This is a genomic window from Nonomuraea sp. NPDC023979, from assembly GCF_040639085.1.
GTDB lineage: Bacteria > Actinomycetota > Actinomycetes > Streptosporangiales > Streptosporangiaceae > Nonomuraea > Nonomuraea ceibae.
In genome coordinates, this window is sequence record NZ_JBEZZG010000014.1 from 1 (window position 1) to 54,178 (window position 54,178).

The 54,178-nt window shown below is 74.0% G+C and carries 57 protein-coding genes (1 of these 57 cut by a window edge); 33 read left to right on the top strand and 24 right to left on the bottom strand.

The window, feature by feature from the left end; genetic code table 11:
• The first annotated feature begins 207 nt into the window (after nt 1–207).
• The 6 genes from AB0G11_RS23925 to ptsP are packed head-to-tail and all read left to right on the top strand — an operon-like array spanning nt 208 to nt 5,160.
• Entirely contained in the window at nt 208–1,377 is a 1,170-nt protein-coding gene (locus AB0G11_RS23925; RefSeq protein WP_357588275.1) for a PTS mannitol transporter subunit IICB, read from the top strand.
• 3 nt (nt 1,378–1,380) lie between these two features.
• Entirely contained in the window at nt 1,381–1,689 is a 309-nt protein-coding gene (locus AB0G11_RS23930) for a PTS lactose transporter subunit IIB (RefSeq protein WP_219509441.1), read from the top strand.
• Nucleotides 1,682–2,107: a PTS sugar transporter subunit IIA gene (locus tag AB0G11_RS23935; RefSeq protein ID WP_219509442.1), complete on the top strand. Its 426-nt coding sequence runs from the start codon at nt 1,682–1,684 to the stop codon at nt 2,105–2,107. Before AB0G11_RS23930 ends, AB0G11_RS23935 begins: the two co-directional genes overlap by 8 nt.
• The gene (locus tag AB0G11_RS23940; protein ID WP_357588277.1) at nt 2,104–3,108 is read left to right on the top strand and encodes a zinc-dependent dehydrogenase; all 1,005 of its coding nucleotides are present in this window, start codon (nt 2,104–2,106) and stop codon (nt 3,106–3,108) included. The genes AB0G11_RS23935 and AB0G11_RS23940 overlap by 4 nt, the downstream gene beginning before the upstream one ends.
• An 11-nt stretch (nt 3,109–3,119) precedes the next feature.
• Nucleotides 3,120–3,578, top strand: a complete 459-nt coding sequence (locus tag AB0G11_RS23945) for an HPr family phosphocarrier protein (RefSeq protein WP_357588279.1) — start codon at nt 3,120–3,122, stop codon at nt 3,576–3,578.
• Nucleotides 3,571–5,160 carry a phosphoenolpyruvate--protein phosphotransferase gene (ptsP, locus tag AB0G11_RS23950; RefSeq protein WP_357588281.1) on the top strand — a complete coding sequence of 530 codons (1,590 nt, stop codon included), beginning with the start codon at nt 3,571–3,573 and terminating at the stop codon, nt 5,158–5,160. Before AB0G11_RS23945 ends, ptsP begins: the two co-directional genes overlap by 8 nt.
• A 27-nt stretch (nt 5,161–5,187) precedes the next feature.
• Here the strand turns inward: ptsP and AB0G11_RS23955 are convergent, their stop codons facing one another.
• Together AB0G11_RS23955 and AB0G11_RS23960 are read right to left on the bottom strand one after the other, a co-directional pair.
• On the bottom strand, nt 5,188–7,680 hold the full coding sequence (locus tag AB0G11_RS23955; protein ID WP_357588283.1) for an ATP-dependent Clp protease ATP-binding subunit: 2,493 nt from the start codon (nt 7,678–7,680) through the stop codon (nt 5,188–5,190).
• Between the two features lie 194 nt (nt 7,681–7,874).
• A complete protein-coding gene (locus AB0G11_RS23960) occupies nt 7,875–8,516 on the bottom strand; it encodes an NAD(P)H-binding protein (RefSeq protein WP_219509446.1) in 642 nt (213 codons plus the stop codon).
• Between the two features lie 23 nt (nt 8,517–8,539).
• On the opposite strand from AB0G11_RS23960, the gene AB0G11_RS23965 reads away from it, so the two are divergent.
• Both AB0G11_RS23965 and gndA read left to right on the top strand, forming a co-directional pair.
• Nucleotides 8,540–9,232 (top strand): HAD family hydrolase, encoded by a 693-nt coding sequence (locus AB0G11_RS23965; protein WP_219509447.1) that lies wholly within the window; start codon nt 8,540–8,542, stop codon nt 9,230–9,232.
• A gap of 60 nt (nt 9,233–9,292) precedes the next feature.
• Nucleotides 9,293–10,723: an NADP-dependent phosphogluconate dehydrogenase gene (gndA, locus tag AB0G11_RS23970; RefSeq protein ID WP_219509448.1), complete on the top strand. Its 1,431-nt coding sequence runs from the start codon at nt 9,293–9,295 to the stop codon at nt 10,721–10,723.
• Between the two features lie 22 nt (nt 10,724–10,745).
• Here gndA and AB0G11_RS23975 read toward each other — a convergent pair whose 3' ends face one another.
• Both AB0G11_RS23975 and AB0G11_RS23980 read right to left on the bottom strand, forming a co-directional pair.
• Nucleotides 10,746–11,522, bottom strand: coding sequence for a thioesterase family protein (locus AB0G11_RS23975; RefSeq protein WP_357588285.1), 777 nt, complete (start codon nt 11,520–11,522; stop codon nt 10,746–10,748).
• A 93-nt stretch (nt 11,523–11,615) separates the two neighbouring features.
• Entirely contained in the window at nt 11,616–11,966 is a 351-nt protein-coding gene (locus tag AB0G11_RS23980; RefSeq protein WP_357588287.1) for a VOC family protein, read from the bottom strand.
• 87 nt (nt 11,967–12,053) lie between these two features.
• Between AB0G11_RS23980 and AB0G11_RS23985 the strand changes: the two genes are divergently transcribed.
• Nucleotides 12,054–12,860, top strand: coding sequence for an AraC family transcriptional regulator (locus AB0G11_RS23985; protein WP_357588289.1), 807 nt, complete (start codon nt 12,054–12,056; stop codon nt 12,858–12,860).
• Between the two features lie 414 nt (nt 12,861–13,274).
• Here AB0G11_RS23985 and AB0G11_RS23990 read toward each other — a convergent pair whose 3' ends face one another.
• On the bottom strand, nt 13,275–13,682 hold the full coding sequence (locus AB0G11_RS23990; RefSeq protein ID WP_357588290.1) for a hypothetical protein: 408 nt from the start codon (nt 13,680–13,682) through the stop codon (nt 13,275–13,277).
• A 116-nt stretch (nt 13,683–13,798) separates the two neighbouring features.
• Here AB0G11_RS23990 and AB0G11_RS23995 point away from each other — a divergent pair, with 116 nt between their 5' ends.
• The 7 genes from AB0G11_RS23995 (at nt 13,799) to AB0G11_RS24025 (ending at nt 18,622) form a co-directional block, all read left to right on the top strand.
• Nucleotides 13,799–14,155 carry a BlaI/MecI/CopY family transcriptional regulator gene (locus AB0G11_RS23995; protein WP_219509487.1) on the top strand — a complete coding sequence of 119 codons (357 nt, stop codon included), beginning with the start codon at nt 13,799–13,801 and terminating at the stop codon, nt 14,153–14,155.
• Complete coding sequence (locus AB0G11_RS24000; RefSeq protein ID WP_357588292.1) at nt 14,152–15,084, top strand: M56 family metallopeptidase; 933 nt, start codon at nt 14,152–14,154, stop codon at nt 15,082–15,084. The genes AB0G11_RS23995 and AB0G11_RS24000 overlap by 4 nt, the downstream gene beginning before the upstream one ends.
• Nucleotides 15,085–15,190: 106 nt before the next feature.
• A complete protein-coding gene (locus AB0G11_RS24005; RefSeq protein WP_357588294.1) occupies nt 15,191–15,880 on the top strand; it encodes a thioredoxin domain-containing protein in 690 nt (229 codons plus the stop codon).
• Nucleotides 15,861–16,487 carry a vitamin K epoxide reductase family protein gene (locus tag AB0G11_RS24010; RefSeq protein WP_357588296.1) on the top strand — a complete coding sequence of 209 codons (627 nt, stop codon included), beginning with the start codon at nt 15,861–15,863 and terminating at the stop codon, nt 16,485–16,487. Before AB0G11_RS24005 ends, AB0G11_RS24010 begins: the two co-directional genes overlap by 20 nt.
• Entirely contained in the window at nt 16,484–17,197 is a 714-nt protein-coding gene (locus AB0G11_RS24015; RefSeq protein WP_357588297.1) for an AraC family transcriptional regulator, read from the top strand. The genes AB0G11_RS24010 and AB0G11_RS24015 overlap by 4 nt, the downstream gene beginning before the upstream one ends.
• A gap of 48 nt (nt 17,198–17,245) precedes the next feature.
• A complete protein-coding gene (locus AB0G11_RS24020; protein ID WP_357588299.1) occupies nt 17,246–18,292 on the top strand; it encodes an NAD(P)-binding domain-containing protein in 1,047 nt (348 codons plus the stop codon).
• A 63-nt stretch (nt 18,293–18,355) separates the two neighbouring features.
• Nucleotides 18,356–18,622 (top strand): DUF1232 domain-containing protein, encoded by a 267-nt coding sequence (locus AB0G11_RS24025; protein ID WP_357588301.1) that lies wholly within the window; start codon nt 18,356–18,358, stop codon nt 18,620–18,622.
• 24 nt (nt 18,623–18,646) lie between these two features.
• Here the strand turns inward: AB0G11_RS24025 and AB0G11_RS24030 are convergent, their stop codons facing one another.
• Both AB0G11_RS24030 and AB0G11_RS24035 read right to left on the bottom strand, forming a co-directional pair.
• Nucleotides 18,647–19,189: a MarR family transcriptional regulator gene (locus tag AB0G11_RS24030; protein ID WP_357588303.1), complete on the bottom strand. Its 543-nt coding sequence runs from the start codon at nt 19,187–19,189 to the stop codon at nt 18,647–18,649.
• 26 nt (nt 19,190–19,215) lie between these two features.
• Nucleotides 19,216–20,400: a PP2C family protein-serine/threonine phosphatase gene (locus tag AB0G11_RS24035; RefSeq protein ID WP_219509456.1), complete on the bottom strand. Its 1,185-nt coding sequence runs from the start codon at nt 20,398–20,400 to the stop codon at nt 19,216–19,218.
• A 129-nt stretch (nt 20,401–20,529) separates the two neighbouring features.
• Between AB0G11_RS24035 and AB0G11_RS24040 the strand changes: the two genes are divergently transcribed.
• Both AB0G11_RS24040 and AB0G11_RS24045 read left to right on the top strand, forming a co-directional pair.
• Entirely contained in the window at nt 20,530–24,516 is a 3,987-nt protein-coding gene (locus tag AB0G11_RS24040) for a HAMP domain-containing protein (RefSeq protein ID WP_357588305.1), read from the top strand.
• Between the two features lie 71 nt (nt 24,517–24,587).
• Nucleotides 24,588–26,960, top strand: a complete 2,373-nt coding sequence (locus tag AB0G11_RS24045; RefSeq protein ID WP_357588307.1) for a SpoIIE family protein phosphatase — start codon at nt 24,588–24,590, stop codon at nt 26,958–26,960.
• 17 nt (nt 26,961–26,977) lie between these two features.
• Here AB0G11_RS24045 and AB0G11_RS24050 read toward each other — a convergent pair whose 3' ends face one another.
• The gene (locus AB0G11_RS24050) at nt 26,978–27,409 is read right to left on the bottom strand and encodes a TIGR03618 family F420-dependent PPOX class oxidoreductase (protein WP_357588309.1); all 432 of its coding nucleotides are present in this window, start codon (nt 27,407–27,409) and stop codon (nt 26,978–26,980) included.
• 64 nt (nt 27,410–27,473) lie between these two features.
• Nucleotides 27,474–28,442: a WYL domain-containing protein gene (locus AB0G11_RS24055; RefSeq protein ID WP_357588311.1), complete on the bottom strand. Its 969-nt coding sequence runs from the start codon at nt 28,440–28,442 to the stop codon at nt 27,474–27,476.
• Nucleotides 28,443–28,549: 107 nt separating this feature from the next.
• Here AB0G11_RS24055 and AB0G11_RS24060 point away from each other — a divergent pair, with 107 nt between their 5' ends.
• Nucleotides 28,550–28,945: a RidA family protein gene (locus AB0G11_RS24060; RefSeq protein ID WP_219509491.1), complete on the top strand. Its 396-nt coding sequence runs from the start codon at nt 28,550–28,552 to the stop codon at nt 28,943–28,945.
• Nucleotides 28,946–28,988: 43 nt separating this feature from the next.
• Here AB0G11_RS24060 and AB0G11_RS24065 read toward each other — a convergent pair whose 3' ends face one another.
• The 3 genes from AB0G11_RS24065 to AB0G11_RS24075 are packed head-to-tail and all read right to left on the bottom strand — an operon-like array spanning nt 28,989 to nt 32,078.
• Nucleotides 28,989–30,545, bottom strand: a complete 1,557-nt coding sequence (locus tag AB0G11_RS24065) for a hypothetical protein (RefSeq protein ID WP_357588313.1) — start codon at nt 30,543–30,545, stop codon at nt 28,989–28,991.
• Nucleotides 30,542–31,414: an ABC transporter ATP-binding protein gene (locus AB0G11_RS24070; protein WP_357588315.1), complete on the bottom strand. Its 873-nt coding sequence runs from the start codon at nt 31,412–31,414 to the stop codon at nt 30,542–30,544. The genes AB0G11_RS24065 and AB0G11_RS24070 overlap by 4 nt, the downstream gene beginning before the upstream one ends.
• The gene (locus tag AB0G11_RS24075) at nt 31,407–32,078 is read right to left on the bottom strand and encodes a helix-turn-helix domain-containing protein (RefSeq protein ID WP_357588317.1); all 672 of its coding nucleotides are present in this window, start codon (nt 32,076–32,078) and stop codon (nt 31,407–31,409) included. The genes AB0G11_RS24070 and AB0G11_RS24075 overlap by 8 nt, the downstream gene beginning before the upstream one ends.
• Nucleotides 32,079–32,208: 130 nt before the next feature.
• On the opposite strand from AB0G11_RS24075, the gene AB0G11_RS24080 reads away from it, so the two are divergent.
• On the top strand, nt 32,209–33,720 hold the full coding sequence (locus AB0G11_RS24080) for an MFS transporter (protein ID WP_357588319.1): 1,512 nt from the start codon (nt 32,209–32,211) through the stop codon (nt 33,718–33,720).
• Between the two features lie 50 nt (nt 33,721–33,770).
• The gene (locus AB0G11_RS24085; RefSeq protein WP_219509463.1) at nt 33,771–34,352 is read left to right on the top strand and encodes a TetR family transcriptional regulator; all 582 of its coding nucleotides are present in this window, start codon (nt 33,771–33,773) and stop codon (nt 34,350–34,352) included.
• Between the two features lie 10 nt (nt 34,353–34,362).
• Here AB0G11_RS24085 and AB0G11_RS24090 read toward each other — a convergent pair whose 3' ends face one another.
• Together AB0G11_RS24090 and AB0G11_RS24095 are read right to left on the bottom strand one after the other, a co-directional pair.
• Entirely contained in the window at nt 34,363–36,753 is a 2,391-nt protein-coding gene (locus AB0G11_RS24090; protein ID WP_357588321.1) for a PEP/pyruvate-binding domain-containing protein, read from the bottom strand.
• Between the two features lie 152 nt (nt 36,754–36,905).
• Complete coding sequence (locus AB0G11_RS24095; RefSeq protein WP_357588323.1) at nt 36,906–38,168, bottom strand: glycosyltransferase; 1,263 nt, start codon at nt 38,166–38,168, stop codon at nt 36,906–36,908.
• A gap of 156 nt (nt 38,169–38,324) precedes the next feature.
• On the opposite strand from AB0G11_RS24095, the gene AB0G11_RS24100 reads away from it, so the two are divergent.
• Nucleotides 38,325–38,780 (top strand): helix-turn-helix domain-containing protein, encoded by a 456-nt coding sequence (locus AB0G11_RS24100; RefSeq protein WP_357588325.1) that lies wholly within the window; start codon nt 38,325–38,327, stop codon nt 38,778–38,780.
• A gap of 37 nt (nt 38,781–38,817) precedes the next feature.
• On the opposite strand, the gene AB0G11_RS24105 is transcribed toward AB0G11_RS24100, so the two are convergent.
• Nucleotides 38,818–40,029: a cation:proton antiporter gene (locus AB0G11_RS24105; RefSeq protein ID WP_219509465.1), complete on the bottom strand. Its 1,212-nt coding sequence runs from the start codon at nt 40,027–40,029 to the stop codon at nt 38,818–38,820.
• A gap of 160 nt (nt 40,030–40,189) precedes the next feature.
• Complete coding sequence (locus tag AB0G11_RS24110) at nt 40,190–40,957, bottom strand: SDR family oxidoreductase (protein WP_357588327.1); 768 nt, start codon at nt 40,955–40,957, stop codon at nt 40,190–40,192.
• Nucleotides 40,958–41,008: 51 nt separating this feature from the next.
• On the opposite strand from AB0G11_RS24110, the gene AB0G11_RS24115 reads away from it, so the two are divergent.
• The 6 genes from AB0G11_RS24115 to AB0G11_RS24140 all read left to right on the top strand — a co-directional run bounded on the left by AB0G11_RS24115 (nt 41,009) and on the right by AB0G11_RS24140 (nt 44,777).
• Nucleotides 41,009–41,389 carry a metalloregulator ArsR/SmtB family transcription factor gene (locus AB0G11_RS24115; RefSeq protein ID WP_357588329.1) on the top strand — a complete coding sequence of 127 codons (381 nt, stop codon included), beginning with the start codon at nt 41,009–41,011 and terminating at the stop codon, nt 41,387–41,389.
• Between the two features lie 36 nt (nt 41,390–41,425).
• A complete protein-coding gene (locus AB0G11_RS24120; RefSeq protein WP_357588331.1) occupies nt 41,426–42,004 on the top strand; it encodes a redoxin domain-containing protein in 579 nt (192 codons plus the stop codon).
• 7 nt (nt 42,005–42,011) lie between these two features.
• On the top strand, nt 42,012–42,860 hold the full coding sequence (locus AB0G11_RS24125; RefSeq protein ID WP_357588332.1) for a cytochrome c biogenesis protein CcdA: 849 nt from the start codon (nt 42,012–42,014) through the stop codon (nt 42,858–42,860).
• Nucleotides 42,861–42,904: 44 nt separating this feature from the next.
• Nucleotides 42,905–43,255 (top strand): PadR family transcriptional regulator, encoded by a 351-nt coding sequence (locus AB0G11_RS24130; protein ID WP_219509493.1) that lies wholly within the window; start codon nt 42,905–42,907, stop codon nt 43,253–43,255.
• Nucleotides 43,252–44,271 carry a hypothetical protein gene (locus tag AB0G11_RS24135; RefSeq protein ID WP_357588334.1) on the top strand — a complete coding sequence of 340 codons (1,020 nt, stop codon included), beginning with the start codon at nt 43,252–43,254 and terminating at the stop codon, nt 44,269–44,271. The genes AB0G11_RS24130 and AB0G11_RS24135 overlap by 4 nt, the downstream gene beginning before the upstream one ends.
• Before the next feature lie 107 nt (nt 44,272–44,378).
• Nucleotides 44,379–44,777 (top strand): DUF6223 family protein, encoded by a 399-nt coding sequence (locus AB0G11_RS24140; RefSeq protein WP_357588336.1) that lies wholly within the window; start codon nt 44,379–44,381, stop codon nt 44,775–44,777.
• Here the strand turns inward: AB0G11_RS24140 and AB0G11_RS24145 are convergent.
• The 4 genes from AB0G11_RS24145 to AB0G11_RS24160 all read right to left on the bottom strand — a co-directional run bounded on the left by AB0G11_RS24145 (nt 44,753) and on the right by AB0G11_RS24160 (nt 46,976).
• On the bottom strand, nt 44,753–45,058 hold the full coding sequence (locus AB0G11_RS24145; RefSeq protein WP_357588338.1) for a hypothetical protein: 306 nt from the start codon (nt 45,056–45,058) through the stop codon (nt 44,753–44,755). The two genes, AB0G11_RS24140 and AB0G11_RS24145, sit on opposite strands and share 25 nt — an antisense overlap.
• Before the next feature lie 98 nt (nt 45,059–45,156).
• Complete coding sequence (locus AB0G11_RS24150) at nt 45,157–45,984, bottom strand: MFS transporter (RefSeq protein WP_357588524.1); 828 nt, start codon at nt 45,982–45,984, stop codon at nt 45,157–45,159.
• 12 nt (nt 45,985–45,996) lie between these two features.
• Complete coding sequence (locus AB0G11_RS24155; protein WP_357588340.1) at nt 45,997–46,485, bottom strand: MFS transporter; 489 nt, start codon at nt 46,483–46,485, stop codon at nt 45,997–45,999.
• Between the two features lie 23 nt (nt 46,486–46,508).
• Entirely contained in the window at nt 46,509–46,976 is a 468-nt protein-coding gene (locus AB0G11_RS24160; RefSeq protein ID WP_357588342.1) for a GNAT family N-acetyltransferase, read from the bottom strand.
• A 93-nt stretch (nt 46,977–47,069) separates the two neighbouring features.
• Here AB0G11_RS24160 and AB0G11_RS24165 point away from each other — a divergent pair, with 93 nt between their 5' ends.
• A complete protein-coding gene (locus AB0G11_RS24165; protein ID WP_357588344.1) occupies nt 47,070–47,681 on the top strand; it encodes an MBL fold metallo-hydrolase in 612 nt (203 codons plus the stop codon).
• 179 nt (nt 47,682–47,860) lie between these two features.
• Here AB0G11_RS24165 and AB0G11_RS24170 read toward each other — a convergent pair whose 3' ends face one another.
• Nucleotides 47,861–48,463: a TetR/AcrR family transcriptional regulator gene (locus AB0G11_RS24170; protein WP_357588346.1), complete on the bottom strand. Its 603-nt coding sequence runs from the start codon at nt 48,461–48,463 to the stop codon at nt 47,861–47,863.
• Between the two features lie 93 nt (nt 48,464–48,556).
• On the opposite strand from AB0G11_RS24170, the gene AB0G11_RS24175 reads away from it, so the two are divergent.
• Nucleotides 48,557–50,068: an MFS transporter gene (locus AB0G11_RS24175; protein WP_357588348.1), complete on the top strand. Its 1,512-nt coding sequence runs from the start codon at nt 48,557–48,559 to the stop codon at nt 50,066–50,068.
• Here the strand turns inward: AB0G11_RS24175 and AB0G11_RS24180 are convergent.
• Genes AB0G11_RS24180 through AB0G11_RS24190 form a run of 3 tightly spaced genes read right to left on the bottom strand, consistent with a single transcriptional unit; the run spans nt 50,037 to nt 51,044 of the window.
• Entirely contained in the window at nt 50,037–50,363 is a 327-nt protein-coding gene (locus AB0G11_RS24180; protein WP_219509475.1) for a DUF1048 domain-containing protein, read from the bottom strand. The genes AB0G11_RS24175 and AB0G11_RS24180 overlap by 32 nt on opposite strands.
• Before the next feature lies 1 nt (nt 50,364).
• Entirely contained in the window at nt 50,365–50,721 is a 357-nt protein-coding gene (locus AB0G11_RS24185) for a DUF1048 domain-containing protein (protein WP_219509476.1), read from the bottom strand.
• Nucleotides 50,718–51,044 (bottom strand): PadR family transcriptional regulator, encoded by a 327-nt coding sequence (locus tag AB0G11_RS24190; protein WP_219509477.1) that lies wholly within the window; start codon nt 51,042–51,044, stop codon nt 50,718–50,720. The genes AB0G11_RS24185 and AB0G11_RS24190 overlap by 4 nt, the downstream gene beginning before the upstream one ends.
• A gap of 151 nt (nt 51,045–51,195) precedes the next feature.
• On the opposite strand from AB0G11_RS24190, the gene AB0G11_RS24195 reads away from it, so the two are divergent.
• From AB0G11_RS24195 to AB0G11_RS24205, 3 genes are all read left to right on the top strand, one after another.
• A complete protein-coding gene (locus AB0G11_RS24195; protein WP_357588350.1) occupies nt 51,196–52,134 on the top strand; it encodes a winged helix-turn-helix transcriptional regulator in 939 nt (312 codons plus the stop codon).
• A gap of 126 nt (nt 52,135–52,260) precedes the next feature.
• Complete coding sequence (gene eno, locus AB0G11_RS24200) at nt 52,261–53,526, top strand: phosphopyruvate hydratase (RefSeq protein ID WP_357588352.1); 1,266 nt, start codon at nt 52,261–52,263, stop codon at nt 53,524–53,526.
• Nucleotides 53,527–53,591: 65 nt separating this feature from the next.
• Nucleotides 53,592–54,178: the 5' portion of a DUF2071 domain-containing protein gene (locus AB0G11_RS24205; protein ID WP_357588354.1), read on the top strand. Its footprint extends 124 nt past the window's final position; the window shows 587 of its 711 coding nt (coding positions 1–587); the start codon lies at nt 53,592–53,594; the stop codon falls past the right edge of the window.

Below are 54,178 nucleotides of genomic sequence, written 5' to 3' on the forward strand. Positions count from 1 at the left end.
GGCCTGCCGGGCAGCCGCATGCCGGGCCCGCGCGACATCCGCCGCGACGCCGTACGCGTCCACGCACCCGACCCGGCGCGCCCGCTCACCTCGGCCCTCGACCCGGCGCGCCCGCTCACCTCGACCACCGGCCCGGCGCGGCCGCCGCCGGGTCGCTGACCGGCTCACCCCCTGGAGTCTGCTCATCCCCCCGAAGGAGCATGTCCAATGGCCGACACCTACACCCCTCCGGTCCACGGGACCGGCGTCAAGGCCACGATCCAGCGGATCGGCGGCCACCTGGCCGGGATGATCATGCCGAACATCGGCGCGTTCATCGCCTGGGGACTCATCACCGCCCTGTTCATCCCCACCGGCTGGCTGCCGAACGAGTCGTTCGCCGCGATGGTCGAGCCGATCATCAAGGTCCTGCTGCCCGTGCTCATCGCCTACACCGGGGGGCGGATGGTGCACGGGCAGCGCGGGGCGGTGGTGGGCGCGGTCGCCGCGATGGGCGTCGTGGTGGGGGCGGACATCCCGATGTTCCTCGGCGCCATGATCGTCGGCCCACTCGCCGCCCTGATCCTGAAATATGTGGACAAGTTCACCGAGGCGCGGACCCGGTCCGGGTTCGAGATGCTGGTGGACAACTTCAGCGCCGGCATCGTCGGCGGCGCGATGGCCGTCGCCGGCGTGTGGGGCATCGGCCCGGTCGTCCAGGTGATCACCAACGTCGCCGGCGACGCGGTCGACTGGCTGGTCGGCAACGGCCTGCTGCCCGTGGCCTCGGCGCTGATCGAGCCCGCCAAGGTGCTGTTCCTCAACAACGCCGTCAACCACGGCGTGCTCGGCCCGCTCGGCGTCGCGGAGGCGGCCGAGACCGGCAGGTCGATCCTGTTCATGCTGGAGTCGAACCCGGGCCCCGGGCTCGGCCTGCTGCTGGCCTACCTGCTGTTCGGCCCGCGCCCGCTGCGCCCCAGCACCCCGGCCGCGATGATCATCCACTTCTTCGGCGGCATCCACGAGATCTACTTCCCGTACGTGCTCATGAAGCCCCGCCTCATCCTCGCCGTCATCGCGGGCGGCGCGGCCGGGGTGTTCACGTTCATGGTCACCGGCTCGGGGCTGGTGGCGACGCCGTCGCCGGGCAGCATCTTCGCGTACGCGGCGGTGACGCCGAGAGGCGGCTGGCTGGGCATGATCCTCGGGATCGCGATCGCCACCGCCGTGACGTTCGCCGTCGCCGCCCTGCTCATGAGGTTCGGCCGCGGCGAGAAGGAGCCGCCCGCCGGAGCCGGGCCGCCCGCCGAGAGCGCCACGCCCGCCGCCGACGAGCCCCGCGACGCCGCCGCCCGCGAGGACTCCCCCGAGCACCGGACCGCCGCCAAGGAGGCATGAACCATGACGAGCATCGACAGCAAGGACATCCGCAAGATCGTCGTCGCCTGCGACGCGGGCATGGGCAGCAGCGTGATGCTCGCCTCCCAGCTCAGGAAGCAGCTCAAGGACAGCGGCGTCGCCGTCGAGCACACGCCGGTCAACGACATCCCGGCCGACGCCGACGTGGTGCTCTGCCACGCGGGCCTGGCCGCCAGGGCGAGAGCGGCGGCGCCGGGCAAGGCGCTGGTGCCGTTCCAGATCTTCCTCGGCGACCCGGCGGTGACCAGGCTCGTCACCACCATCAGGAACGGCGGCGTCGTCGATGCGTGACGGCCTGCTAGACCCCCGTGCCGTGCTGCTGCACGAGAGCGCGTCCGGCCGCGACGAGGCGATCCGCCGGTGCGGGCGCGCCCTGGCCGACGTCGGCGCCGTCGCCGAGCCGTACATCGAGGCCATGCTCGAACGCGAGCGGACGATCTCCACCTACGCCGGTGAGGGCTTCGCCATCCCGCACGGCACGGCGGCGGCCAGGCAGGACGTGCTGCGCGACGCGATCTGCGTGGTGCGCTTCCCCGAAGGCGTCGACTGGGACGGCGAGCGCGTCACCGTCTGCGTCGGCATCGCCGCCGCCGGCGACGGGCACGTGCCGCTGCTGGCCGCGCTGGCCGACGTGCTGCTCGACCCCGCCCGGGCCCGGACCCTGCGCGAGGCCACCGAGGTGAACCACGTGATCGAGGAGCTGACGTGAAGGTCGCCAGATTCCACGCCCCGGGCGACATCCGGGTGGAGGACGCGCCGGAGCCCGTCGCCGGGCCCGGCGAGCTGAAGATCCGGGTGCGCAACTGCTCGACGTGCGGCACCGACGCCAAGATCTACAAGTTCGGGCACCACCACATCAGGCCGCCCCGCGTGATGGGGCACGAGATCGCCGGCGAGGTGGCGGGCACCGGCGAGCGGGTCCAGGTGATCGCCGCGATCCCGTGCGGCGCCTGCGCGGAGTGCCGCCGGGGCCGCCCGGCCGTCTGCCTGGCGCAGGAGTCGATGGGCTACCACTACGACGGCGGCTTCGCCGAATGGCTGATCGTGCCCGCCAAGGTGCTGGCCGTCAACGGCGTCAACGCCGTCCCGGACGGCGTCGGGTTCGCCGAGGCGTCGCTGGCCGAACCGCTCGCCTGCGTGCTCAACGGGCAGACGCTGGCCGGCGTGGGTACGGGTGACGACGTGGTGGTCATGGGGGCGGGGCCGATCGGCTGCCTGCACGTGCGGCTCGCCCGGGCGCGCGGGGCGGGCCGCGTCTTCCTCACCGACGTCAACGCCGCCCGCCTCGCCGTCGCCGCTGACCTCGTACGGCCCGACGCGGCCATCGACGGGGACGTGGTGGAACAGGTGCTCAAGCTGACCGGAGGCCGCGGCGCCGACGTGGTCGTCACCGCCGCGGCGTCGGGCGTGGCCCAGGAGCAGGCCGTGCGCATGGCCGCCCGGCGGGGCCGCGTCAGCTTCTTCGGCGGGCTGCCCAAGGACGATCCGGTCATCCGGCTGGACTCCAACCTGGTGCACTACCGGGAGCTGACCATCGTCGGCGCCAACGGCTCCAGCCCCGCCCACAACGCCGAGGCGCTCGGGCTGATCGCCGCGGGCGCCGTGCCGGTCGGCGACCTCATCACCCACCGGCTGCCGCTGTCCCGGGTGCTCGACGGCATCGAGCTCGTCAGCCGGGGCGCGGCCATCAAGGTCACGATCGAACCCTGAGGAGGCAGGCCATGGCATCGCGGACGGTGACCATCGCGTCGGCGAGCGGGCTGCACGCGCGGCCCGCCAAGCTGTTCGTCCAGGAGGCGGCGCGGCTGGGGGTGCCGGTGCGCATCCGGGCGGGCGACGGGAAGGCGGTCCCGGCGTCCAGCATGCTCGGCGTGCTGTCGCTGGGCGCGGTCCGCGGGACCGAGGTGACGCTGGAGTCGGACGCCCCCGGCGCCGACGCCGCCCTCGACACCCTCGCCGCCCTCCTCTCCCGCGACCTCGACGACCCCCCGCCCCCGAAGGGAGGCGCGGCCCCGGACGGACCCCCACCCCCCGAAGAAACCCCGGCCCCGGAGGAAGGCGCGGCCCCGGAAGGGGGCGCGGGCTTGGGCGGAGGTGCGTGCTCGGGCTCGGGCGCGGGCGCGATACCGGGTACAGGCCAGGGGGCAGGGTTGGGGGCTGGGGAGGTTGTCGGTGGGTGAGGTGGTGCGGCTGGCCGGGCTGGGGGTCAGCCGGGGGGTGGTGGCGGGGCCGGTGGTGCGGATGGCCGCGCCGCCCGTGCTTCCGGCTCCTCGGCCGGTCGGCGACGCGGAGGCCGAGGGGGCGGTGGTCGCCGGGGCGCTGGAGGCGGTGGCCGCGGGGCTGCGCGAGCGCGCCGCCGCGGCCGAGGGTGACGCGGCCGAGATCCTGGGCGCGCTGGCCATGATCGCCGACGATCCGATGCTGCGGGAGGAGGCCGAGCAGGGCGTACGCGACGGCCTGGACGCCCCGCACGCGCTCGACGCCGCGTTCACCCGCCACCGGGAGGCGATCGCGGCGCTCGGCGGCTACCTGGCCGAACGGGCGGCCGACCTGGACGACCTCAGGCACCGGGCCGTCGCCTTCGCGCTGGGCGTGCCGATGCCGGGCCTGCCCTCCCCCGGGCATCCGTACGTGCTGGCCGCCGAGGACCTGTCGCCCGCCGACACCGCTGGGCTCGGGCCGGACGTGCTGGCGCTGGTGACGGCGAAGGGCGGCCCGACGAGCCACACCGCCATCCTGGCGCGCGGCCGGGGCCTGCCCGCCGTGGTGGCGTGCCCGGGCGTGATGGACCTGGCGGACGGCACGTACGTGTGCGTGGACGGCGTGACCGGCGAGGTCACGGCGGGCATCAGCCGGGAGGAGGCCGAGGCGGCGTGTGAGCGCGACCGCCTGGAGCGGGAGCGGCTGGCCGCGACCGGCGGGCCCGGCAGGACCGCCGACGGGCGGCCGGTCAGGCTGCTGCTCAACATCGGCTCGGCCGCGGATCTGGTGCCCGGCGGTGAGGGGGTGGGGCTGTTCCGCACCGAGTTCCTGTTCCTGGGGCGCGAGCGGGAGCCGTCGTTCGACGAGCAGGTGGCGGCCTACGCGGAGGTGTTCGGGCGGGCGGCGCACGTCGTGGTGCGGACGCTGGACGCGGGCACCGACAAGCCGCTGCCGTTCCTCGGGCTGCCGCCGGAGCACAACCCGGCGCTGGGCATGCGCGGGCTGCGGGTCGACCGGGTGCTGCCGGGCGTGCTCGACACGCAGCTCGACGCGATCGCCGAGGCGGCGCGGCGGACGGGCGCGGAGGCGTGGGTGATGGCGCCGATGGTCGCCACCCGGGACGAGGCCGCCGGGTTCGCCGCCAGGGCGCGCGCCCGGGGGGTGGCCCGGGTGGGCGTCATGGTGGAGATCCCGGCCGCCGCGCTGCTGGCCGACCGGCTGCTGGAGGAGGTGGACTTCCTCAGCGTCGGCACCAACGACCTCAGCCAGTACGCCTTCGCCGCCGACCGGCAGCATCCGGCGCTGGCCGACCTGCTCGACCCGGCGCAGCCGGCGCTGCTGCGCCTGGTGGCGGCGTGCGCGGAGGCGGGCCTGGCGGCGGGCAAGCCGGTCGGCGTCTGCGGCGAGGCGGCCGGCGATCCGGCGCTCGCCCCGGTGCTGGCCGGGCTGGGGGTGACGAGCCTGTCGATGGCGCCGTCGTGCGTCCCCGCCGTCCGCGACGCGCTGTCGCGGCACACGTACGCCGAATGCCGCGAGCTGGCGCGCGCCGCCCTCTCCTGACAGGCCCGGGCCGGGAGTGGCGGGCGGTCAGCTCGCCGGTTCCGGGGTGCGGGCGCGCAGGGTGAGCTCGCCGTCCTGGGCGTCCACGTCGACGGCGCCGCCTTCCCCGACCTCGCCGGTGAGCAGCATCGTGGACAGGCGGTTGTCCAGCTCGCGCTGCACGGTGCGGCGCAGCGGGCGGGCGCCGAACTCGGGCTGGTGGCCGCGCTCGGCGAGCCAGTCCTTGGCCGCGTCGCTCACCTCCAGCGCCACGTCCTGGCCGCGCAGCCGCTGCCGGGTGCGCTCCAGCAGCAGGTCGACGATCTGGCGGAGCTGGCTCCTGTCCAGGCGGCGGAAGACGATGGTCTCGTCGATGCGGTTGAGCAGCTCGGGCCGGATGGAGTGGCGCAGCAGGTCCATGAGCCGGTCCTGCAGGTCGGGCGTGTCGCCCTGGGCGTCGAGGATCATCTGGGCGCCGATGTTGCTGGTCATGATGACGATCGTGTTGGTGAAGTCGACGGTGCGGCCCTGGCCGTCGGTGAGGCGGCCGTCGTCGAGCATCTGGAGCAGGATGTTCATCACGTCCGGGTGCGCCTTCTCGATCTCGTCGAGCAGGATGACGCCGTGCGGGCGGCGGCGGACGGCCTCGGTGAGCTGCCCGGCCTCCTCGTAGCCGACGTAGCCGGGCGGGGCGCCGATGAGCCGCGAGACCGTGTGCCGCTCCTGGAACTCGCTCATGTCGATGCGCACCATGTGGTCCTCGCCGCCGAACAGTGCCGCCGCGAGCGCCCTGGCCAGCTCGGTCTTGCCGACGCCCGTCGGGCCGAGGAACAGGAAGCTGCCGATGGGCCGGTTCGGGTCGGCCAGGCCGGCGCGCGCCCGGCGGACCGCCTCGGCGATGGCGACGACGGCCTCGTCCTGGCCGATGACGCGTTCGTGCAGGTGTTCCTCCAGCCGCATCAGCCGGTCGCGCTCCTGGGTGGTGAGCTGGGTGACGGGGATGCCGGTGCGGCGGGAGACGACCTCGGCGATGTCCTCGACCGTGACCTGCGGGGCGGCGTCGCGGCCCTGCCTGGCCCGGTCGAGCTCGGGGCGGAGCTTGTCGATCTGGCTGGTGATCTCCTTGGCCCGGTCGAAGTCGTCGGCGGAGACCGCCTGGTCCTTGTCGCGGCGCAGGGAGGCGAGGCGTTCCTCCAGCTCGCGCACGTCGCTGCCGGGGGTGCGCGAGCGCAGCCGGACCCGGGCGGAGGCCTGGTCCATCAGGTCGATGGCCTTGTCGGGCAGGAACCGGTCGGCGACGTAGCGGGCCGACAGGGTGGCGGCGGCGTCGAGCGCCTCGTCGGTGATGCGCACCTGGTGGTGGGCCTCGTACGCGTCGCGCAGCCCGGCGAGGATCTCGACCGTCTGCTCCACGGTGGGCTCGGTGACGAGGATGGGCTGGAAGCGGCGTTCCAGCGCGGCGTCCTTCTCGATGTTCTTGCGGTACTCGTCGATGGTGGTGGCGGCGATGACGTGCAGCTCGCCGCGGGCCAGGGCGGGTTTGAGAATGTTGGCCGCGTCCATGCCGCCCTCGGCCGACCCGGCGCCGACCAGCGTGTGCACCTCGTCGATGAACACGATGACCTCGTCGGCGTGGGCGCGTACCTCGTCGACGACCTTCTTGACCCGTTCCTCGAACTCGCCCCGGTACTTCGACCCGGCGACCATGCCGGTCAGGTCGAGGGCGATGACGCGCCGGTCCTTGAGCGTGTCGGGGACGCTGCCGTTGACGATGCGCTGGGCGATGCCCTCGACGATGGCGGTCTTGCCGACGCCGGGCTCGCCGATGAGCACGGGGTTGTTCTTGGTGCGGCGTGACAGGACCTCGATGGACTGCTCGATCTCGTCCTCGCGGCCGACGACCGGGTCGACGCGGCCCTGCCTGGCCTCCTCGGTGAGGTCGCGCCCGTACTCGTCGAGTGAGGGGGTGCCGCTGTCGCGGCGTTCTCCGCCGGGCTGCCCGGGGCCGGAGGAGAGCAGGGCGCGCTGGATCTCGTTGGCGGAGACGCCCTGCTCGCGCAGCAGTTCGGAGGCGGTGGACTCGGGGTTGGCGGCGAGCGCGAGCAGCAGGTGCTCGGGGCCGATGTAGGAGGAGTTCAGGGCGCGGGCGACGCGCTGGGCGTCCAGGACGGCGCGCTTGGCCGACGGGGAGAGCGTGTCGGGCGGCTCGGCGGCGGGTCCCTGCCCGGCGAGCGTGCCGATGCGGTCGCGGAGCCTGCCGGTGTCGACGCCGGCTGAGCGCAGCAGCTCGCGGGTGGGCTCGGCGCGGGCTGAGGCGCCGAGGAGGTCGAGCGCGTCGAGGTCGGCGGCGCCGCGCCGGCCGGCGATCTCCACGGCGTCGGCGAGCACCTCGCGGGCGGAGGCGCTGAGCAGCTTGCCCACGTCGACGCGCTGGACGCTGGGCCGGGTCGGCGGCCAGGCGTCCATCCCGCCGAACACCCGGCCGGTCAGCTCCTCGAAACCCCGGAAAGGATCCCGCCCAAAGAACGACATATCCGACATTTTGCTCGTCCCCTTCTCGCGCACCTCCGGGACCTCTTGCCGGGCCCGTCGCAAGGCATAGCCAGCGATCGGCAAAATGCCTCCGCGCCTCAGGGGGTGCGGCTCACTCCGGGGGTGCGGCTGCCTCCGGGGGTGCGGCTGCCTCCGGGGGTGCGGCTGCCTCCGGGGGTGCGGCTCACTCCGGGGGGTGCGGGTCACTCCGTCGCGAGGAGGTCCACGATGGGCGTGTCACCGGAGACGAGCTCGAACGTGCGGCGGCCCGTCCCCGGGGCCTGGAGCAGGGCGGCGACGACGGCGGCCACGTCGTCGCGCGGCACCGGGCCGGGCGGCACCTCGGGAGCCAGCCGGACCAGGCCGGTGCCGGGCTCGTCGGTGAGGCGGCCCGGCCGCAGGATGGTCCAGTCGAGGTCGCGGCGGCGCAGGTCGTCTTCGGCGGCGGTCTTGGCCGCGATGTAGGCGGCCCACACCTCGTCGGAGCCCGGCTTGGGCGGCTTGCCCGCGCCCATGGACGAGATCTGCACGAACGTGCGCACCCCGGCCCGCTCGGCGGCGTCGGCCATCAGCACGGAGGCGGCCCGGTCGACGGTGTCCTTGCGCGCCGCGCCGCTGCCCGGCCCGGCGCCCGCGGCGAACACCACCGCGTCCGCCCCCCGGACGATCCCGGCGACCTCCTCCACGCCCGCCTTCTCCAGGTCGCACAGCACGGCCTGCGCGCCGGTCTCCTCGACGTCGGCCACGTGCGCCGGGTTGCGCACCAGGCCGACGGCCGCCGCTCCCAGCAGCCTCTCCAGCCGCAACGCGATCTGCCCGTGCCCGCCCGCGATGATGATCCTCATGGGCGTCATGGTGTCATGGAGCCATGAACGACTTCCCGCACGCGCCCGCCCCGGCGTTTCTGTTCGACCTGGACGGCACCCTGATCGACAGCGTCTACCAGCACGTCATCGCCTGGCGGCAGGCGCTGGCGGGGATGGGCATCGACCTGTCGGTGTGGCGGATCCACCGGCGCATCGGCATGAGCGGCGGCCTGTTCGTCAACGCCCTGCTGCGCGAGACCGGGCTGAAGCTCACCCAGGCGCAGATCGACGAGCTGCAGACCACCCACGCCGAGGCGTACGAGCAGCAGGCCGATTCGGTCCGGCCGCTGCCGGGGTCGGTGGAGCTGCTGGCGGAGCTGTCCTCGCGCGGCGTGCCGTGGGCGATCGCGACCAGCGGCTACGCGCGCACGGCCCGGCTGGCGCTGGGCCTGCTCGGGCTGCCGGACGACGCGCCGATGGTGACGCGCGACCTGGTGCGCCGGGCCAAGCCGGACCCCGACCTGTTCCTGGCCGGCGCGGCGCGGCTCGGCGTCGACCCGGCGCACGCGATGGTGGTGGGTGACAGCATCTGGGACCTGCTGGCGGCGCGGCGGGCCGGCTCGCTCGGCATCGGGCTGCTGTCGGGCGGCTACGGCCGCGACGAACTGGAGCGGGCGGGGGCGTTCCGCGTCTACGCCGACCCGGCCGACATGCTCGACCGGCTCGACGAGCTGGGCGTGCGGCAGAGCGACTGAGGAATATCCGGCCGAACCACGGAGCTTTGATCACGCGTACCCCTTTTGGAGGAGCTGACTATGGAATTGGCAGACATCGGCGTCACCGGCCTGGCGACCATGGGCCGCAACCTGGCGCGCAACCTGGCCAGGCACGGCTACGCGGTGGCCGTGCACAACCGCACCGAATCCCGTACGCAACAGCTCGTGCGGGAGTTCGGCGGCGAGGGCACGTTCCTGCCCTCGCAGGATCTGGCCGGGTTCGTGGCGTCGCTGAAGCGGCCACGCCGGGCGATCATCATGGTGAAGGCGGGGCCGGGCACCGACGCGGTGATCGACGAGCTCGCCGCGCTGATGGAGCCGGGTGACATGATCGTCGACGGCGGCAACGCGTACTTCGAGGACACCCGGCGGCGCGAGGCGGCGCTGCGTGAGCGCGGCATCCACTTCGTCGGCACCGGCATCTCCGGCGGCGAGGAGGGCGCGCTGAACGGCCCGAGCATCATGCCGGGCGGCTCGAAGGAGTCGTGGGAGGCGCTCGGCCCGATCCTCCAGGACATCTCGGCCAAGGTGGACGGCGTGCCGTGTGCGGTGCACGTGGGCCCCGACGGCGCCGGTCACTTCGTCAAGATGGTGCACAACGGCATCGAGTACTCGGACATGCAGCTCATCGCCGAGTCCTACGACCTGCTGCGCCAGGCGCTGGGCGCGACGCCCGCCGAGCTCGCCGGGGTGTTCCGGGAGTGGAACCAGGGCGACCTGGACTCCTACCTGATCGAGATCACCGCCGAGGTGCTCGACCAGGTCGACGCCGAGACGGGCAAGCCGTTCGTGGACGTGGTGGTCGACCGGGCCGAGCAGAAGGGCACCGGCCGGTGGACCGTGCAGAGCGCGCTGGAGCTGGGCGTGCCGGTGACGGGGATCGCCGAGGCGGTGTTCGCGCGGGCGCTGTCGGGCCACCCCGAGCAGCGGGAGGCGGCCCGGCCGCTCCTCCAGGGGCCCGAGCTGACCGGGACCGGCGGCAAGGAACTGGTCGAGGACGTGCGGCAGGCCCTGTACGCGTCCAAGATCGTCGCCTACGCGCAGGGCTTCGACCAGATGGCGGCGGCGTCCAAGGAGTACGGCTGGGACCTCGACCTGGGCGCGATGGCGACCATCTGGCGGGGCGGCTGCATCATCCGGGCCAAGTTCCTGGACCGGATCCGCGCGGCCTACGACGCCGACCGGGCGCTGCCGACGCTGCTGGCCGACCCGTCGTTCGCCGAGGCGCTCAACGCCGCGCAGGAGTCGTGGCGCCGGGTGGTGGCCACGGCGGTGAAGATCGGGGTGCCGACGCCGGGCTTCTCCTCGGCGCTGGCCTACTACGACGGGCTGCGGCGCGACCGGCTGCCCGCCGCGCTGGTGCAGGGGCTGCGCGACTACTTCGGCGCGCACACCTACCTGCGGGTCGACAAGGAGGGCGCCTACCACACCGACTGGTCGGGCGACCGCGCAGAGCGTCCCGCCTCCTGAGGCCGCCTCCCCCCGGCGGGCGTCAGCTCGCCGCCGGGGGCGGCGGGATCCGGTTGGCCAGCGCCGTCACCACGCAGTAGCCGATGGGCCCGGACGCGTCGTGCACGGTGCACTGCCCGTTGGCCACGCCGTCCGCGCTGAGATGGCCGGTGGCGTCCAGGCCGATCACCTCGCCGCGCGGCAGCCGGGCCAGCGTGAGCGTGTAGTCGGCGTTGATGAACGGCAGCCCGCCCGCCGTCATGCCGCTGAGCGGGCTGGCGAAGTCGGCCGCCAGCGCCACCCGGACGAACGGGCTGACCTCCTCGTCGTCGACGAGCGGCCGGTTCTCCCGCGTCCAGACCCGCCTGCGGCCCGGGTCGCCCCACTCCGACAGGCGCCACAGGTCGAACGGCGGCGTCCAGCCCGGCCCCTCGGCGGGCGGCCCGTCGGGCGGCGTCTCGTCCCACGCGGGGGTGACCGGCCGCTCGCCGCCGGGCTGCTCGCCCTTCCTGAGGAGTACGGCGCTCGCCCGGCCGATCACGCCCTGCTCGGTGCGGATGACGGCGTCGGCCACGCGGATCCGCCGCCCGTCCCTGACCAGGGCGGTCTCAACGGTGACGGGCAGCATCGGGCTGTTGCGGAACAGGTCGACGGTGAGCCTGGCGAACTGCATCTCCGGATCGCCGTACCGGTCCTCGACGGCACGGGCGGCCAGCCCGCCGAGCAGGCGGCCGTGGAGCATGTCGAGGGCCCAGGGGCTGCGGGCGTGGGGGGCCGGGACGAGCTCGTCCCCGGCCGTGGTGAAGAAGGCAGACGTCACAGAATCAGATTCTAGTGGAGAGCCGTTCGCCCGGCGCTCGACGCGGGCGGCCACGTTGCCGCCGGGCGGCATCCGCGCCTTCTTCGCGGGCCTCTACCCGGCGGCCACGCAGAACGGGTGACCCTCCGGGTCGAGGAGCACCGTCCAGCCGTCGCCGCCCGGCTGGTGGCCGGGTAGCGTCGCGCCGAGCTCGACGAGCTCCTTGACGGCCTGCTCGACGTCGGCCACCTGGAAGTCGGGGTGCGCGTGCTTGACCGCGGGCCAGCCCGGCGCCCGGTAGCCGTCGACCCGCTGGAAGGACAGGCTCGCCGCGCCGCCCCCGACAGTGGCGAAGTCCGCGTCGGAGCCGGTCACCCGCCCGCCGGTGGCCTTGGCGTAGAAGGTGGCCAGCGCCTGCGGGTCGGCGCAGTCGAACACGATCGATGAGAGGGAAGTGATGGTCATGCGGCCAGCCTGCCCGCCCCGGCCGCGCCGGTCTTGAACATCCTTGCACCCCCGGGACTGTCGTAGCCGTGCCGTAGCGTGCGGCGCATGCGATCGGCTCTGCGACTGGGCGCCGGGGCGGGGTTCACCCTGGACGAGGTGACCTGCCGCGACGACCACCGCCGGTGGTCACCGGCTGAGGAGAGCACCGCCCATCGGGTGGTGCTCGTCCGGCGTGGCCGCTTCCGCCGCCTCGCCGGCGGCCGCTCCGCCACGCTCGACCCGACGACGGCGTACGTGACCGCGCCCGGTGAGGAGGAGCGCTTCGCCCACCCGGCGGGCGGCGACGTGTGCACCTCGCTCCGCCTGTCGCCCGCGCTGTGGCACACGCTCGCCGGCGGCCCGCTGCCGCCCCGGCCCGCCCTGTACGCCGACGCGCGGCTCGACGTGGCGCACCGCCGCCTCCTGCGCGCGGCCCGCGCCGGCGACCCCGCCTTCGCCCTCGCCGAGGCGCTCCTGCCGCTCGTCGCCGCCACCCTCACCCGCGCCGCCGCCCCCGTGCCCACCGGCGGCGGCCCCGCCCGGGTCACGAGCGCCGCCCTCGTCGACGCCGCCCGTGAGGCCATCGCCGCCGACCACCCGGAGGCCGGCGACCTGCTCTCGCTCGCCGCCCTCCTGCGCGTCTCCCCCTACCGGCTCAGCCGGGCCTTCACCCGGGAGCTCGGCGTCTCCCTCACCCACTACCGCAACCGCGTCCGCGTGAGCCGGGCCCTCGACCGGCTGGAGCAGGGCGAACCCAGCCTCGCCACGCTCGCCGCCGACCTCGGCTTCGCCGACCAGGCCCACCTGACGCGCACCATCCGCCGCCACACCGCCCAAACCCCCACCACCCTCCGGCACCTTCTCACCCCCTGACGCACCGCCACCTCCCCGTGCCCGCACCGTGCCTCGTCCCCCGCACTGCCCGGCTCGTCCCCCGCACCCTGCCGCCTCCTCCCTCGCCTCTCGCCGCTTCCTCCCGTTGCCGCACCGCCTGCTCCTTCCCTGGACCCCCTGCCGTCTCCTCCCGTTGCCGCACCTCTTCCTCCCCTCGAAGCCAGCCGCCCCAGGCGCGGTCTGGCGGCGTGGAGCACCGCGAGCGGCGGCCAACGGATGGCGACGCACTACGGCGGACTCGCCAGGGAGTCTCGGGAGCGGACGGCTGCGGCGAGCCGTGCGGACCGGGCGCCAGCGCGCGACGGGCGCGGCCGGTGGAGGCGTGCGACGGAGCCGGCGTGCGGGCGCGGGCGGGCGCGGGAGCGGGCGCGGGCGGGGGCGGGGTGGAGACGGTCAGTGGTGGTGGGCGGACTCGATCCGGCCGCCCAGTTGGGCGCGGACGCCTTCCAGCAGGGGCGGGGTGGAGACGACGACCCAGCGCTCGCCCACGAGGTAGGCGCCGCCGTACATCTGGGCGAGCTCCAGCCAGTCCCGCTGGCCTCGTTCGGTGGTGAAGGTGACGAGGGTGTAGTGGCCCCGGGCGGTCCGGCAGTCGGCCTGGCGCAGGTCGGCGGCGTCGATCTGCAGGGCGGGGCGGGGACATCCGGCGGCGGCGCCGATCTGGTCGATGCCCGCCGGTGCGGCCGGAGCGGCCGGGGCCGCCAGGGTGGGCGGGGCCGCCGGGGCCGTGCAGGCGGTGAGGAGCGCGGCGAGCGCGACGGCGACGGCGGCGGCGAGCGGCTTGCCGGTGGAAGTCTGCATGGCCTCATCCCGTGGACGGTGAAACGTTCCTGCCGCAGGTACGCACCGGCGGCGCGGGAGGTTCACCGCGGCGGCAGTAGCCTTCTCGCGAAGGCGCGGGCGTGAGGAGGGTGACGGTGCAACTCGGCAATCTGGAGCGGTCGGTCATGGAAGCCCTGTGGGAGCATCCCGGCGGCATGTTCGCCCACGACCTGGCGCCGCTGCTGCCGTCCGGCCCGGCGGTCACGACGGTGCTGACGGTGCTGACGCGGCTGTCGAACAAGGGCATGGTCTCGCGCGAGCGGGTGGGCCGGGCGCATCTGTACCGTGCGACGGCGGGCAAGGACGCCTTCGTCGCCGAGGCGATGCGCGCGGCCCTGGACGAGGCGGGTGACGTCGCGGCGGCGGTGCAGCGCTTCGTGGGCACGGTGTCGCCCGAGGTGGCCTCGGCGCTGCGTGCGGCGCTGGGCGAGCGGGACGGTTCGGCGCGATGATCGCCTGGCTGGTGGCGGCCGGGGTGGCGCTGTTGCCGGTGGCGCTGGGCGATCGCGCGGCGCGGGCGCTGGCCGGTGCGGCGTGGACGCATCGCTGTCCCCGGGCGGCGCTCGTGCTGTGGCACGCGGCCGGGGCGTCCGCCGGACTGGGGGCGATCGGGCTGGGGCTGGTGGCGGCCGTGGCGCCGTCGGCCGCGGTGTTCCCGCACGGCGTGCACACGCTGGTGGGCCGGATCGCCGGCGGGCACGGCCTGGCGGGGCTGGGTCCGGCGCACCTGGTGGCGCTGGCCTGGTCGGCGGGCCTGACGGCCTGGCTGGTGGTCCACACGGCGCGGGTGGCCGCCGGGACGTTACGGGAGCGGCGCCGCCGGCGGCTGCTGATCGACGTGGTCGCCGATCATTCGCCGGAGCACGACGCGTACATCCTGCCCGCGTCCGGCCGGGTGGCCTACTGCGTTCCGGGCAGGCGGCGGCGGATCGTGCTCAGCCAGGGCGCCCTGGACGCGCTGAGCGCGCAGGAGCTGGCGGCGGTGCTCGGGCACGAGCGCGCGCACGCGCGGGGCCACCACGACCTGGCTCTGCTGCCGTTCGTCGCGCTGGCGCGGGCCTTCCCCTGGCTGCCGGCGGCGCGGACCGCCCGGCGGGCGGTGGCCGTGCTGCTGGAGATGGTCGCCGACGACCATGCCCGCCGCGCCCACGGCGGCCTGCCGCTGGCCGGCGCGCTGGTGCGGATGACGGCCGGCGGGCCTGGGCCGCAGGCGTCCACGCCGGCGCTCGCCGAGCAGGGGGTCGTCGAGCGGCTTCAGCGCCTGCTCACGGAGCGCGAGCGGCCCCGCTGGGCGCCCGCGGCGGCCTGCTCGACGGCCGGGCTGCTGCTCAGCGGGCCGCTGGCGGTGCTGGTCGCCCCGCTGGTCTGCGCCGCGATCTGAGAGGCGCGGACGGCCGGGTGGCACCCCTGGAAGGAGAGGCGGGACCACCGCCCACTATCTTCTACACAAAGTAGAAGTAAGCCGTGGACCGAAAAGGGGAGCACCCGTGTCATCAGAGGCCGAGCGTCGCCAGGCGGCCCGTAAGCGCAACGTCACCGTGTCGGTGACCGTGATCGGCGTCTTCGTGCTGGCGGTGGCGGCGCTGTTCGCGTTCGGCCGGCCCGGCCCTGAGGCGGTCGAACAGGCCGGTCTGTCCGCCGGGGAGTCGCAGCTGGTGCGCGCCGACAGCCACCGGCTGCAGTCGGCCGCGGACGGCAAGGTGACGCTGGTGGAGTTCCTCGACTTCGAGTGCGAGGGCTGCCTGGCCTACTACCCGGCGGTGGAGGAGCTGCGCGAGGACTACGCCGGGAAGGTCACGTTCGTGGCGCGTTACTTCCCGATGCCCGGCCACTTCAACGGCGAGCGCGCCGCCCGCGCGGTGGAGGCCGCCGCCGCGCAGGGCGCGTTCGAGGCGATGTACCGGCGGATGTACGAGACGCAGCCCCAGTGGGGCGAGAAGCGGGTCCCGGCCGACGAGACGTTCCGCGGCTTCGCCAAGGACCTGGGCCTGGACCTGGCGGCCTGGGACAGGGCCTACGACGACCCGGCGACGCTGGCCCGCATCCGGAAGGACATGGCCGACGGCCGGGCCCTGGGCGTGCAGGGCACCCCGACGTTCTTCCTCAACGGCACCAGGATCGAACCCCGCACCCTGGCGGAGTTCAGGGCGGCCATCGATGCGGCACTCGCCGAGTGACGCCGCGCGGCCTTCCGCCGGCCCGTTCCCCCGGCTGCTGCCCGGCCTGCTGCTGGCCGGCGGGCTGATCGGCCTGCTCGCCGCGTTCGTGCTGGCGGTGGAGAAGATCGCGCTGCTGGCGGACCCCGGCTACGTGCCCGGTTGCAGCCTCAACCCGGTGCTGTCGTGCGGGTCGGTCATGAGCACGCCGCAGGCCGCCGTGTTCGGCTTCCCGAACCCGCTGCTGGGCGTCGCCGCGTTCGCCGTCGTCGCCGCCGTGGGCGCGGCGCTGCTGGCCGGCGCGGCGTTCCGGCGCTGGTTCTGGCTGGGCCTGCAGCTCGGCGTCACCGCCGGGGCGGTGTTCGTGCACTGGCTGATCGTCCAGAGCCTGTACGAGATCGGCGCGCTGTGCCCGTACTGCATGGTGGTGTGGTCGGTCACCGTCCCGGTCTTCTGGTACGTGAGCCTGCACAACCTGCGGCAGGGCCATCTGCCCGTCCCCGGTCCGGTGCGCCGCCCGGTCGAGGCGCTGACCGATTACCACGGCGTCGTGCTGACGGTGTGGTTCCTGACCGTCGTCACCCTGATCGGCGCCCGCTTCTGGAGCTACTGGAGCACCCTGCTGTGACTCCTCGCTGGCAGGGGTGGGCGGCGCTGCGGCCGGGCGTGCTGTGCTACGGCGGCCGGATCGGCGCGACCGGCCCGCACGCCCACCGCGCCGCGCAGCTCCTGACCGGCGAGGGGCTGGTCCTGCGCGGCGCCGACGGCCGCGATCATGCCGTACGCGCCGCGCTCATCCCCGCCAACGCCCCGCACACGATCGTGCGCGGGACGGCCGACGGGCTGCTTGCCCTCGTCGACCCGGCCCGGATCGGGCAGCCGGGCCGCGGCGACGCGACTCCGGGATCGGCCGCCGCGTGGCGCCTCGGGCCGGACGTCCCCGTCACCGGCGACCTGGACACGCTGACGGCACTGGTCGACGCCCTGACCGGGCACGTCGCGCCCCGGCCGCCGCACCCCGCGCTCGCCGGCGCCGAACGGGCCGTGCGGCGCATGCTGCCCGGCCGGGTGCGGCTGTCCGACGTCGCGCGGGCTGTCCACCTGTCGGAGAGCTGGCTGTCCCACCTGTTCACGGCGGAGTTCGGGCTGCCGTTCCGGCCGTACGTGCTGTGGGCCCGGCTGGACGGCGTGTGGTCGGCGCTGGCGGCCGGGGCCACGCTGACCGAGGCCGCCCACGCGGCCGGGTTCGCCGACGCCGCCCACCTGAGCCGGGTGGTCCGCCGGATGATGGGGAACGCGCCCTCCACCATGACCGCCGGGGTGCGGTGGCTTTCCTAGCAGGTTCGTTCAAGCCCGGCCGCCACCCCGCCGGGCAGGCTTGACCCCATGATCATCGTGATCGGCGCCGGTCAGGCGGGGCTCGCGGCAGGCCGCGCCCTCCGTCTGGCCGGGCTTGACGTCGTACTCCTCGAAGCCCATGACCGGATCGGCGAGTCGTGGCGGCGGCGGTGGGACTCCCTGCGGCTGTTCACCCCGGCCCGGCTCAGCTCGCTCCCCGGCCTGCCGATGCCCGGCGGGAGCCGCTACCCGGGCAAGGACGAGGTGGCCGGCTACCTGGAGGCGTACGCGGCCCGCTTCGACCTGCCCGTCCGCCTCGGCGCGCGGGTGTCGGAGCTGCGCCCCGGCCCGGGCGGCGGGTTCGAGGCGGTGACCGGCGACGGGGTGATCGCCGGCGACGGGGTCGTGGTCGCCACCGGCCCGTTCCAGGAGCCGCGCGTTCCCGCCCTGGAGCTGCCACCCGGCGTCCACGCGCTGCACAGCTCCGCCTACCGCGCCCCCGACCGGCTTCCCGACGGCCCCGTGCTGGTCGTCGGCGGCGGCAACTCCGGCGTGCAGATCGCCGCCGAGCTCGCCGCCACCCACCCGGTCACCCTCGCGGCCGGCGCGCGGCAACCGGTCCTCCCCCAGCGTCTCGGCGGCCTGGACGTCTTCACCTGGCTCCGCGCCCTCGGCGTGGTCCGGGCTCCGGTCACCGGCCGGCTCGGCCGCCTGGTCCGCGCCCGCGACCCGCTGATCGGGCTCGGCCCCCGGGGGCTGCGCCGGATGGGTGTGCGCGTCGTCGACCGCGTCGTCGAGGGCGGCGTCGATGGCGGCGTCGATGGCGAGGGGCCGCTGCTGCGCACCGCCTCCGGCCTGCGGCTCGCCCCGCGCAGCGTGATCTGGGCGACCGGCTACAGGCCCGGCTACGGGTGGCTGCGCGTCCCCGGCGCCCTGGCCGGCGGGGTTCCGCGCCACACCGGCGGGATCAGCCCGGTGCCCGGTCTCACGTACGTGGGCCTGCCCTTCCAGCGCTGCCGCGGCTCGGCCCTGCTGGGCTGGGTCGGCGAGGACGCCGCGCTGATCGCCGAGGCCCACGCCGCCCGGCGGGCGTGATCGGCCCGGACGTAGCATGGGCCCCGTGACAGGTGACGCCGGCGGGCGACGCGGCCGCCGGCCATGACCGGGGCGTGGGGGTGGGACCTCCTGCTCGGCGTCGTGGCCGCACTGCTGATCGCCTACCTGGCCCTGCCGCTGGACCTGGTGCCCGACTTCATCCCCGTCCTGGGGTATGCCGACGACGCGATCATCGTCACCGCGGTGCTGCGCTCGGTGGTCCGCCGCGCCGGTCTGCCCGCGGTGCGCCGGCACTGGCCGGGCACCGACGACGGCTTCGCCGTGCTGACCCGGCTGACCGGACTGGACAGGCCGCCCGCCGCCCCCTGAAAACCCCGCCGCGCCGGTCGGGGGTCAGGCGGTGAAGCGGCCGGCGATGTTCGTCCAGGTGTCGTCGGACTGGCCCGGCCGCTGAGCGGCGTGGACGCGGCTCGCGGCCGTGGTGAACGCGCGCAGCCCGAGCAGGAGAGCCGCCCGCGCGTCGGGCGGCATCTCGTCGACGACCTCGGCCAGGTGTTCGCGGCGCCGGGCGCGCAGCTCGGCCAGCAGGGCCCGCCCGGAGGGGGTGAGGCTGATGGTCAGCTCCCGCCGGTCGTCGTGGGAGGTGGAGCGGCGCACCCACCCGGTGGCCTCCAGCCGGTCGCAGAGCCGGCTGGTGGACGACGGCAGCGCCCCCAGGGCCTCGCTGAGGGTGGCGAGGTTGATGTGCCGGTGGGGTTCGAGGGTGAGCAGCGCCTGGAGCTGGATGGAGGAGACCTTGGTGACCGCGGCGTGCCGGGAGTGCGCCCAGACGGCGACCAGGGCGGCCGCCGCGTTCTCGACGACGGCCCCGGTGGAGGCCTCGCCGGAGGCTCCGGCTGCGGTCGGGGGGAGGTGGCTGAGATCGCGGTGGCTCATGCTGGCTTCCAGGGGTCGAAGCGTGACTACGCGCGTATGCCTCGCGCGGGTGCCGCGGCGGTCCAGTCTAGGCAAACCACGACGGCGTCGTCGATGACGTCCACCCCGGCCCTGAACGCCATCATGTCACGGACGATCGTACGGACGGCCTCTCCGGCGGGCTGCAGGCGGGTGGAGCGGACCGTCGTCTCCAGCAGACCGGCGCCGAACTCCACGTCGGCCGTGGACCGCGCCCCGTACACGCCGTCGCTGACGATGACCAGCCGGTCGCCCGGCTGCAGCGGGACGGGCTGCTCGACGTAGGCGGTGGCGCCGAACATGCCGAGCGGCAGCTGGGCGTCCAGTTTGACGGTCTCGACCTCGGCGCCGCGCAGCCGGAAGATGCGCGGAGACCCGGCCTCGACCGCGGCGACCTCGCCGGTGACGGCGTCGAAGCGCAGCAGCAGGGTGGAGACGTGCTCGCGGCCGCCGTACTGGGCGTGCACGACCTCGTCGGCGAGGCCGGCCTGCTCGACGAGGTCGGCGCCGGAGCGGCGGGCGTTGCGGATGGCGGTGACGGCCAGCGAGGTGAGGAGCGCGGCGCGCAGCCCCTCCCCCATGCCGTTGGTGACGGAGAGCATCAGCGAGTCGCGGTCGCAGCTCCAGTCGAAGTTGTCGCCGTGGACGGCGTAGGCCGGTTCGAGCTGGCCGGCGAGGTCGTAGGAGTCACCCCGGTGGCCGTAGCCGGGCAGGAGCTCCCACTGCATCTCGGCGGCGAGGGTGAGCCGGGACAGGCGGCGGGCCCTGCGGTAGCGGTCGGTGACCCGCCCCGCGCCCCACAGGGCGGCGGCGAGCGCGGAGGCCAGCTCGTGGAACTCGTGGATCCGCTCGTCGCCGGGGGCGGCGGGCAGGCTGAGGCTGAGGACGCCGAGGCGCTCCCCGCACGCCGACATCGGCAGGTGCAGGGCGCCGCGCTCCGGGTCCCACGCCGGCCGCTGGGAGGCGAACACGCGGCCGCGCTCGCTGGCGTCGATGCGGATCTCGGGCGCGTCGGGACCGGGCGGGTCCAGCACGGGCCTGAGCACGGTCAGCGCGTAGTCGGCGAGCAGCAGCTCGACGCCGGTCGCGGCCGTGTGCGCGACGAGCGCGTCGCGGGCGGCCTCCCCCAGCCGGTACGGGGGTGCCGCGCGTAGCGCCCGGTAGACGGCGCTCATGTCGTTGTCGGTGGTCACGGGCGTAGTTCCTCATGGGCAGGGAAGTGGCGCACCCGAGCTGCCCCTCGTGTGCGCTGCGGTTGTCGTGCCGCGTGCGCCTACGCTAGCCTCCAAGCCAATTATTTGCACTATGGCAATTATTGAGAGGTGGGCAACACCGTGAGTGGCAGCCGGTCGGGAACACAGCGGGTCCACGACGCCGGGGAGCTCGAACTGCGTCAGCTGCTCACCGGACTGACCGCCGTCAGGGACGGCGACTTCGGCACGCGGCTGCCCGCCGACGCCGACGGCCTGCTGGGCGAGATCGCCTCGGTGTTCAACGGCATGGTCGACCAGCTCTCGCTCGTCACCTCGGAGGTCACCCGGGTGGCCCGCGAGGTCGGCACCGAGGGACGCCTGGGCGGCCAGGCCGACGTGCCGGCCGTGTCGGGCACCTGGAAGGACCTCACCGAGTCGGTCAACGCGATGGCCGGCAACCTCACCGGCCAGGTGCGCAACATCTCGCAGGTGGCCACGGCGGTGGCCAAGGGCGACCTGTCGCAGAAGATCACCGTCTCGGCCCAGGGCGAGATCCTGGAGCTGAAGAACACCCTCAACACGATGGTCGACCAGCTCTCCTCCTTCGCCGACGAGGTCACCCGGGTCGCCCGCGAGGTCGGCACCGAGGGGCGGCTGGGCGGCCAGGCCGACGTGAAGGGCGTGTCCGGCACGTGGAAGGCGCTGACGGAGTCGGTCAACGTCATGGCCGACAACCTCACCGCCCAGGTGCGCAGCATCGCCCAGGTCACCACGGCCGTGGCCAAGGGCGACCTGTCGCAGAAGATCCGGGTCGACGCGCGCGGGGAGATCCTGGAGCTGAAGGAGACCATCAACACGATGGTCGACCAGCTCTCGGCGTTCGCCGACGAGGTCACCCGCGTCGCCCGCGAGGTCGGCACCGAAGGACAGCTCGGCGGCCAGGCCCAGGTCCGCGGCGTGTCCGGCACGTGGAAGGACCTCACCGACAACGTCAACTTCATGGCCTCGAACCTGACCGGTCAGGTGCGCAGCATCGCCCAGGTGGCCACGGCGGTGGCCCAGGGCGACCTGTCGCAGAAGATCCTCGTCGAGGCCAAGGGCGAGGTGGCGGCGCTCGCGCAGACCATCAACACGATGGTCGACCAGCTCTCCGCGTTCGCCGACGAGGTCACCCGCGTCGCCCGCGAGGTCGGCACCGAAGGACAGCTCGGCGGCCAGGCCCAGGTCCGCGGCGTGTCCGGCACGTGGAAGGACCTCACCGACAACGTCAACTCGATGGCCGACAACCTGACCAACCAGGTGCGCAGCATCGCCCAGGTCACCACGGCCGTGGCCAGGGGCGACCTGACCCGCAAGATCGACGTGGACGCGCGCGGCGAGATCCTGGAGCTGAAGACCACGATCAACACGATGGTCGACCAGCTCTCCTCCTTCGCCGCCGAGGTGACCAGGGTCGCCCGGGAGGTGGGCAGCGAGGGCAGGCTCGGCGGCCAGGCCGAGGTCGAGGGCGTCTCCGGCACCTGGAAGCGGCTGACGGAGAACGTGAACGAGCTGGCCGGCAACCTCACCCGGCAGGTGCGCGCGATCGCCGAGGTGACCAGCGCCGTCACCTCCGGCGACCTGACCCGCTCCATCACCGTCGACGCCTCGGGCGAGGTGGCCGAGCTCAAGGACAACATCAACTCGATGGTGAAGTCGCTGCGCGAGACCACCAAGGCCAACGAGGACCAGGACTGGCTGAAGACCAACCTGGCGCGCCTGTCGGGGCTCATGCAGGGCCACCGCGACCTGGCGGCGGTCGCCGAGCTGGTCATGAACGAGCTGGCGCCGCTGGTCTCGGCCCAGTACGGCGCGTTCTTCCTGGCCGACGAGGACGAGCTGCGGCTCATCAACGCCTACGGGTTCCCGGCGGGCCAGACGGCGACCCGGGTCGGCCTGGGCGAGACGCTGGTGGGCCAGGCGGCGCGGGCCCGCCGCACGATCGCGGTCGACGACGTCCCGCCCGGCTACGTCACGGTCTCCTCGGCGCTCGGGCGGACCACGCCGAGCTCGCTGATCGTGCTGCCGATCGTGGTGGAGGAGCAGGTGCTCGGCGTGATCGAGCTGGCCTCGCTCGGCACGTTCACGCCCGTGCACCGCGCCTTCCTCGACCAGCTGATGGAGACGATCGGCGTCAACGTCAACACCATCGTCGCCAACGCCCGCACCGACGAGCTGCTGGCGGAGTCGCAGCGGCTGACCGTCGAGCTCCAGGCCCGCTCGGAGGAGCTGCAGAACCAGCAGGAGGAGCTGCAGCGCTCCAACGCCGAGCTGGAGGAGAAGGCGGCGCTGCTCGCCTCGCAGAACCAGGACATCGAGGCCAAGAACCTGGAGATCGAGCAGGCCCGCCAGGAGCTGGAGGAGCGGGCCCAGCAGCTCTCGCTCGCCTCCACGTACAAGAGCGAGTTCCTCGCCAACATGAGCCACGAGCTGCGCACGCCGCTGAACTCGCTGCTCATCCTCGCGCAGCTGCTCGCCCAGAACCCGACCCGCAACCTGACGCCCAAGCAGGTCGAGTACGCCAGCGTCATCCACTCGGCGGGCTCGGACCTGCTGCAACTCATCAACGACATCCTCGACCTGTCGAAGGTCGAGGCGGGCAAGATGGACATCAGTCCCGAACGGGTCGGGATGCGTCAGCTCCTGGACTACGTCGAGGCCACGTTCCGGCCGATGACCACCGAGAAGAGCCTGGAGTTCCGCATCACGACGGCGCCGGGCGTGCCCGACAGCCTGCTCACCGACGACTCGCGGCTGCGCCAGGTGCTGCGCAACCTGCTGTCCAACGCGGTCAAGTTCACCGAGAGCGGCAGCGTCGAGCTGCGCATCGAGCCGGCCGCCCCGGCGCAGGTGCCCGCCTCCGTGCGGCCGCACGGCGCGGCGATCGCCTTCCGCGTCATCGACACCGGCGTCGGCATCGCCGAGCAGCAGCTGGAGGCGATCTTCGGGGCGTTCCAGCAGGCCGACGGCACCACCAGCCGCAAGTACGGCGGCACCGGGCTCGGCCTGTCGATCAGCCGGGAGATCGCCTACCTGCTCGGCGGCGCGATCACCGCGCAGAGCACGCCCGGCCAGGGCAGCACGTTCACGCTCTTCCTGCCGGCCGCCCGGCCGGACTTCGCCGAGCAGGGCCCGGGCCAGGCCGCGCCCTCGCCCCGCGAGCTGCCGGAGGCCCCGGCCGACGGCGAGCCCGTCAAGGCGGCGGCCCCGGCGCCCTCCCAGCAGCGCAGGCTGCTGGTGGTGGAGGAACGCTCGCGCGGCCTGCTCTCCCTGGTGGCCGAGAGCGTCGTGGCCGACCTGGCGCGCCGCGACGCGGGCGGCGCGCACGCGCCCGTGGAGATCGTGACCGCCGTGGGCGGGCAGGAGGCGGCGGCGACGCTGGCCGCCGCCCCCTGCCACTGCATCGTGCTCGACCTCGACATGCCGGGGCGGGCCGGGTTCGGCCTGCTGGAGGCCATCGACGGGGACGCCGCCCTGCACGGCGTGCCGGTCCTGGCCTACAACAACTGGCGGATGGACGCGGCGCAGGAGCGGGCGTTGCAGGCGCGGGCCGTCTCCCAGCCGCTGGAGCTGCTGTCGAGCCTGGACGAGCTGCGCGAGCGGATCGCCCTGCACCTGACCGCCGAGCAGCCCGGCGACGTGCTGCCACTGGTGCGCTCGGAGGAGGCGGACCTGCCGGTCGAGCGGCCGGAGGACGGCGCGCTCACCGGCCGCACCGTCCTGGTGGTCGACGACGACGCGCGCAACCTGTTCGCGCTGACGAGCATCCTGGAGATGCACGGCCTGCGGGTGCTGCACGCCGAGGACGGCCGCAAGGGCATCGACACGCTGGTGGCGCATCCGGAGATCGACATCGTGCTGATGGACGTGATGATGCCGGAGATGGACGGCTACGCCGCCACCACCGCGATCAGGGCCATGCCGCAGTACGCGGACCTGCCCATCATCGCGGTCACGGCCAAGGCCATGCCGGGCGACCAGGAGAAGAGCCTCGCCTCGGGCGCGAGCGGCTACGTCACCAAGCCCGTCGACGCCGATCACCTCCTCGGGCTGATCCAGCGCTGGCTGACGGCGTAACCCCCCGCGCGTCCGTCCCCGCCACGTCTTCGCGCCACGTCTTCGCGCCACGTACGAAGGAGCTGCACGCAGTGCGCATCCAGCAACACCCGGGCGACGAGCCGGCCTCCCCCGGCGAGGCCGCCACCCCCGAGGAGGCCACCAACGTCGGCCGGCTCGCCGCCACCATCGAACGGCTGCGCGAGCAGATCAGGCAGGCCCAGCACGCGGCCGAGGGCCGGGCGCTCATCGAGCTGGCCAAGGGCATCCTGATCGAGCGGCTGCGCTGCGGCCCCGCCGAGGCGGCCCGCCAGCTGGCCGACCTGGCCGAGAAGGCCGGGCTCTCCCCTCTGGAGCTGGCCGCCGACCTCATCGACCAGGCGGCGCACGACCGCCTGAGCGACGCCGCGCGCGACTTCCTCGCCTGGGCGCGGAGCGAGCCGGGCGGCGCCGGCGCGGACGACACCTCCATCGCGGTGCGGCTGCGCGCGGCCGAGAGCGGCGCGCTCGTCGCCACGGACAGCCAGCTCGTCGCCGAATCCCTGCTGGAGCACGCGCTCGCCCCGCTGGGCGCGACGGCGGTCGCCGTGTGGGCGGCCGGAGCCGACGCCTCGCTCACGCTGACCGGCTACGCCGGCTACAGCGCCGAGGAGGCCAGGCGCTGGCGGTACGTGCCGCCCGGCGTGGCGACGCCCGCCCGGCGCGCGCTGGTCGAACGCCGGACCGTCTGGTTCCCCAGCCTCTCCGGCACCGGCCTGCCCTCCATCGGCCACCACCACCTGCCGGGCGGCCGGGTGGCCGTCCCCGCCGGCACCGGAGGGCGGGTCCTCGGCGTGCTGGAGATCGGCTGGCCGCACGCGCTGGAGCCGCAGCCGCCGCAGATCCACAAGCAGGTCGAGGCGCTGGCCGAGCTGTGCGCGCACACGCTCGAACCCTGCGAGGAGCCCGCGCCCGACCTGGCCGAGCTGGTCAACCTCACCGACGGGCTGCACGACTCCGCCCTGCTGCTCCGGCCCGCGTTCGGCAAGGACGGGCTGCTCGCCGACTTCCTCATCGAGCACGCCAACAACTGCTTCGCCGACCCCGCCGGACGCCCCCGCGCCGTCGTGACGGGGGCCACGATGCTGGAGGCGTACCCGCTGGCCGCCCACGACGACGGGCTGTTCGGCAAGATCGAGCACGTGTACGGGACGGGCGAGCCGTACCGGGCCGAGCGGGTGCCGCTCACGGCGCTGGTCGACCAGGTGCCGCTCACCACGGTCGCCGACATCAGCATCACCCGCCACGGCGACTGCGTGCTGCTCATCTGGCGGGTCCAGGACGAGGCCGTCCGCCTGGCCAGCCTGCTCCAGCACGCCCAGCGCCTCGGCCGCATCGGCGGCTTCGAGCAGGACGTGCAGACGGGCGAGATCACCTGGAACAGCGAGCTGTTCAACCTGTACGGCCTGCCGCCCGGCGAGCACCCGATCCCGCTGGACCGGCTGGCCGAGCACGCCCACCCCGACGACGCCACCGCCATCGGCCGCTTCCTGCGGACCGTGCTGCACCACCGGCTGCCCGCCTCGGTCGCCTTCCGCCTCCAGCGCCCCGACGGGGTGGCCCGCCACACGCGGGTCGTGGCCGAGCCCGTCATCGACGCCGAGGGCCGCATGCTGGCGGTACGCGGCGCGTACCAGGACGTCTCGGCCCAGCACTGGACGGAGGTGGCGCTGGCCGCCACCCGCGACCAGCTCGCCCACTCCGAGCAGCAGATCTCCGAGCGCAACCGGCTCACCCTGCAGCTCCAGCGGGCCATCATGCCGCCCGCCCAGCGGATCATCGAGGCGTCCGGGCTGCACATCGCGGTCCGCTACCGGCCCGCCGAGAAGGAGCACCTCGTCGGCGGCGACTGGTACGACACCGTCGTGCTGCCCTCCAACCAGGTGCTGCTCTCGCTCGGCGACGTAGCCGGCCACGGCATCGAGGCCGCCACCGGCATGGTCATCCTGCGCAACGCCCTGCGCGGCCTGGCCGTCACCGGCGCCGGGCCCGGCCAGCTCATGACCTGGCTCAACATGGTCGCCCACCACCTGACCAACAGCCTGACCGCCACCGCGCTCTGCGGCCTGTACGACCCGGCGACCCGGGTGCTGCGCTGGGCCAGGGCGGGGCACCTGCCGCCGATCCTGGTGCGGGGCGGCACGGCCGAGGAGCTGCCGCTGGTCCACGGGATCATGCTCGGCGCCGTCTCCGAGACCGACTACGAGGAGGGGCAGATCCGCCTGGCGGGTGAGGACACGCTGCTCATGTACACCGACGGGCTCATCGAGCGCCGGGACCGCGCCCTGCAGCACTCGCAGCAGCAGCTCCTGACGACGGTGCAACACCCGGTGACGAGCCTCGAGCACCGCCTGGACCATCTCCTCACCCACAGCCATTCCGACACCGACGACGACACCTGCCTGCTCGGCATCCAGGTGCGCTGAGGCGCGGGCGGCGTGTGTCAGGGCAGGTCGAGGGCCGTGCCGTACAGGCGCGACACGCTGATCCTGATCACCACGCGCCCTTCGCGGGCCTGCTGCTCCAGGAAGGCGGCGGGGTCGGGCTGATCGCCGGCGAAGGCGAGCAGGTCGGCGGGGTCGCCGGACACCTCGGCCTCGCCCTCGGCGACGGCGAACGACCACACGTCGGGGCCCTGGACGTGCAGGGCGACGTGCGGGTCGCGGGCGATCTGGCGGGCCTTGAGCCGGCCGGCCGTGGTGGAGATCCGGATGACGCGCCCGGCGGGGTCCCATCGGTACAGGACCGTGGACAGGGCGAGGTGGCCGGTGCTCCGGACCGTCGCCAGCACGCCGAACCGCTGCCCTTCGAGCAGCTTGACCAGCTCGTCCTCGCTCAGCGGCCGCGGCGCTGGCCCCTGCTGGTTCTCGTCCACGGTTCTCCTCCGTCGTGCGGCTGCCAACGAGAGGACCGTAACAGATAGTTTCGTTGCAGACAATCTAGCCGCCGTAGCGGGCGGCGATCGCGGCGGCGCGGTCGCGCAGCGCGTCGCGCAGCCACTGCGGCTCGAGGGCCTCCGCGTTCGTGGTGAGCTGCCACAGCGCCCATTCGGCGTGCCTGCGGTCCTGGAAGGACACCTCCATCCGCAGCCACCCGTCCGCGTCGGCCCGCTCCGCGCGGACGGCCAGCGCGGTGCCCACCAGGTCCTCCCGCCGCGCCGGGTTCACCCGCACGAGCACGCTGACCTGGTCGCCGCCGGTCCGGAACCGGGTGCTGCGCTCCTGCCAGGCCCGGTCCAGGTCGACCCGGTCCGGCCGCTCCGCGCGCTCGTTGAGCTCCTCGGCCGCCAGGATCCGCGACAGCCGGTACGTACGGTCCGCGCCGGCCCGCGTGGCCAGCAGGTAGCCGCGTTCGCGCACGGTGACCAGGCCGATCGGGTCCACCGTGCGCCACTGCGCCGCCTGGTTCACGGCCGCGTAGTGGATGCGCAGCTTGTGCCCGGCGAACACCGCGCGCAGCACCTCGGCCACGATCGCGTCGGGCACCTCCTCGTCGGCCAGGCGGCGTGAGAGCAGGTCGGTCTCCGGGTCGATGAGCAGCCGCTCGGCCGCGCCCGCCGCCGTGTCCCGGTAGCTCTCCGGCAGCGCGTCGACCACCTTGAGCATCGCCGAGGCGAGCGCCGAGCCGAGCCCGAACGCCTGCGCCCCGCGCCGCGACCCGGCCACCAGCAGGGCGAGGGCCTCGTCGTGGTTCAGCCCGGTCAGCTCGGTCCGGAAGCCGGGCAGCAGCGCGAACCCGCCGTGGCGCCCACGCTCGGCGTACACGGGGACGCCCGCCGACGACAGCGCCTCGATGTCGCGCAGCACGGTCCGGGTGGACACCTCCAGCTCCCGGGCCAGCGCGGTCGCGGACATCCGGCCGTGCCGGCGCAGCAACAGCACCAGCGAGACCAGCCGGTCGGCACGCATATCCCGAACTGTACCGAAATACACGACAAAAGATGTCGTGATTGGCTGCGAGGCTCTTGCCCGATCGGAACGCGATTGTCGATGAACCGAATGGAGCCGACATGGCAGTGGAACGAACGGCCGTCAACCCGTGGGCGTGGTCGCAGCAGCTCGGATACCACCAGGGTGAGGTGGTCTCCGGGCACACCCGGACCCTGTACTGCTCGGGGCAGACGGCGATGAACGGCGACGGCAAGCCCGAGCACGCCGACGACATGGCGGCGCAGCTGGCGCTGAGCCTGGACAACCTGGAGGCCGTGCTGGGCGAGGCCGGGATGTCGCTGGCGAACCTGGTCCGGCTCAACGTCTACACCACCGACGTCGACCGGCTCTTCGAGCACTACGGCGTGCTGGCGTCGCGGCTGGGCGCCGCCGGGGTGGCGCCGCCCACCACGATGCTCGGGGTGACCAGGCTGGCGATCCCCACCTTGATGATCGAGCTGGAGGGCACCGCCGTCGCGTGACACCCCGCCGCCTCCGGCGTCCCCTGCCGGAGGCGGCAGGCCGTCACAGGGTCAGGTCGCGGCGGCGGAGCCCGTACAGGCCGAGCGCGGTGAAGGCGGCCGCCACGAGCGTGAGGCCGAGCAGCGTGCCGGGCCCGGGGTCGGCCAGCGTGGAGTAGTGGACGTGCGCGAACGGCGAGATCATGAAGACCTGGTCGTTCACCAGCCGGAGCTCCCAGCCGAGTTCGAGGGCGATGGCGAGCGCCAGCGCGGTCCACGCGACGACCGTCCCGGCGCGCCGGAACAGGCCGTACGCCGCCACGGCGACACCGGCCATCACCCAGACGCCGGGCAGGACGACCGTGGTGAGGGCCAGGCCGGAGCCGACGTCGCCGCTGCCCAGGCCCAGGCCGAGCCCGGCGACGACGAGCATGGCGCCGGGCACCGCCGCCGCGAACGCCAGATGGCCGAGGACCCAGCGCGCCCGGCTCACCGGCCCGGACAGGAACAGCTCGGTGGCCCCCTCGCCGCGCAGCCGGAGCACCGTCATGATCGCGTACAGGGACATGGAGAACACGGCCAGCTCGTACACGACGAGCCGGAAGAAGATCTCCACGGGGTCGTCCGTGCCCGTTCGCCTGGCCCAGTGGTCCAGCCCGCCGCTCTGGCCGAACTGTTCCAGGACGCTCGGCCCGGCCAGCCCGAGCCCCGCGCCGACGAACGCGGCGCCCGCGATCCACGCCAGCGCGGCGCCCCGGTGGACGCGCCAGGCCAGCCCGAGCGGCCCGCGCAGCGCGGCCGGGGCGCGGGCGGGCCCGAGCCGCGGCGCGAGGAGGCCGCCGCCGAGGTCGCGCCGGGCCGACAGCGTGTAGGCGAGCCAGGCCAGGGCCGCGACGAACGCCGCGAGCAGCAGGAACACCCACCACCGCTCGGCGCCGAACGCGCGGGCGCGCAGGATCCAGCCGTTGGGGACGAGCCAGCCCAGCCATTCCAGGCCAGGACCGGCCAGGTCGCTGATGCCGCGGACCAGATAGGCGGCGAAGAACACGGCGAAGGCCGCGGCCCCGGCCGTGCGGGCGCTCCGGGTGAGCTGCACGGTCACCGCGGCCAGCCCGGCCCCGAGCCAGCCGGCGGAGGCGGCCATCAGCCCCCAGGCGAGCGGCCCGGCCAGGCCGAGCCCGGCGCTCGCGCCGACCACGGTGATCAGCAGGGCCAGGACGAGGTTCGCGCCGAGCACGACGGCGAGGGCGGCGGTGAGCGGGGCGTGGCGGCCCACGGCGGCCGAGCCGACGAGCTCGCGCCTCCCCTGCTCCTCGTCGGAGCGGGTGTGCTTGACCACGAGCAGGATGCTGGCCAGAGCGGCGAAGATGGTGGTGGCGGCGCCGCGCTGCTGGGCGGCGGCCGCGCCCACGCTGTCGCCGTACGCCGGTCCCTGCAGCAGCATGATGGCCGGGTTGTCGATGATGTTCACGAAGTAGTCGCGGCGTGCCTCCGGGGTTGGCAGCAGCTCGCGGATGGTGGTGACCGTGGCCGCGACGAAGAGCGTGACGCTCAGGATCCACAGCGGCTGCCAGACGCGGTCGCGGCGCAGGATCAGCCGGATCAGGGTGCCGGTGTTCATCGGTAGTGCCTCATGAACAGCTCTTCGAGAGTGGGAGGCTGGGCGGTGATGTCGCGGATGCCGTACTCCGTCAGGCGGGTCAGGACCTCGCCGATGTGGTCGGCGTCGGCCTGGAAGCGGACGCGGCCGCCCTCGCCGGTGAGGTCGTGGACGTGGGGCAGGCCGGCCTCCGGAACCCTGGCCAGGTCGGCCGTGACCGAGATGCGCGTGAGGTGGCGCAGCTCGGCGAGCGTGCCGGACTCCACGATCCGGCCGTCGCGGATGATGCTCACCCGGTCGCAGAGCGCCTCGACCTCGGCGAGGATGTGGCTGGAGAGCAGGACCGTGCGGCCCGCGCGCCGCTCCTCGCCGACGACCTCGCGGAAGACCGCCTCCATCAGCGGGTCGAGCCCGGAGGTCGGCTCGTCGAGCAGCAGTAACTCCACCTCGGAGGCGAGCGCGGCGATCAGCGCGACCTTCTGCCGGTTGCCCTTGGAGTAGGTGCGGGCCTTCTTGCGCGGGTCCAGGGCGAACCGCTCGATCAGCTCGTCGCGCCGTTTGGCGTCGGCGCCGCCGCGCAGCCGGCCGAGCAGGTCGATCACCTCGCCGCCGGACAGGCTGGGCCACAGCGTGACGTCGCCGGGCACGTACGCGAGCCGCCGGTGCAGCTCGACGGCCTCGTTCCAGGGGTCGCCGCCCAGCAGGCTCACCTCGCCGGAGTCCTTGCGCAGCAGGCCGAGCAGGATGCGCAGGGTCGTGCTCTTGCCCGCGCCGTTGGGGCCGAGGAAGCCGTGGACCTCTCCCTCCCGCACGGTCAGGTCCAGCTGGTCCAGCGCGCGGACCTTGCCGAAGTTCTTGACCAGCCGGTGGATCCGGATCGCGTCAGGCATCGGGGTGCTCCTCGTCGTGGACGTCGGTGACGGCCTGGCGGATCCGGTCACCCTGCTGGGTGGCGATCCACTGCCCCATGCGGGCGTAGACGTCGAGCATGGCGGCGCCGAGCAGGCCGGAGTTCGGGCGGCGCAGCACGTCGATGCCGAGCCGCCTGGACAGGTGCTCGTGCAGGACGATCGTGCCCAGGTGCATCGCGGCCATGACGGCGGCGCGCTCGCGCACCTTCGCCTCGCCGGGGGTGAACGTGTCGGGCCAGGTGTCGGTGAAGAACCGCTCGGCTCCGGCCGAGCCCTCGTCGAACAGCTCGGCCGCCACGGGCGAGCCGTCGACCAGGGCGCGGGCCAGGTAGCGGACGCTGAGCTCGCTCGCCTCGTACATGCCCCTGAGGAAGTCGGCGTTGACCTCGGCCCCCTCCTGGACCTGGCCGGCGGCGCCCAGGACGGTGTCGCGGACGTGCTGGTCGCAGGCCTCCCGCAGGCGGTCCTTGGAGCCGAAGTGGTGCTGGACCAGGCCGACGGAGACGCCGGCGGCGTGGGCGATGTCCTTCAGCGTGGCGGCTTTGACGCCCCGGGCGGCGAACTGCTCCAGCGCGGCGTCGCGGATGCGGGCACGCGCGGTCAGGTCCTCCGGCGGGCGGTCCCCCGTTGGCGGTATCGACATACCGGGAACAATATCTGCATATTGGAAACCATATCAAGATATTGCCGCAGCGATCCAGCAGGCTCCTCTTTATTTGAACGATCGTCCTAGTTGTACTATCGTTCAAATATTCTTGCCCAAGGAGGATGTCATGCCCGAAGTCGTCACCCGGCGTGCGGGAACGCGGGAGTGGGCCGGTCTGGGACTGCTGGCGCTGCCGACGGTGCTGCTCGGCCTGGACGTCACCGTGCTGTACCTGGTCCTGCCGAGCATGGCCGAGGCCCTGGACCCGTCGGCGACCCAGACGCTCTGGATCATGGACGCGTACGGGTTCTTCATCGCCGGGTTCCTCATCACGATGGGGACCTTGGGCGACCGGATCGGGCGGCGCCGCCTGCTGGTGATCGGGACGGCCGCGTTCGCCGCGGTGTCGGTGTTCGCCGCCTTCGCGCCGAACGCCGAGCTGCTGATCGTCGCCCGGGCGCTGCTCGGGGTCGCCGGGGCCACGCTGATGCCCTCGACGCTGTCGCTGATCTCGAACATGTTCGCCGACGCCCGGCAGCGCGCGGTCGCGATCGGGATCTGGGCGACGATGTTCGCCCTGGGCATGGCCGCCGGCCCGGTGGCCGGCGGCGCCCTGGTCGGCACGTTCTGGTGGGGCGCCGCGTTCCTGCTCGCCGTCCCCGTCGCGGTCGCCGTGCTCGCAGGGGCGCGGGCGCTGCTGCCCGAGTACGCCGACCCGCAGGCGGGCCGCCTCGACCTGGCCAGCGTCGGCCTGTCGCTGGCCGCGATCCTGCCGGTCGTCTACGCGATCAAGCACGCGGCGGCGGACGGTCCCGGCCCCGGCACGGCGGCCCTGGCCGTGCTCGGCGCGGTGGCCGGGGCGCTCTTCGTACGGCGTCAGCGCGGCCTGGCCTCGCCCCTGCTGGACGTCACGCTGTTCACCAGCCGGGCGTTCTCCGCGGCGCTGGCCGTGCTGCTGATCGGGCTGGTCGGCGTGGGCGGGACCATGTACCTGGTCACCCAGTACCTCCAGCTCGTCGAGGGCCTGACGCCGTTCGCGGCCGGCCTGTGGATGGGACCGCCCGCCCTGGCGATGTTCGCCGCGGCGATCGGCGCGCCGATCATCGCCAGGCGGATGCGTCCCGGCCTGGTCATGGCACTCATGCTCGCCCTCTCGGTGATCGGCTACGCGCTGCTGGCCACCGCCGGCACCGGCGACGCGGCACGGGTGGTGGCCGGGTTCGCGTTCGTCTACCTCGGCCTCGGCGCGATCGCCGCCCTCGGCACCGACATGGTCGTCGGCGCCGCGCCGGCCTCGAAGTCCGGGTCGGCCGCCGCGATGTCCGAGACCGTCCAGGAACTCGGCATCGCCGTCGGCGTCGCCGTCCTCGGCAGCCTCACCACCGTCCTCTACACCGCCCGCATGACCGCCCCGGCGGACGTCCCGCCCGAGCTCGCGGCGCGTCTCACCGACAGCCTGCCCGGCGCGCTGTCGGTCGCCGGCCAGGTGCCCGCCCCGGTGGTGCGGGAGGCGCAGGCGCTGTTCACCAGCGGGGTGAACATCGCCTCGGCCGTGGCCGGCGTCGCGATCGTCGCGGCGGCGGCGCTGTGCCTGACGGCGCTGCGGCACGTGCGGCCTCTCGGGGAGAACGAGCGGTGACGTGCTCGTCCACCCTGGCTCGTCTACCCTGGACCTCACGGGAGGGGTGCATGAACGACGACAGCGGGCACATCGACGGCCGCAAGGCCCGGGGCCACCGGCGCCGCGCCGAGATCATCGAGGCCACCCTCGCCGTCGTGACGCGCGAGGGCGCGGCGGGCGTCACCCACCGCACCGTCGCCAAGCAGGCCGGCATCACCACCAGCCTGAGCACCTACTACTTCGCCACCCTCGACGACCTGCTCGTCGCGGCCCTGTCCAGCGTCGCCGACACCTACACCCGGCGCATCCGCCAGATCATCGACGGCCCCGGCGACAAGCTCCGCGCGCTGGCCGAGCTGATCGCCGAGTCCGGCGGCCCCGGCCGTGACCACGCCCTGGCCGAGCGCGAGCTGTCCACCCTGGCGGCTCGCCGCCCGGCGCTCGCGCCCGTCGCCCGCCGCTGGCGGCAGGACATCGGCGAGCTCGCCGCCACCCTCACCGACGACCCCGAGGCCATCGCCGCCGTCGTCGCCGCCGCCGACGGCCTGTGCACCGCCATCCTCATCGACAACGCCCCCGCCGACGCCGGCTACGTGCACCGCATCCTGACCCGCGCCGTCCACGCGCACCCCGCCGCCGCTGTCTCCTGAGCGGCCCGGCTCATTCCTCCTCGATGCGCACGGTGCCCGCGGCGCCGTCGATGGTGATGAGCTGGCCCGTCCTGATCTCGCGGGTGGCGTCGCGTACGCAGATGACGGCCGGGATGCCGTACTCCCTGGCGACGGTCGGGCCGTGCGCGACCGGGGAGCCCGTCTCGGTGACCAGGCCCGCCGTCGTCAGGAAGAGCGGCGTCCAGCCGGGGTCGGTGGTGGGCGCGACCAGGATCTCGCCCGGCTCGATGTACGCGCCGGCCGGGTCGTGGATCACCCGCGCCCGGCCGGTCGCGCGGCCCGCCGCCCCGGCCATGCCGGTGAGCACCCCGTCGCCCGCCGGAACCGCCGGCGCGAGCGCCTCCACGTCGGTGCCGTCGGACAGCAGCGCGCCGGGGACGCCGGGCCGCCGCAGCTCACGCTCGTACGCGGCGCGCCGGGCCGCGATGACCTCGCGCAGGTCCGCGCCCCGGGCGGCCTGGCGGGCCTCGGCCAGGTCGAGGAACATGATGTCGTCCGGCCGCTCGAACAGCTCCGCGCCGGCCAGCAGCAGTTGCTCCCGCGCCGCCCGCAGCGGGATCAGCCAGGCGAACTTCCCCAGCTCGCGCAGCCCGGTGAGCTCGCGGGACCTGCGCATGAGGAAGACCGCGACCCTGCCGCGGACCGGCCGCCCGCGCGTGGCCCGCCGCGCCAGCGCGGCGAGCGTCCGCTCCGCCCGATCCGCGGCGCGCTCGAAGCGCCGGTCCGGCGCCTGCTCGGGATCGCCGACCCGCAGGTAGTTGGCGATCGTGGCGAACAGCGGCGCCGGGTCCTCCGCCCATCGCGGCATACCGACGTCGATCTCGGCCGCGGCCCGCAGGCCGTACCTCTCCAGGAACTGTGCCAGGCCGATGTCGGGCAGGTCGCCGTCCCGGTAGCGGGCGGCGAGCTCCGGCGCGGGGGTGCCGGCGAACAGCTCCCGGTGCTCGCGCGCGCTGACGGCGAGCCGCCACAGGGCCAGGTCCATCTCGGTGGTCACGTTGTACGGCATGCCGCCGAGGACGGTGTCCAGCTCCTCCTCGCTCGCCACCCCGTCGAGCAGGGCGGCGGGGACGGTGCCCGCCACGATCCCGGCGGTCAGCGGCCAGACGATGCCCTGCATGTCCAGGGTCATGATCGGCCGGTGCGAGTCCTCCGCCACCCAGCGCAGGCGTTCGGCGGCGCTCGCGTCCGGCCCGGGCGGCACGGTCAGCCGCCTGATCCTCCGCACGCCGCGGTAGGCCCGGCCCCGCGCGGCGTCCGGCCAGGCCAGCGCGGCGATCACGCCGGCGACGGCCCGGGGGGCGATGCGCGCGACCCCCTTGACCACGGCGCGCACGTCGAACGGCAGGCCGGGCCGCGGGGCGAAGCGCGGGTCGTCCAGCATCCGCCGCACGGCGCCCTGCACGCGCGGGCCGTACACCTCCAAGGACGTGCCGAGCCGGTCACGCATCACCTTGCTGCGCAGGAAGTCGGTCAGGTCGAAGTAGAGCCTGCCGCCGATCGCGACCATCCGGGGCAGCGGATCTCGGCGGTCGACCTTGGCTCCGGCCGCTTCGAACCAGAGGCCCGCGCCGGTCCTGAGCAGCGACACGCCCATCGGCGTCATCGGCCGGAGCATGCCCTGGATGTGGCCGAACTCCAGGTAGAGCCGGGTGTCGGCGGTCGCGGGCGGCGCCGGGAACAGCGTCGTGACCGGGCGGGACTGCAGTAACCACAGCACGCCGTCCCGGTCGAGGGCCCACTCGACGTCCTGCGGCGAGCCGAAGTGCTCGCGCAGCCGCAGCCCCGCCGCGCGCAGCTCCTCCAGCCAGCCGGTCTGCGGGGCGTCGTCGTCGAACTCGTAGTGGTCGGGCGCCACGGTGCCGTCGACGATCGCGGTGCCCAGGCCCTCCGCGGCGTCGACGACCATCTGGGTGCGCCGGCCAGTGATCGGGTTCGCCGTGAACAGCACCCCGGCGCGCTCGGGGTCGACCATCCGCTGCACCACGACGGCCATCGCCGCGTCCTCGATGCCGACGTTCGCCCGGTAGGCCACGGCGCGCTCGGTGTGCAGCGAGTCCCAGCAGCGGCGGACCGCCTCGGCCAGCGCGTCCTGGCCCTCGACACCCAGGTAGGTGTCCTGCTGGCCGGCGAAGCTGGCGTGCGGCAGGTCCTCGGCGGTGGCGCTCGACCGCACCGCCACCTTCCCGCCGCCGAGCCGCTCGTAGGCGCGGGCCAGCTCCTCCTGCGGGACCTGCCCGCTCGCGTAGGCCTCGACGGTCACGCAGAAGCCGTCGGGGACCCGCTCCCCCGCTCTGATCATCTCCCCGAGCCCGGCGGCCTTGCCGCCCACCAGGCCGATCATCGAGGCGTCGATCTCGGCCAGCCGGATCAGCTTCATCCCGGATCCTCCTCGCAGCCGTGGCGCCCGGATCCGGCCGGTCCGCCACCCGGAACGGCCGGTCGGCGCGGACCCCGTGAACCCGCAGCAGCCTTCAGCAGTCAATCTACGCGTACGTGACCATCCGTCCAGTAGGCGGCTGCCACCACCGGTCAGGCCAGGGTCTCCAGGATCTGGACCGCCCGCTGGACGCCGTTCTCGGCGCGGACGCGCTCGCCGGTCTGGGCGGCGGCGCGGGCCAGGCCCCGGTCGGTGACGGCCCGGCGGATGGCCTCGGCCAGGCCGTGCGGGGTGAGGCGGCGCTGTGGCTGCGGGGCCGGGGCGACCCCGGCGGCGTGCGCGCGGGCGGCCCAGAACGGCTGGTCGGCCACGAACGGGCAGAGGACCTGCGGCCTGCCCGCGGCCAGCGCGGCCCCGGTGGTGCCGCTGCCGCCGTGGTGCACGATCGCGGCCATGCGCGGGAACAGCCAGTCGTGCGGAGCCTGCTCCAGCGGGAACACCGCCTCGGGCAGGTCGCCGGTCCGCATCCCGCCCCAGCCGGTCGCCAGCACGGCGCGCACCCCGGCCAGCCGGACGGCCTCGGTGACCACGCGGCCGACCCGTACCGGATCGGTGCCCGCCATGCTGCCGAAGCCCACGTACACGGGAGGGGGCCCGTCCGCCAGGAAGGCGGCCAGCTCCCGCGGCGGCGACCAGCCGGAGGCGGCGGGAAGGAACCAGAAGCCGGTGGTGTGCACCCACGACGGGTAGTCGAGCCCGCCGGGCAGCAGGCTGGTGCTGAACGCCTGCAGCACCGTGGCCGGGCGGCCGTCGGGGCGGCGCAGGATGTCATGGCGGCCCCGGCGGCGCGGCAGGCCGAGCCGTCCGGCGCGCAGCCTGTCGGCGACGCCGCCGAACGAGCGGAGCATCAGCTTGATCGGCAGGTACGAGGCCCGGTTCAGCGACCGGGGCAGCGGCACCGGGATCATCGGGTTGCGGAACGCGGCGGTCGGCACCCACACCGGTTGCATGGTGGCGGGCACCGCGGGCACGCCCAGCCGTTCGGCGAAGTGCTGAGCGGGGATGCCCGGGGCGTGCACCACCAGGTCGGCGCCGTCCTCCGCCACGTCCGCCATGTCGTCGAAGACCCGGGCCATGAGCGGCTTGCTGCGCCGCATGACGCGCAGGGCGACCTTCTTGCCGCGCAGGCCCCGGTAGTTCGTCTCGATCGCCTCGAGGATCTCGGGGTCGTCGATGAGCGTGTTCGGCCCGTCATGGACCGGCGCGAACGCCAGCCCGTACGGCTCGGCCAGGGACGCCATCGCCGCCGGCGCGGCCAGGACCGGTTCGTGGCCGGCCGTTCTCAAGGCGAGGGCGAGGGCCGCGTACGGCTGCACGTCGCCGCGGGTGCCGTGGGTGAGGATGAGGACCTTCATCGGTGCTCCCTGCTCGGAGGAACTGCTGCGTTCGCCGACCAGGCTTCCCGGCACACCGTCGCCCCGCTGCAGGGGCGAATACCGTCACATTACCCAAAGTTCTGAAATTTCTGAAGATTCATGGCCTCGGCTATTCTGATCTCCGGAGGTGACGCGGTGAGCGAGCGGGAACGGTGGGAGGCCGCCGAACGGCTGGCGCTGGTGCTGACCGAGGGCGGCCTGCAACGCATGTCGGCCCGCGCCCTGGCGGTCTTCCTGTTCACCGGCGCGGAGACGGTCACCATGGGCGACATCGCCGACCGGCTCGGCGTCAGCGCGGGCTCCGTGTCCGGCGCCGTCAAGGCGCTGCTCTCCACCGGGCTGATCGAGCGGCTGCCCGCCCCCGGCAGCCGCCGCGAGCACTACCGGCTGCGCGACGACGCCTGGCCCACCCTGTTCTCCACCCAGAACACCGTCGTCCACACCATGCTGGAGGCCGCCGAGACCGGCATCGCCACCACCTCCCCCGGTGACCCGGCCCACGTCCGGCTCGCGCGGATGCGCGACTTCTACCAGTTCCTCCTGGGCGAGCTGCCGGGCCTGCTGCACCGCTGGCAGCAGCGGAACGGCTGACCCGGCCCCGGGATCCGGCGCAGGGCACCGGACGCGCTCACGGGCGGCGGATGCGGCGCGTCACGGCGGTGTGCCAGGCGGGGACCTCGCGCTCGTCGTCGAACCAGCGGGCCACCACGATGTCGGTCGAGGAGTGCAGCAGGATCGACACCACGATGGTCACCGCGACGTACTGGAACACCGGTTCGGCGACCGCGATGCCGGAGCCCAGCACGAGCAGCCCGTACACGACCGAGGCGAACCCCTTGGGCCCGAACCAGGCCACGGCCGCCTGCTCGCGCACCGACAGCCCCGAGCGCAGGAACGACAGCCAGATCGCCACCGGCCGCGCCACCACCAGCGCGAGCACCGCGAACAGCCAGCCGGCCCAGCCGACCGCGCCGAGCAGCGCCGGCGTGATCAGCGCCCCGAACACCAGCAGCGCGGCCAGCTTGAACACCTCGGCGATGAGCTCGCCGAAGTGCTCGAACGACTCCCGCTGCCGGGGCCCGAACGTGGCCACGGTGATCCCGGCCGAGAACGCGGCCAGGAACAGGTTGCCGTGCGTGGCCTTGCCGACGGCGAGCACGAGCAGGCCGATGGCCAGCGCGTTGAGCGGCTCGTAGGCGGTGGACGCGGCGAACCAGCGGGTGCGCTCCAGCTTGATCGCCGCCCACGGGATCGCGACCCCGATGACGATGCCCAGCCCGAGCTCCAGCCCCAGCTCGCCCAGGTGCAGATCGTGCGACCCCGCCGCGACGGCCAGGAAGACGATCACGAACGGCAGCGCCAGGCCGTCGTTGACGCCGGACTCGACGTTCAGCAACTGGCGCAGCCGGGGCGGCACCTTGTCGTTGCCGACCAGGGCCGCGGCGAACACCGGGTCGGTGGGCGCCAGGATCGCGCCGATGAGCAGCGCCTCGACCCAGCCGAGGCCGAGCAGGTAGTGGGCGCCGAGCGCGGTGATGGCCAGCGTGAGCGGCAGGCCCCAGCCCAGCGCCCGTCCGGGGAGCCGCCAGGCGCTGCGCAGCTCGGTCCAGCCCACCCGCATGCCGTCGGTGAACAGCACCGTGAACAGGGCCAGCTCGGCGAGCGTGGCGACCAGGTCGTCGCCGGGACTCAGCGACACGACGCCGAGCACGCCGTCGCCCAGCACGAACCCGGCCACCAGGAACAGCGCGGCCGTGGACAGGATGGTGCGGTGGGCCAGGCTCGACAGCAGCACGGCGAGCAGGAGCACGCAGGCGAAGGCGGTCAGCAGCACGCCCATCAGGGACACCGCGCAGGGAAGATCATCGGGCACCTCCGGTCGGGACAGAGAACCATCTTGCCGACCAGGCTTCCCGGCGCACCGCGCTCACCTTAACAGCGGCGCCGCCCGGGCGACAGACGCCGCCGTGCGGGCGACCCGGCGGGGCGGCGGGGGCGGCTCAGGTGAGTTCGAGGCCGCCGTCAACGGTGATGACCTGGCCGGTGACCCAGGCGGTCGCGGGGGTGGCGAGGTGGACGATCCAGGCGGCCACCTCCTCGGGGGCGCCGCGGCGGCCGAGCGGGATGCGGGCGGCCTCGTCCCGTTTGATCTGCTCGACGACGTCGTCCGGCAGGCCGGCGGCGGCCAGGGCCTGGCTCTCGGTGGGGCCGGGGGCCAGGGCGTTGACGCGGATGCCGTCGGCGGCCAGCTCCAGCGCCCAGCTGCGGGTGAGCTGTTCGAGTGCGGCCTTGGAGGCGGCGTAGTGGGCGGCGCCGGGCAGCGGCCGGTGGCCGTAGGTGCTGGAGACGTTGACGATCACGCCCCGGGTGGCGCGCAGGTGCGGCAGGGCGGCGGCGGCGAGCAGGCTGGGCGCGGTGACGTTGAGGGCGAACAGGTCGGCGACGCCGTCGGCGGTGACCTCGGCCAGGGGCATCCTCCTGGTGGCTCCGGCGTTGTTGACCAGCACGTCCACGGCGCCCCACCGGTCGACGGCGGCCTCGACGACCTGCCGGGGGGCGTCCGGGTCGCGCAGGTCGGCGGCGTGGACGGCGATGCCGGGGTGGCCGTCGGCGGTCTCCTCCAGCGTCGGCAGGCGGCGGGCGACGCCGAGCACGCGGGCTCCGGCGCGGGCGAACTCCCGGGCGGCGGCCCGGCCGATGCCCGAGCCTGCGCCGGTGACGATGACGGCCTTGCCGGTGAGGTCCGCGCAGGGCTGCTGATCCACCATGGACTCCTTTGTTCGTTGTTCGTGAAACGTCGAACAAGGTAGCATGGGGTGGTGAAGCAGGCGCAGCATCCCGAGCTCGAGCAGATGACCCTCGTCGCGGTGCTGGGCGCGCTCAGCGACCCGATCCGCGTCGGGCTGGTGCGCGTGCTGGCCGACGGCCGCGAGCGGGGCTGGGGCGAGCTGCGCGCGCCCGTCGCCAAGTCGACGCTCAGCCACCATCTGCGCGTGCTGCGCGACGCCGGCATCACCCGGACCCGGCAGGAGGGCACCCGCTGCTTCGTGCGGCTGCGCCGCGCCGACCTGGACGCCCGCTTCCCCGGACTGCTCGACGTGGTGCTCCAGGTGGCGGACGCCGACGACGTCGGCGCGCACGTCGGGACGCACGACAGCCCGCAGCCCGCCCGAACCGGGCGGGCCGTCATCGCCTCGTAAGGAATCGGGCCGCCGCGCGCTCCTAGGGTGACCGGCATGAGCAACGTGCGAAGCGCGGCCGCCGCGATGGCGGCGCTCGCCCTGCTGGCCGCCGCGTGCGGCACCGGCATGCGGGACGAGCCCGGAGACATGGGGAACACGGGAGACACGGCCATGAGGACCTCGGCCCCGGCGGCCTCCCCCGCCGGGCCCGGGAGCGCGTCCTCGGCGCCCGCCGCGTTACGGTTCGACGCCCGGACGCTGGACGGCGAGCCGTTCGAGGGTGAGAGCCTGGCGGGCAGGCCCGTCGCGTTCTGGTTCTGGGCGCCGTGGTGCCCCAAGTGCCTGTCGGACGCGCCCGCCGTCAAGGCCGCCGCCGCCCGGCACGGCGACGTCACGGTCGTCGGGGTCGCCGGCCTGGACACCGAGGCGGCGATGAAGCAGTTCGTCCGGCGCACGGGGACCGGCGACCTCGTGCACCTGTCCGACGCCGAAGGGGCGCTCTGGACGAAGCTCGGCGTCAGCGAGCAGTCCACCTTCGTGTTCATGAGACCGGACGGCTCCACGGAGAAGGTCACCGGCCCGCTCGGCCAGGACAAGCTGGAGACCCACCTGCGCGCCCTGGCCACCCGGTAGCCCCGCCGTGTCCCTGTCCTCGTCGCTGTCCGAGGCGCCGCTGGCTCTGGCGCTCACCGCCGGGATGGTGGCCGCGTTCAATCCCTGCGGCTTCGCCATGCTGCCGGCCTACCTCACGCTGCTGATCACCGGCCGGAGCGCCGCGCCCGTACGCCAGGCGCTGGTCCTCGCGGCGGCGATGACCGCCGGGTTCGTCACGATCTTCGGCCTGTTCGGGCTGGTCGTGACCGTGCTGGCGGTCTCGGTGGGCGGGCGGCTGCCGTGGGCGACCCTGGCCATCGGGGCGGTGCTGGCCGGGCTGGGCCTGTGGCTGCTGTCCGGCCGCGAGCTGGTGCTGCGCCTGCCGGGCCTGCCCACCGGCCGTCCCACCACCTCGCCGCTGTCCCTGTACGGCTACGGCCTGTCGTACGCGGTGGCCTCCCTGTCGTGCACGGCCGGCCCGTTCCTGGCGGTGACCTCGGCGGCGCTGTCCGGCAGCGGCGTGGCCGGCGGGATGGCGGCCTTCACCGCGTACGCGCTGGGCATGGGGCTGATCGTCGCCGTCCTGTCGCTGGCGGTGGCGCTCGCCCGCGCCGCCGTCGTGGCCCGGCTGCGGCGTGTGCTGCCGTACGTGTCCCGGGTCAGCGGCGGCCTGCTCGCCCTCGCGGGCCTGTACGTGCTCTATTACGGCTGGTACGAGCTGCGCGTCCTCGCCGGGCAGGACGCGCGCGACCCGATCGTGGGCGCGGCGACGGAGGTGCAGGCGGCCCTGGCCCGCTGGGTGGCCGGACTCGGGCCGGGCCCGCTCCTGCTCGCGCTCGTCCTCCTGCTGGTCCTGGCGGCGGCGGCCGTGCGCAGGGCCCGCCAGAAGCCATGACCTTTCGCATATCTTGTCTCGCAAGTTATGATGGCCGCGTGACTATGACGGAGCCGATGTTCCTGGCCTTGACGGCACTCCTGGACGAGCCGCGCCACGGCTACGGGATCGTGCGGGAGGTGGACCGGCTGTCCGAAGGCACCGTGCAGCTCAAGATCGGGTCGCTGTACGGGGTGCTCGACCGCCTGACCGCCGACGGCCTGGTGGAGCTCGACCACGAGGAGGCCCACTCGGGCCGCCTGCGCCGCTACTACCGCATCACCGAGCAGGGCGAGGCGGCACTGGCGGCGGAGCTCGCCAGGCTGACCGGCACCCTCCGGCTCGCCGCCGAACGCCTCGGTGCCCGGCGGCGCGGTTTCACCATCGGCCCCTCGACCGCCGGAGGTCCCGCATGACCCTCCTGGAGGAGCGCTACCGCCTCGCCCTCAGGATGCTGCCCGCCTCCTACCGGGCCGAGCGCGAGGAGGAGATGGTCGAGGCCTTCCTCGAAGGCGCTCGCCACGCCCACGGCGAGCGCGGCACGCAGCCCGACTGGGGCGAGGTCGTCTCCATCGCCGCACTGGCGATCAGGATCAGGGTCGGCGGCATCGGCGCCGCCCCCCGCTCCCGCGCCGTCGGCGACGCCGTCAGGCTGGCCGCCCTGCTCGGGCTGGGCTACCAGGCCGTGATCGGCTGGATCGGCCTGGCCTTCTCCGTGCAGGTGCTCGGCCCGCTGCCGGGACAGTCGCCGGTCCTCACGCCCCGGGGGGCGGCGCCGGAGCTCGTGTCGGCGGCCGAGAGCCTGGTGTGGATCGCCGCCTTCGCCGCGCTCGCGCTCGGCAGGGTGCGGGCGGCCAAGCTCCTGGCCGGCCTGGGACTGCTGTACGTGCTGGCCATGTTCGGGGTCGACGCCTTCACCTGGCCGCGATCGCTCGTCGACTCCGCGCCTCACCTGCTGGTCACCGTGGTGCCCGTCGCGGCCCTGCTGACCGCCTACCACCGGGACGCCCCGGTGCGGCGCTCCCCGCCGCTGTCCGCCCTGCCGCTGGGGCTGACCGTCGCGTACGCCGCCGCCGTGCTCGCCGTCACCGGCCTCGGAGGCGGGACGGACACGGCGGCCGCGTGGGCTGCCGGCTGGCTCGACCCGCAGGGGGTGGCCACGGCGGCGCTCCTGGTCGCCGGCCTGGTGAGCCTGCTACGCGGGACCGCCCCGGCCGGGCGGCTGGCCCTCGCCGTCGTCGCGGTGCCGCTGGTGGCGGCGCGCTCCCCGCACTTCCTGATCGACGTCGCCCCGGCGCAGCCGCTCACGATCACCCTGACCGCGCAGAGCGCGGCGCTGCTGCTCCTGTGCCTGGCGCTGATCGTCTCGACCGTGCGCGCCCTGCCACGCCCCCACGCGGCGGCGCTTCCCGGACTGCCGCGGACGCGGTAGATCGTGCGGCCGTACGGCATCCGCAGCAGGGAGAGATGTCTCCGCAGGCGGGATGACCGGCGGACATAGTTCTGACGTCCGGTCGCGGGAAAGCGGAGGAGAACTCCATGTCGGTCCTGTCGGTGCTCGCCGCCCAAGCGGCCTCACCCGTCTGCACGTCCGCCGCGGAGTGCGCGGGCCAGGGGGTCGACACCTTCCTCGGCACCCCGCAGCGCGTCTGGGCCAGTGTGGCGGCGCTGGTCTCGCTGGCCGGCGTGATCGCCGGCCTGCCGGCCCCGCGCTCCGCCCGCCGGTCGGGCGGCGGGCGGAGGAGAGCCGTCGCGGCCCTGGTCCTGGGGCTGACCGGCGGGCTCAACGGCGCGGCGAACCTGGCCGTCGCCGACGGCGGGCTCGGCACCGGCAACGGCGTGTTCGGCGGAGCCGTCGCCCTGACCCTCGGACTGGCGGGCGCGACCCTCGGCGGACTGGCCCTGACCCGGGGTCAGGGAATGTACATGAGGAAGTAGTAACCGGCCGCCCGGTACCGGTCCTGGTACCACCGGCAGGGGGCGAGCCCGGTGTACTGGCCGTTCACGGCGGCGTCCTCGAAGGCCACCTCGCAGGCGGCCAGGGTGTCGTAGCGGCTGGACCAGTACCAGTCCGGCGGCACCGGCGCGAGGGCGTGGCCTCCGGCCGAGGCCGGCGTGGCCTCGCCCACGGAAGCGGAGGCGGGCGCCGCCCCGGCCAGCGCGGCGGCGCCCAGCGCCGCCGCGACCAGGGCTGCGCCGGACAAGCTGCGGATCTTCACGGAGGCTCCTCACGGTCGGGTGGGAGAACACCTTCAGATCAGCACCGATCGCCGGCCACGGGGAGCCCTCGCCTTTCCATACTTCCGCCGTATGGGGCTCAGGTGAGGTCAGTGCTGGGGGCGGGCCGGGGTGTCGCGTGCAGGGCCGGGCCCGGGAGGTGGCATTCGAGGCGGAGGGTGCAGGCGATCGCGACGCCGTTCAGGGCCGAGAGCACCAGGAAGGGCGCCGCGTGGTCGAGGTCGAACAGGGTGGCGAAGAGGACCGGGGCGAGGATCTCCGCCGCGACGAAGGAGTACTGGAACACCGCCAGGTAGCGGCCGCGGGCGTGCGGCGGTGCGAGGGTGGCCGCGAGGGCCATGGAGGCGGGCGCGTGCATGATCTCGGCGACGGTGAACAGGAAGGTCGCCGCGACGAGCGCCACGATCGCCCACCGGCCCGGGTCCGGGGTGAGGGCGGCGAGGGACAGGCTCCAGCAGACCCACAGGCCCGCCGCGGCGCACAGGACGCGGGTGCGGCGGTAGGGGGCGAGGCGCCTGGTGAGGGCGCCGCCGAGGGCGAAGACGATGATCGCGTTGCCCGCCAGCACGGCCGAGGTCAGCCAGGCGGGGCCGCGCAACGCCGTCTGCACGAAGGTCGGGAGCGCGAGCCCGAGCATGAGGGTGGACAGGGCGAAGACGACGTTGAGCGCGGTCAGCCCCAGGAACGCCCGATCACCGGCGAGCTCGCGGTAACCGGCGGCCGGTGCGTCCGGCGCGGCCGGGCCGGGGCGGCAGGGAAGGCGGAGCAGGGCGGCCAGGGCGAGCGCGGCCAGCAGGAAGCAGGCGGAGGACGCCCAGGCGACCGCGTGGTAGGCGGCGGGGCGGCCGTCGGTGACGAGCAGGCCGGTGACGAACCCGCCGACGCCGATCCCCACGGTCCTGGCGATGTTGGCCCGCGCTTACCACAGATCCTTGCCCGCAGAAGCACGGTGATCGGCGTGGTCGGCGATGAGCGTGAAGATCGACGACCAGTAGAGCCTGACGCCGAGGGCGCCCACCGAGGCGGCCAGGAAGATCCCGATCGGCTCGCTGACCCACACGTAGGCGAGAAAGGATCCGGCCTGAAGAACCTGCGCGCCGATCACCGGCGTGCGCGACCCGTACCGGTCGGCGAGGACCCCGGCCCACAGCGGGACGGGGATCGTGAGCACGTTGGCCACGCCGAGCAGAACCCCCAGCACCGGCAGGGGGACGTGGGACAGCGTGGTGAAGTACACGATCGACAGCGGCATGAACAGCCCGCTGCCGATCGAGGCGAGCAGAAGGGAGGCCACGAGCGCGACGGCGCCACGGCTCGACGAAGACAGGGAGGGCATGACGGAGCCTCGGATTTCAGCACGGGAGGTCGGGGGTTTCCGCTCAGGGGAAGGCCGACCCGCGCTAGACATCCATCAGAGGCATGCCGCAGATCTTACCGCTCGGCTCCCCCGCCGGGCGGAGTGAGCGCGACCTGGTAGACGATGAAGCCACGGTGATCGGCCACCTGGTCGTACAGGCGGCGGGCGGTGGCGTTCGTGTCCTGGGTGTGCCAGTAGAGGCGTCCGCATCCGGCCTCGGCCGCCCATTCCCGCACCGCGCCGATCAGCGCCCGCGCCACGCCCTTGCCCCTGGCTGCCGGGGCGGTGAAGAGGTCCTGCAGGTAGCAGGAGTCGGTCCCGGGCGCCGAGGTGTTGGGATGGGACAGGAAGTGCGCGATGCCGACCAGCGCGCCGTCCATGCGGGCGCCCAGAGCGTGTACGCCGACGCCGTCCTGGAATCTGCGCCACGCCTGCTCGTACATGGACGCGGGCTCGGTCCGCCCGTAGAAGGCGAGGTAGTCGCGGAACAGGGCTTCCCAACCGGCTCTTTCACCGGCTGACAGCGGCCCGATGTCGATCATCCGTACACGATAGGGACGGAGGCGGCCGCCAGGGCATGACCACTTGCGCGCGTAATGGGGGAACCACCACCGCGGCGGTGAGAGGTTGGTGCCGTGAGACAGGTGACCGTTCTCGGCAGTTGCGGGGCCTTCCCCGAACCCGGCCGGGCATGCAGCGGGTTAGCGATCGAATGGGACGGCCCTTCCGGCGGGCCGAGGCTGCCGCTGTACTGCCCGCCCGGGGTCCTCGACCGGCTGGCCGGGCTGGAGCCCGACGTGGACCTGCGCACCGTTTTCGACCCGCGCCCCCTGCCCGGCCACCACCGGGCAGGCCCCTTCGCGCTCAGCGGGACCCTGCTGCCGCACTGGGTCGACAACGCGGGCATCCGGCTGGAGGCGGACGGCACGGCCATCGCCTACTCGGGCGACACCGGCCCCACTCCCCTGCTGGCGGACTTGGGCCGCGACGCGGACCTGTTCATCGTCGAGGCCACCGACCGGCCGGGTGAGCGCGAACGCCCGGACCGCAACCTGATGACCGCAGCCGAAGCCGGCCTGTGGGCACGGCGTGCGCATGCGCGCCGGGTCATGCTGACGCACTTCTGGCCCGGCAACGACCGGACCGCCGCGCTACAGGCACCCGGGACGGCCTTCCCCGGCGAGATCCTGATCGCGGACGAGGACCTCACCATCCCCCTGGGCTACCCTGCCCGGGGTAGCGCATGAATGAGTCCAGAGAGGTGGCCTGGGGATGCGCGGAAAGCATGGCGGGAGGGACCGATCCTCGCGGCGAGGTTCAGGTCGCGGCCGTCGACCTCGTGAGCGGCAAGGTGGGGTTCCGCCTCCCCGTCCTCTCGGTTGATCATCTGAGGGCCGGGGACGGCGAGGCGTAGGGCGCCGGCGGCTCAGTCGTACAGGGTGGCGACGGCTGTCAGGAGCTGGGCGCGTGCGGTGGGGGCGGGGGTGACGCCGGTGAGCACGTAGGCGGCCAGTCCTTCGGCCAGCGCCACCAGGGTGAGCGCCGTGGTGTGCGGGTCGAGGGCGGCGGGGACGCGTCCGGCTTGCTGGTCGCGGGTGATGAGATCGGCGAGCCGGCGGTGGAAGTCGGCGTACAGGACGCGCAGGCGGGCGGCGATGGCCTCCTCGGCGAAGGCGAAGGCGTGGAAGGACTGCCGGACGCGCATGTGCGCCTCGGTGGCGGCGTCGTACGGGATGAGCTCGCCCAGCACCGTGGTGAGCACCAGGCGTGGCTCGGCCGCCTGCAGGTCGGCGCCTGCCTTGGCGCGGATGCGGGCGCTGGACAGGTCGTTGCCGCGTTCGAAGGCGGCTTCCAGGAGTTGCCGCTTGGCGGGGAAGTAGTGCTGTACGCGGCCGGGTGAGATGCCCGCCTGGGCGGCCACCTCGGTGAGGGAGACGGCGGCGAGGCCGCGTTCGGCGACGATGGCGAGCACCGCGTCGGCGATGTCCGCGCGGCGTTGCTCGTGGTGCGCTCCCGGTCCCCGGCCCATCAGTCCTCCCAAAGTTTTCCAATGCGGTCACATCGGATTATATGGTGGACGCCGTAATCCGATGTGATCGCATTGCGATAGGGGGAGGAGCCGGTGCCGGTCGTGCTGGCGGTGCTGTGCGCAGCGCAGTTCATGGTCGTGTTGGACGTGTCCGTGGTGAACGTCGCGCTGCCGTCCATTCAGCGGGCGCTCGGCTTCGACGCGGCGCACCTGGCGTGGGTGGGCAACGCGTACGCGCTGACCTTCGGCGGGCTGTTGCTGCTCGGCGGGCGGCTGGCCGATCTGTACGGGCACCGGCGCGTGTTCGCCGCCGGGCTGGTGGTGTTCACCGTGGCCGGCCTGGGCGGCGGGCTGGCGGAGGCGCCGGGCTGGCTGATCGCGGCCCGGGCCGGCCAGGGGGTGGGGGCGGCGGTGCTGGCCCCGGCCACGCTCACGATCCTGACGTCCGCCTTCCCCGAGGGCGCGCGGCGCACGCGCGCGATCGCCGTGTGGACGGCGGTGAGCCTGGCCGGCGGCACGACGGGCAACCTGGTCGGCGGGGCGCTGACGGAGTTTCTGTCCTGGCGCTGGACCCTGCTGATCAACGTGCCGATCGGGCTGGCCTGCCTGGCCGCGACCCGCCGGCTCGCGCCCGGCCCCGACCGGCGCGGCGGGCAGGGCGGGCCCGACAGGCACGGCGGGAGGCGGCTGGACGTGCTCGGCGCAGTGCTGTCCACCGGCGGGCTGGCCGCGCTGGCCTATGGCCTGTCGGGCGGCCTGTCCGACGCGCCCGCCGCCGCCCCTGCCGACGCGCCCGCCGCCGCCCTCGCCTTCGCCCCTGCCGTCACGCTCGTCGCCGGGTTCGGCGGGGTCGTGCTGCTGGGGCTGTTCGCGCTGGTCGAGGTGCGCGTGGCGCGGGCGCCGCTGATCCCGCCGTCGCTGCTGCGGCCGAGGGCGATCTGGCTGGGCAACGTGACGATGCTGCTGGCCGGGGCGTGCCTGAACCCGATGTGGTACTTCCTGACCTTGTCGCTGCAGAACGTCCTCGGGTACGGGCCGTTGCTGACCGGGCTGGCGTTCCTGCCGCACACCGTGCTGACCATGCTCGTCGGCCTGCGCCTGACCCCGTGGCTGATGCGCCGCGTCGATCATCGCGTGCTCGTCGCCGCCGGGGCGCTGGCCGGCGCGGCGGGGTTCTGGTGGCAGAGCGGCATCGCCCCCGGCCAGGACTACCTGACGGCCGTCCTCGGCCCGGCCGTACTGATCTCGCTCGGCGGCGGCCTGCTGAACACGCCGCTGACCGTCATGGTCACCTCGGGGGTCGCACCGGCCGACGCGGGAGCGGCCTCCGGGCTGCTGAACACCGCCAAGCAGGTCGGCGGCGCCCTCGGCCTGGCGGTTCTGGTCGCGCTGACGGCGGCGCCGGGCGGCGGCCCGGCACCGGCGCACGTGCCGGCCGCCGGCTACGGGGACGCGTTCGCCGCCATCGCCGTGGTGCTGACCGCCGTCGCCGTTCTGGCGGTGGCGCTGCCGCGGCGGCGCGACGGCACCCCGGCCGCGTCCAGAGGGTCCCAGACGTCCGGGGAGTCCGGTGTCACGTCTCCGCCGGGCCGGACTTTCCCTTGACCGACTGCTGGTAGAGGTCGGCGTACGTGGGCGAGTCCTTGATCAGGTCGTCGCAGAAGGCGGCGACGTCGTCACCGATGAGCTCAAGGACGCCCTTGCCGGCGGCGACGCCCTCCTCGAAGAAGTCGAGAAGCCCCGGGAGCAGGGAGCCGTCGAGCAGGCCGACCGGTCCGACCTTGAAGAAGTATCGCTGGATCTCCTTGTAGACGATCTCGTAGTCCGGCGGGAGCGCCTTGACCCGCGCCATGTGGGCCCGCCATTGCCTCTTGCCTTCGATGATGTCCCGGATGCCCATGTCAGCCTCCCAACCGGCCCAGTTTGCGGGCGACGTTCCTGTTCAGCTGCTCGCGCCACCGGTCGCGGTAGGTCCGGCCGCCCTCTCCCCCGGCCAGCGCCGCGCAGAAGCCGGCGATGTCGTCGCCCAGGACCTCGTGCACGCTCTGGCCGTCGGCCGCCGTCTCTTCGAGCAGCCCGAGGGCGCTGTCGAAGATCGGCATCAGGTTCCGGCCGGTGAAGTCGGAGTAGAGGACGAGGTGACCCTTGATCTCCTCCCACGCCGCCTGGTGGTCGGCGGGCAGTTTCCGGGCCCGGGTCTCGAACTCCTTCCATTCCCTGGTGAGATCGCTGCCTGTCACGGTCTCCCAGAAGTTCATGTCCCGCCCTCCTTGAGCTTGTCGATCCGGGAGGTGATGTACTCCCATTTCGCCCAGAACGTCGCGAGCTCTTCGCGTCCCGCGTCGTTGAGCGCGTAGAACTTGCGCGGCGGGCCCAGCCCGGACGGCCGTTTCGTGACCTGGACGAGCCCCTTCTTCTCCAGTCGCAGCAGGATGGTGTAAACCGTCCCCTCGACGACGTCGGCGAACCCGAGCTCGTTCAGCCGTCGCGTGATGGCGTACCCGTAGGTCTCCTCGCTGCCGATGATCTCGAGCACGCAGCCTTCCAGCGTGCCCTTCAGCATCTCCGTCAGGTCGTCCATCCTGGCCCTCTTCGTTCTCGGTACTCTGTAGCACCGAGTACCACTATACAGCATCACAGAGTAGTGCGGCGGGACCCGGTGGGTTTCGCTTCGATACCTACACTGGAGCGAGTGTCGCCGCGCAGCGCGGTGATCGGCAAGGAGACGGGCAGTGTCACGACAGGTGCGGGAGCAGGACGCCGTGTGCGCGATCGCACAGGGTGCGGCCGTGGTCGGCGAATGGTGGAGCCTCCTCCTCGTACGGGAGGTCATCCGCGGCCGGCGCCGCTTCGACGACCTGCACACGGAGCTGGGCATCTCGCGCCGGGTGCTCGCCGAGCGGCTCAAGCACCTGCTCGACCACGGCGTGCTGGAGCGCCGCCCCTACCAGCAGCGGCCGACCCGGTACGAATACCACCTGACCGACGCCGGCCGGGCGCTGGCGCCGGTGCTGATCGGCCTGCAGGACTGGGCGGACCGGTTCGTCCTCGGCGACGGCTCCGTCACCGGCGACGCCGCCCCCGGCAGTCCCCAGGCCGACCGGCTGCACACCCTCGTCGGCTCCCGGGTGCCCGCCCCGCTGCGCCTGCCCGCGACGGGCGGCGGCGAGCTGGACGTCGTGGCCGGCGACGCGCCCGTCACCGTCGTCTTCACCTACCCGGCCACCGGCATCCCGGGCCCGCTGCCGGCGAACTGGTCGCAGATCCCCGGCGCGGCCGGCTGCACGCTGGAGAACCGGCTGTTCCGCGACTCCGCCGCCGCCTTCGCCGGCGCCGGGATCGCCCTGCGCGGGGTGAGCACCCAGGGCCCGGACGAGCAGCAGGCCTTCGCCGAGGCCGAGGACCTCCCCTTCCCCCTTCTCTCCGACGTCGAGCTCGCCCTGTGCGCGGCCCTGCGGCTGCCCACCTTCCGGGCCGGTCAGGCCCTGCGCCTCAAGCGGGCCGTCGTCGTCGTCGACTCCGCCCGGACGATCCGCCGCGTCCTCTATCCGATCACCGACATTCCCGGCGCGGTGGAGGAGGCCCTGCGGCTCGGCGCCGAGGTGGCGGAGGAGCGGCGGGCCGCGTCCGGGGGCATGGCGCAGCGCCTGAGGGCCTCGACCCGGCGTTGACGCGCCGGCCACCCACACCTCGGCCCCGCAGCGGAGGGCGGCGAGTGGCGCTCGACGCGGCGACCGGTTAAGTTTTGCTCTGGAACTTACCGAGTTCCATACTGAAACTCATGCTGAGGGGCGAGTATGACAGCGATCGTCCGGGTGACCGGCCGGGAAATCCTTGACAGCCGCGGCAACCCGACCGTCGAGGTGGACGTGATCCTCGAGGACGGCAGCCTGGGGCGCGCGGCCATCCCGTCGGGCGCCTCGACCGGGGCCAACGAGGCCGTGGAGCTCCGCGACGGCGACCCGCGCCGCTATCACGGCAAGGGCGTGCGGAAGGCGCTGGAGGCGGTCCGCACCGAGCTCGCCGATGCCGTCACCGGCATGAACGCCGAGGACCAGACGGCGATCGACGAGACGATGATCAAGCTGGACGGCACGGCGAGCAAGGCCAGGATCGGCGCGAACGCGATCCTGGGCGTCTCCCTGGCCTCGGCCCAGGCCGCGGCGGCTTCGCACCGGCTCCCGCTCTACCGCTATCTCGACGCGGACGCCGCGCTGCTGCCCCTGCCGATGATGAACATCATCAACGGCGGCGCCCACGCCGACAACCTGCTCGACTTCCAGGAGTTCATGATCGCGCCGATCGGGGCGGCCACCTTCGCCGAGGCCGTGCGCATGGGCTCGGAGGTGTTCCACACCCTGCGGGCGGCGCTGAAGGCCGCCGGGCACCACACCGGCGTCGGCGACGAGGGCGGCTTCGCGCCCGACCTGCGCTCGGCCGAGGAGGCGCTGGACTTCATCATGGCCGCGATCGAGAACACCGGTTACGTCCCCGGCACGGACGTCGCCATCACGCTCGACCCGGCGGCGTCGGAGTTCTACCGCGACGGGGCCTACGTCTACTCCGGCGAGGGCGCCACGCGGTCGGTCGCCGAGCACGTCGCCTACCTCGCCGGGCTGGCCGCCGCCTACCCCGTCGTCTCGATCGAGGACCCGATGGCCCAGGACGACCTCGAGGGCTGGCAGCTCGTCACCAGCACCCTCGGCGGCGCCTGCCGGCTCGTCGGCGACGACGTCTTCTGCACCAACGCCGCCCTGCTCCGCAGCGGCATCGAGCACGGCGTCGCCAACGCGATCCTGGTCAAGGTCAACCAGATCGGCACGCTGACCGAGATGCTCACCACCGTCAGGACCGCCCACGAGGCCGGCTACGGCGTGGTGATGTCACATCGTTCGGGGGAGACCGAGGACACCGTGATCGCGGACCTGGCCGTGGCCACCGGCTGCGACCAGATCAAGACCGGCTCGCTGTCCCGGTCGGAGCGCACCGCCAAGTACAACCGGCTCATCCGGATCGAGGAGGAGCTGGGCACGCAGGCGCGCTACGCCGGCCGCCTGCCCTGACGCCCCGGACCTCGCGGCGCCCGGGGCCCGGGGTTGGACCCGGCGCCGGAGGGCAGGGGTGCGGGATGCGCGCCCCGCCGTCCCCTCACGTCACCCGGCCGGTGATGTATCACCGCTGGTCGCGGCTGACCTTCATCCACTGGCGCTATCCGGTCGCCGACGTGCGGGCGCTGCTGCCGGACGGCCTCACCCCCGAGACCTTCGACGGGACGGCGTGGGTGGGGCTGACGCCCTTTCTCATGGAGGGGGTACGGGTCCCGGGCGTGCCCGCGTTGCCGTGGCTGTCCACGTTCCCGGAGACCAACCTGCGCACGTACGTCCGCGACGCCCGCGGGCGTACGGGCCTGTGGTTCCTGTCCCTGGACACCGGCCGGCTGCCCGCCGCGCTCGGCGGCCGGGCCGGGTACGGGCTGCCGTACTTCTGGTCGGACATGTCCGTGGACGGCGGCGGGAGCCGCGTCCGCTACCGGTGCCGCCGCCACTGGCCGGGCGGCCCGCGCTGCGACGTCGAGGTGGAGCTGGGCGGCACGCTGACGGAGGACGAACGCGACGAGCTCGCGTACTTCCTGACCGCCCGGTTCCGGCTCTTCACGAGGGTGGCGGGCCGGACGGTGTGGGCGCCGGTGGAGCATCCGCCCTGGCCGTTGCGGCA

Bases quoted from the DNA above. Each gene is read 5' to 3' on its own strand.
- AB0G11_RS23925 (WP_357588275.1), top strand. From the start codon at position 208: ATGGCCGACACCTACACCCCTCCGGTCCACGGGACCGGCGTCAAGGCC.
- AB0G11_RS23930 (WP_219509441.1), top strand. From the start codon at position 1,381: ATGACGAGCATCGACAGCAAGGACATCCGCAAGATCGTCGTCGCCTGC.
- AB0G11_RS23935 (WP_219509442.1), top strand. From the start codon at position 1,682: ATGCGTGACGGCCTGCTAGACCCCCGTGCCGTGCTGCTGCACGAGAGC.
- AB0G11_RS23945 (WP_357588279.1), top strand. From the start codon at position 3,120: ATGGCATCGCGGACGGTGACCATCGCGTCGGCGAGCGGGCTGCACGCG.
- AB0G11_RS23955 (WP_357588283.1), bottom strand. From the start codon at position 7,680: ATGTCGGATATGTCGTTCTTTGGGCGGGATCCTTTCCGGGGTTTCGAG.
- AB0G11_RS23960 (WP_219509446.1), bottom strand. From the start codon at position 8,516: ATGAGGATCATCATCGCGGGCGGGCACGGGCAGATCGCGTTGCGGCTG.
- AB0G11_RS23965 (WP_219509447.1), top strand. From the start codon at position 8,540: ATGAACGACTTCCCGCACGCGCCCGCCCCGGCGTTTCTGTTCGACCTG.
- gndA (WP_219509448.1), top strand. From the start codon at position 9,293: ATGGAATTGGCAGACATCGGCGTCACCGGCCTGGCGACCATGGGCCGC.
- AB0G11_RS23980 (WP_357588287.1), bottom strand. From the start codon at position 11,966: ATGACCATCACTTCCCTCTCATCGATCGTGTTCGACTGCGCCGACCCG.
- AB0G11_RS23985 (WP_357588289.1), top strand. From the start codon at position 12,054: ATGCGATCGGCTCTGCGACTGGGCGCCGGGGCGGGGTTCACCCTGGAC.
- AB0G11_RS23990 (WP_357588290.1), bottom strand. From the start codon at position 13,682: ATGCAGACTTCCACCGGCAAGCCGCTCGCCGCCGCCGTCGCCGTCGCG.
- AB0G11_RS24000 (WP_357588292.1), top strand. From the start codon at position 14,152: ATGATCGCCTGGCTGGTGGCGGCCGGGGTGGCGCTGTTGCCGGTGGCG.
- AB0G11_RS24010 (WP_357588296.1), top strand. From the start codon at position 15,861: ATGCGGCACTCGCCGAGTGACGCCGCGCGGCCTTCCGCCGGCCCGTTC.
- AB0G11_RS24020 (WP_357588299.1), top strand. From the start codon at position 17,246: ATGATCATCGTGATCGGCGCCGGTCAGGCGGGGCTCGCGGCAGGCCGC.
- AB0G11_RS24025 (WP_357588301.1), top strand. From the start codon at position 18,356: ATGACCGGGGCGTGGGGGTGGGACCTCCTGCTCGGCGTCGTGGCCGCA.
- AB0G11_RS24030 (WP_357588303.1), bottom strand. From the start codon at position 19,189: ATGAGCCACCGCGATCTCAGCCACCTCCCCCCGACCGCAGCCGGAGCC.
- AB0G11_RS24055 (WP_357588311.1), bottom strand. From the start codon at position 28,442: ATGCGTGCCGACCGGCTGGTCTCGCTGGTGCTGTTGCTGCGCCGGCAC.
- AB0G11_RS24065 (WP_357588313.1), bottom strand. From the start codon at position 30,545: ATGAACACCGGCACCCTGATCCGGCTGATCCTGCGCCGCGACCGCGTC.
- AB0G11_RS24070 (WP_357588315.1), bottom strand. From the start codon at position 31,414: ATGCCTGACGCGATCCGGATCCACCGGCTGGTCAAGAACTTCGGCAAG.
- AB0G11_RS24075 (WP_357588317.1), bottom strand. From the start codon at position 32,078: ATGTCGATACCGCCAACGGGGGACCGCCCGCCGGAGGACCTGACCGCG.
- AB0G11_RS24080 (WP_357588319.1), top strand. From the start codon at position 32,209: ATGCCCGAAGTCGTCACCCGGCGTGCGGGAACGCGGGAGTGGGCCGGT.
- AB0G11_RS24085 (WP_219509463.1), top strand. From the start codon at position 33,771: ATGAACGACGACAGCGGGCACATCGACGGCCGCAAGGCCCGGGGCCAC.
- AB0G11_RS24090 (WP_357588321.1), bottom strand. From the start codon at position 36,753: ATGAAGCTGATCCGGCTGGCCGAGATCGACGCCTCGATGATCGGCCTG.
- AB0G11_RS24095 (WP_357588323.1), bottom strand. From the start codon at position 38,168: ATGAAGGTCCTCATCCTCACCCACGGCACCCGCGGCGACGTGCAGCCG.
- AB0G11_RS24105 (WP_219509465.1), bottom strand. From the start codon at position 40,029: ATGGGCGTGCTGCTGACCGCCTTCGCCTGCGTGCTCCTGCTCGCCGTG.
- AB0G11_RS24110 (WP_357588327.1), bottom strand. From the start codon at position 40,957: ATGGTGGATCAGCAGCCCTGCGCGGACCTCACCGGCAAGGCCGTCATC.
- AB0G11_RS24120 (WP_357588331.1), top strand. From the start codon at position 41,426: ATGAGCAACGTGCGAAGCGCGGCCGCCGCGATGGCGGCGCTCGCCCTG.
- AB0G11_RS24130 (WP_219509493.1), top strand. From the start codon at position 42,905: ATGACGGAGCCGATGTTCCTGGCCTTGACGGCACTCCTGGACGAGCCG.
- AB0G11_RS24135 (WP_357588334.1), top strand. From the start codon at position 43,252: ATGACCCTCCTGGAGGAGCGCTACCGCCTCGCCCTCAGGATGCTGCCC.
- AB0G11_RS24140 (WP_357588336.1), top strand. From the start codon at position 44,379: ATGTCGGTCCTGTCGGTGCTCGCCGCCCAAGCGGCCTCACCCGTCTGC.
- AB0G11_RS24155 (WP_357588340.1), bottom strand. From the start codon at position 46,485: ATGTCTAGCGCGGGTCGGCCTTCCCCTGAGCGGAAACCCCCGACCTCC.
- AB0G11_RS24160 (WP_357588342.1), bottom strand. From the start codon at position 46,976: ATGATCGACATCGGGCCGCTGTCAGCCGGTGAAAGAGCCGGTTGGGAA.
- AB0G11_RS24170 (WP_357588346.1), bottom strand. From the start codon at position 48,463: ATGGGCCGGGGACCGGGAGCGCACCACGAGCAACGCCGCGCGGACATC.
- AB0G11_RS24180 (WP_219509475.1), bottom strand. From the start codon at position 50,363: ATGGGCATCCGGGACATCATCGAAGGCAAGAGGCAATGGCGGGCCCAC.
- AB0G11_RS24185 (WP_219509476.1), bottom strand. From the start codon at position 50,721: ATGAACTTCTGGGAGACCGTGACAGGCAGCGATCTCACCAGGGAATGG.
- AB0G11_RS24190 (WP_219509477.1), bottom strand. From the start codon at position 51,044: ATGGACGACCTGACGGAGATGCTGAAGGGCACGCTGGAAGGCTGCGTG.
- eno (WP_357588352.1), top strand. From the start codon at position 52,261: ATGACAGCGATCGTCCGGGTGACCGGCCGGGAAATCCTTGACAGCCGC.